Here is a 57,057-nt window from a genome sequence, read left to right as displayed (position 1 = left end):
CTCCAGAACCAGGCTCAATGGCTGCAACGCAACCCCGCCGTCCGCGTCACGCTCGAAGGCCATGCCGACGAACGCGGCACCCGCGATTACAATATCGCGCTCGGCGAACGCCGCGCCAACGCCGCGAAAAACTATCTTGCCTCGCTGGGCATCGACCCGTCGCGCATCAGCGTCATCAGCTATGGCAAGGAACGCCCCGCCGAACTCGGTTCGACCGAAGAAGCCTATGCCAAGAACCGCCGCGCGGTGACCGTCGTCATCGGAAGGTAATTTCTTCGACGAACGTCGAAGAGCGGCACCGGCCGCCGCAGTTTCAACCCGGCTGAAACTGAACGATCAGCGGCCATATCGGCACCGCCACGAAGGCGGCGGTGCAGGCAAAAACACCGAAGGGGACCGGTCGCTCGCCGAGCGGCCGGTCCCCTTTTTCTTGCGCGACGAACGCCCACAATATTCCGCCAAGACTCGCGAGCAGCAACATCAGCGGCAGCGCCTGCCAGCCTAGCCAAGCCCCGATCGCCGCAACAAGTTTCGGATCGCCACCGCCCATGCCCTCGATCCCGCGCGACCGCCGATAGGCCCAGGCGACCAGCGCGAGCAGGCCGCCCCCCGCCAGCGCGCCGATCCAGCGGTCAGGCAGGGAGGTTCCGAGCATCGGGCCTGCCAACAGGAGTCCGGCGACAGCAAGCGCCGCGCTCAGCCGGTCGGGCAACCAGAAATGACGCGCGTCGAGAAGCGTCAGCGGCAACAACATCCAGCCGAACAGCGCCCACAGCCAACCTGCCGTTCCGGGGAGGATCGACAGAGCAAATAAGCCGATCAGCGCCGAACCCAATTCGACCCGCCAGTGAAAGGGGTCGATGGCCGCGCCGCACGTTCGACATCGTCCGCGCAGGATCGCCGCGGACAAGAGCGGAACCAGTTCGATCCCACCGAGTCCCCGCCCGCATCCGTCGCAATGCGACCGCCCGAGCACCGAGCGCCCCGCCGGCCAGCGCAGGACCAATGTCGCGATGAAACTGCCCAGCACGAGCCCGACGAGCGCGGCAAAGGCGACGCCCTTGCCAAAGGGCAAGGCGTCGAGGAGGGGCACGTCAGAAGCGGCCCGAGGTCGTCAGCACGAACCCGCCCGAACCCGCCCTGAATCCCAGCGCCGCGAGCGCCGCCGCCATCGCGGGGTCGCGGTCGACATTGATCGCGAACTGCGCGCGATATGCCCCGCTGCCATCGAACGACAGCGTCAGCCGTTCCATACCCGACTGGCTGGCAAGCGCCGCCTGCGCGCGTCCGTTGGCGCAGCGCAGCGGACCCGACAGCCCGCGCGACAAGTCCAGGCCGGCGATGGGCGCCGTCACCGCAAGCTGGATGCGCCCTGCCGCACGCGCGCATTTGCCCGCAGCGTCGAACTGGATCGTTGCCCCTTCGAAGCGGAGCGTGTCCACGGGAATCATGCCGAGACCGCCCGACATCGATGTCGCGCCGTTCACTTCGGAAACGCCGCGCGGGTCGCTGCCATGGAGGCGGCCCGCGAGCGCGCCGAGACGGTCGTCGGTACGCGAGAAAGCCAGTTCGACATCGCCGCCGAGCAGCGCGAGCGGCGACAGGGCGGCGCGCACCGTGCCAAGCGGCAAGGCGCCCAGCCGCGCGTCGACGAGTTCGCCCGACCATACCGAGCCGCGCACGTCGCGCGCGGTGATGCCCGCGTCGGTTGCGCCCGACCATGCGAGCGCAAGCCGCATCGGGAAGGTCGCGACAAGGAGCAGCAGCGCGAACAGCGCCGCCGCAACGATCCAGCGCCGACGCGCGCTCATTGGCCGGCCTTTCGCAGCTCGGCGGTCAAACCAACGGTGCCGTCGGCAGCCGGCGTGATCGTCAGCTGGTCGACGATGAACCCCTGCCCCTCGAGCGACGCGAGCCAGTCGGTCAGAACCGGCGCCTTTGCGGTGGCGATGGCGATCGCCGCCTGTCCGCTGCCCCGCGCCTCGTTACGGTCGAGCGTCAGACCGATCTCGCCCGCCGATTGCGCGAGATACTGGTCGATCGCGACCGCGTCGACCGCCCCAGCGACCGATCGGGCGGGGCGCTGTGCAAGCAACTGCACCTTTGCGCCCACCCGGCCTTCGCGTTCGATCGCGGCGCGATGCTGGCTTTCGAGATCGCCGAACGCCGCGACCGCGGGGCGCCCCAGCCCCCAGAGTAGAACGCCCGCGGCAAGCACGCCGGCGATACCGACGAGCCAGCGTTCGCGCTGCGACAGCCCGGCCCACCAATTTTTCAGTCGCTCGGTCATGGTACCGCCCGGATCGTGATATTGGCCATCTGCTGCCCATCGCTGCCCGCCATCGGCTGGGCGGTGATGCGGTATCCGCGCGCCTGCAGCGCCAGAAGAACCTTGTTGATATCCTCGACCCGCGGCGCCGCAAGCGTCGTCGTCAGCGTGCCGTCGGTCCGGTGCGACAACGTCTTGAGCGTCACGCCCGGCGCGTCGCCCATCGCGTCATAGAGCGCCGATGCGGGAACCGAAAAGGCGAGCGGCCCGCCACCGGCGGCGGCGAGACGACGGTCGAGTTCGGCTTCTGCAGCCGCGGCGTCGGGCGCCGTCACTCCGGCCTTCTTTGCCATCGCGACCACCGCGTCGTCGGCGCGCGCCGTATCGGAGGCAAGCCGCAACGCATAGATGATGGGGACGAGCAAGCTGACGACGAGCAGCGCGATCCCCAGCCACTTTACGCGCCGCAGCATCGCCGAATCGACCGACCAGCTGCGCTTGGGTTTCCACCCCCCGCTGAGCAAATCGAGCGGCGGCGCCGCGAGCGTTAGGAGCAGCGCCTCGCGCATCCGGTCGGCATCGAGCGGCGCGATGCCACGATGGCCCGCGATCAGCGGATCGAGCTCGGGATCGGACACCCACGCCCGGTCGGTAGAGCGTATGACCTGCTCATAGCCGACCTCGGCCGTCCACAGCGCCTCGGGGTCGGGCGGGGGCACGGCGGCGGCGGCCGGGATGATCGCAGCGGGCGTCAGTTCGCGCGCCTTCAACCACTCCGTCCACGCCGTCATCGCGGCATGCGTCGTCACGGCGACCGGAACCGCCTGCCCTATGCCAGCGGGCTCGCCCGCGACGACGTGCAGCGCCGATGCATCGCCCAGGCTGGCTTTCAGCGCGTCGATACGCGCGGCGGCCGCAGCCTGCGCGGGCGCGGCATCGGGATAGTGGAGCCAGCGCAAAGGTACGTCGGCAGCCGGTGCAAGCGCGACGAGGCGCTCGTCGGCGCTGTCGTCGCGGGGTTTCTCCCATGCTTCCACCCAGCCGTTATCCTGCCCGCTATCGACGATGACGCCGTCGTCGACGCGCAACCAGGCGGAATCCTCGGCCGTCCCTTCGTCGAGCGCCGCCAGCGGCGGCAGCCAGATCACCAGCGTGCGCGTCATCTCAGTCGGCCTCGCCCCAGTCGCGGCGCACAATCGTCGGAGCCGCGGCGCCGGCAGAAGGCGCGCCACCATTGGCATCGATCAGCGAAACTGCGGTCAAGAAACCGTCCCCCATCGTCACATTCGTCGTCAGCGCCAGCCAGCGGCTGGTCACCCCGGCCTGTTCGGCCACATCGGGCGACGGTTTTCGTCCAGCCAAGGGACCCGCCTCCCAGAATCGTACGCTGCTGCCATAGCCGCCCGCGGGTCGCGCCGCCAGCGCCGCCCGCGCCTCGGCGACGGTGATTTCGCCGGGCACCAACATCGCGACCAGCGGCGCCTGTTCGGGCGCGAGCGTGTTGACGTTAAGCCGCACCGGATCGGTCGCCGGCAACACGCAGATCCAGGGTTTCAGCCGCGCATAGATTTTCGGGGTGACGCCGCGCACCGCGCGCAACTCACTGACATCGGCCATCTTGCGATTGGCAGGCAGATAGGAACCCTCCATCGCACGATAGGCATTGTCCTCCGCGCCCAGCGGTCCTTCGTTGCTGTCGCTGTCGATCCAGTCCGCCGCGGCGCCGGCAATCGACTGCGCCTGTCCGGGATCGATGCCGAGCAATGTCATCAGTTCGCCGAACTGGCGCATCGACCCCGACCGTTGGCTCAAGCGTCCGGGTATGGTTTCGGCGACAAGGCTGTTGAGATTGAAGCAATTGTTTGCATCGGCGAGCTTTGCCCGACCCTCGCCTCCCGGAAGCGGCAGCGTGAAATCGCGCCCGAGCCAATTGCCAGCGAGCGTCAGCTTCGCAGGATCGCGCCCGACAAGGTCCGCGACGCGGCGCAGCGCGATCTGTTCGGCAGCGAAGGCATAGGCGCGACCCTGATCGACCGTCGCGGCGCTGCCGGCGATGCGCGTCGCGAGCGTCAGCCGATCGAGCGCCGTTGCGGCGATCACCGCCATCACGGCGACGAGCAGCAGCACGGTCAGCAACGCGGCGCCGCGCTCGTCCGCCTTCCCCCACCTCATGATGCCGGGGTCCCTGCAACGGGCGGCGGCGGCAGCGTTGGCGCGGTCAAGAACAACATGGTGAGCGCCTCGCGGCCGGTGCGCGTCAGCCGCACCTCGACCGCGCGCGGCAACCGATCGCCGGGATCGGACGTCCAGCTATCGCTCCAATTGCCGTTTTCGTTGCGATAGCGAACCGCAATGCCCCTGACATCTCCGACCAGCCGATCGCCGTCGCCCAGCGACGTACCGTCGAGCATCGGCTGCGTCGCGCGCCGCCACTCGCCGCCGACCAACGCATAACCGACCCGTTCGACATTCGCGCGCGGGCCGCCGTCGAGCGATGCCGCGCCGCCATGGACAAAGGCAAAACCGGTCGAGGAGCCGGCGAACGCCGGGATGGCCTCGCCCGCCGGACCGCGCGTCGGGCGCTGTACCGCTTGGGCGAGATCGTTCGCCATCACGGCGCGCAGCCGGTTGATCCCGGCCATCGCCTTCAATCGTTCCTGCACCGCGTCCTGCGTATCGACGCTGCTGCGCAGCAGCGTGACGCCCATCGCCGCGATCGCAGCGAAGATCGAGAGCGCGACGAGCATCTCGACGAGGGTAAAGCCGCGCTGATCCCTCATCGGCTCGGCCGGATGATCGTCAGCGCCGCCTGCCCGTTGCCGCTTTCGGGGCGGACGAGCAGGTCGATGCGCAGCAGGGCATCATCGGCGGTCCTTGCAACGCGCTGTTCGACGCGCCAGTTGCGGCCGGCGTTGGCGACGAGGCTTGCGCTGTTGCCGATCGTCGGCGGCGCGGGGTCCGTCCAGAGTTCGACCGCGCGGTTCTGGGCGACGATCCCCGCCATCGTCGTTTCGTCAAGATCGCCGGCCGAGCGCACGGCATAGGCATCGAGCCGCACGAGCGTCAGCGCCGCGATGCTGATGATGCTGAGCGCAACGAGCATCTCGAGCAAAGTGAAGCCGCGATCGCCCGGCGGCAAATCGGTATCGGCGCCATCAGTCACGGCTGACCTCCCCCGTCGCCGAGACGCGCACGACCTCGCGCGCGTCGCCGCCGGCGAGAATGATGACCTGCGGCGTCGGACTGACCCCGACGCGGTCGAACAGGATGCGCGCCGCGCCCTGGCCGTTACCCGCAGAAAAATGCACGTCGCCGGGCCAGTTGCGCCGTTCAAAGGCACGCCCCGGCAGCGGCTGCCATGCGCCCGAAATCCGTCGTTCGAAGCCATAGCCCGACGGCGCGAAATTGACCGTAACGCTGCGCCCCTCGATCACCGCGACGTCGCGCGCGGCGGCAAGACGCGCGGCAAGACGATCGGCCTCGCTGCGCACGGTGCGTTCCTCGCCCGGAATGGTGAGCACGACCGCGGTCGCGGCGAGCGCCATGATCGCGAGTACGACCATCAGTTCGACAAGCGTGAAGCCGTTCGGTCGGGGACGCGCCTGCGCCTTAGCTGTCGCTGCGAATATCCGCATTATCGTCGGTCCCGCCAGGGGCGCCGTCGGCGCCGAGCGACCAGACATCGAACGCCTTCCCGTTCGGCCCCGGCGCCTGATAATTATAGGGGCGCCCCCAAGGGTCGGCGGGCAGTTTCTTGATATAGCCCCCGCGACGATAGCGCTCGGGCTGCGCAAGCGCAGGCGGAGCGGTGATGAGCGCATTGAGCCCGTCGGTCGAGGGCGGATAGGCCAGATTGTCGAGGCGATATTGTTCGAGCGCATTTTCGAGCGTCGCAATATCGGCTTTTGCCTTCGTCACCATCGCGCGGTCCTGGCTGGGCAGGACGTTGATCATGACGACCGTGGCAAGCAGGCCGATAATGAAGATGACGACCATCAACTCGGTCAGCGTGAAGCCGCGCTCGTCCGACTTGCCGCGCCGGACCGGTGCCAGGGGCCGATCAGAATAGGAGGTATCGAGCATCAGGCGGAAGATTAGCTTCATCAGCGACATTTTCATAGTCCGGCTAGGTTCTGCAGCTGGAGGATCGGCAGCAGGATGGCGAGGATGATGAGGGCGACACACGACCCCATAACGACAATTATGACAGGTTCGAGAAGCGCCATCGACGCGGCCGTAAACCGGTCGAATTCGCGTTCGAGATAATCGGCCGCGCGTTCGAGCATGACTTCGAGCCGGCCCGCGCTTTCGCCGCTGGCGGTCATATAGACGAGCAGGGGCGGAAAAACGCCGGCATCGCGAAGCGCCGCGGACAGGCCGCCGCCCGCGCGCACCTGATCGACGATATTCGCCGTCGCGCCGGCCAGCGCGGCGTTGCGGATCGTCGGCACGGTCAGTTTAAGCCCTTCGACGAGCGGCAGGCGGCTCGACACCATCGTCGACAGCGTCCGCGCAAAGCGCGCGGCGTAAAGATCGCGAAGCAGGCGGCCGAACAGCGGCAGACGCAGGAGGCGCGCATCGACCGCCGCCTTGAACGCCGGGCGGCGCATCGCCGATACCCAGCCGAAAATCGCGGCGGCGATCAGGAGCGCGATCAGCCACCACCAGTTCGCGGCGAAGCCCGAAATCGCGATCACCGCGCGGGTCAGGAAGGGCAGTTGCTGGCCGACATCGGTGAATTGTTCGACGACGCGCGGGACGACGAAGATCATCAGCGCGGCGACGACGCCGATCGCGACGACCGCGAGGACGACAGGATAGGCGAGCGCGGCGATGAGCTTGCCGCGCACCTCCGCCTGCCGTTCGAGCAGGTCGGCGAGCCGCGCGAGGATCGTCGTAAGGCTGCCCGTCGTTTCGCCCGCCGCGACCATCGCGCGATAGAGCGAGGGAAAGCTGGCCGGCTGGCGCGCCATCGCGTCGGCGAGGCGGCGGCCTTCGAGCAGGCCCGCATGAACTTCGCCGATGACGGCGCGCGCACTTTCGGCTTCGCTTTGCCGGGTCAGCGTGCGCAGCGCCTCTTCGAGGGGCGCGACTTCGGCGAGCGTCGCAAGCTGGCGCGTAAACAGCGCGAGTTCCTTGCTGCTGAGGCTGTTCTTCCGAAAGGCGAGCAACGACCGTCGCGTGGGCTTCGCGCCCGCAGCCTCGACGGCAACGATATGGAATCTGCGGCGGATCAGGTCGGCGCGCGCCGCATCGTCGGTCGCGGCGGTCAATCGCCCCTTGCGTTCGCGGCCCTGGGGATCGATCGCCACATAGCGATAATCAGGCATCGACATCCTCGCGCCGCGCGATGCGGATCGCTTCCTCGGCGGTCGTCAGTCCTTTTGCGACCATCGAACGCGCCGCCGAGGCGAGCGTCGGCGATTTCAGAAAAGCGTGTTTCGCGATCATCGCCTCGTCGCCGCCCGCATAAATATAGCGGCGGACAGTTTCGTCGACCTTGATCGCCTCGAACACCCCGATCCGACCCTTGAAGCCCGTGCCGCCGCACTGGTCGCAGCCCTTGGGGCGCCAGATGACCGTACCGATATCGAGCCCGAGGATGGCCGCGACGCTATTGTCGGCCTGCACCGGCTCACGGCAATGATCGCAGAGTTTGCGCACCAGCCGCTGGGCAAGCACCGCGCGCAGCGTCGAGGCGAGCAGGAAGGGTTCGACCTTGAGGTCTTTGAGGCGCGTGATCGCGCCGACCGCATCATTGGTATGGACGGTCGAGAGGACAAGGTGTCCGGTCAGCGAGGCCTGCACCGCGATATCGGCGGTTTCGCGGTCGCGGATTTCGCCGACCATCACGACATCGGGATCCTGGCGCAGGATCGCGCGGAGACCCGCGGCGAAATCGAGCCCGACCTTGCTGTTAACCTGCGTCTGGCCGACGCCGTCGACGGCATATTCAACGGGGTCCTCGACGGTCAGGATATTGCGCTGGCCATCGTTGAGCTGTTTGAGCGCCGCATAGAGCGTGGTCGTCTTGCCCGAACCGGTCGGCCCGGTGACAAGGATGATGCCGTTGGGTTCGGCCAGCGCCTCGCGCAATATCTGGTCGGCGGCGCCCGAAAGGCCAAGGACGTCGAAGTCGATCCCCGCCGCATCCTTGTCGAGGATACGCATGACGACGCGTTCGCCCGCGCGGCTGGGCAGCGTCGAAACGCGGACGTCGACCGCCTTGCCCGCAAGCGTCAGCCCGATGCGCCCGTCCTGTGGCACGCGCCGTTCGGCGATGTCGAGGCGCGCCATCACCTTGATGCGACTGACGACGACAGGCGCGACATGCGGCGGCATGCGCAAATGCTCGCGCAGCACGCCGTCGGCGCGCATCCGCACGACGAGCCCGCTTTCATAGGGCTCGATATGGATATCGCTGACCCCCTGCCGCACCGCTTCGGCGATGATCGCGTTGATCAGGCGGATCGCGGGGGCGTCGTCGGCGCTGTCGAGCAGGTCCTCGGCGCTGGGGATGCCGAGATCGAGATCGCCGCCGTCGAGCGACCCCGCCATCGCGGCGGCAGAACTGTCGACCGCGTAATGATCCGACAGCAGCCGGTCGAAATCGGCGCCGCTTGCCGCCGCCACGCGCAGCGGCTGCGCCAGATAGCGTTTCACCTCGATCAGCACCGCCGGGTCGCTGCCTTCGCGCAGCGTCGCAAGCCAGACGCCATCGTCGCCCGGGGCGATGACGACGCCGTGCGTCCGGGCAAAGCCATAGGGGATATCGACCGGCGCCGGGGGCGGCGCCGCGCTTTCGCTGTCGGTCACGGATATTCTCCGGTCGGCGGCACAGGCTGTTGCGGGACCGATGGCGGGACGTCGATGGGGGTAATCGCGCGCCCGTCGCCCCGCATGGCCGGGGCCGCAGCAGGGCCCACCGTTACGTCGGACGCCATCGGATCGCTCGGGACCGGCGGCACAGTGCCCAGATAGTCGCGAACGAGCGTATCGATCGGGGGCTCTTCTCCCGGATTGCGTTGCAGCTGGAAGTCGCGGACATAGCCATAGCGACGCGCGGTGAGCGCGGCATTGTCCTCACGGCTCTTCAGGATCGTCGGCCGGATAAAGACCATTAAATTGGTCTTCGACCGGGTCCGGCTGCGCGATTTGAACAACTCGCCGAGCAGCGGGATATCGCTGAGCAGCGGGATTCGTTCGATCGTCCGGCGCTCGTCGTCGTTGAGCAGCCCCCCGATCGCGAGGATTTCGCCGTCGTCGACGGTCAGCACGGTTTCGAACGACCTTTTGTTGAGGATGAGGTCGCTGTTGCGCGACGAAACGGGGCCCGCAACGCTCGACACCTCCTGCCGCAGGAACAGCTTCACCTCACCCGCGCCATTGACCTGCGGCGTGACGTCGAGCTTGATGCCGACCTCCTCGCGCTGGACGGTCCGGAAGGCATTGTCGAAATTGTCGCTGAGCGCCTCGCCCGTCGTGATCGGCACTTCCTGCCCGACGAGGAATTTCGCGGCCTGATTGTCGAGCGTGACGATATGCGGGGTCGCAAGCAGGTTCGACGTGGTGTCCGACTTCACCGCGTTGATGATTGCGCCGAACACCGTATTTTTGCCAATATCGCCCGCGAAGCCCGCGAAACCGCCAGTCGCGGTCAGCAGCGACGCGGCCGCCGCTTCCTGCAGGCTGTTGCCAAGCGAGCTGTTCGTCTGCGTGACCGTCGTGTTGCCGTTCACCGTCGTCGTCTGCTGTGACAACTCGTTCGCTGCATAGGCGCCGCCCAGCGTCAGGATATTCGGCTGCGCATTGCTGTAGCTGGTCGCGACGAACGGGATATTCTTGCCGCCAAGCAGGAACTGGACGCCGAGCCGCTTGGCCGCATCGTCGCCGATTTCGACGACGATCGCCTCGACCAGCACTTGTTGCCGCCGGCTGTCGAGCTGGCGGATCAGCTCGCCGAGCATGCGCTGCACCTCGCTGTTCGCCGCGACGATGATCGCGTTAGCGCCTTCGTAGCGCGTGACGATGGCGGGACCGCGGGTCGAGATGCTGCCGCTGCCTCCGGCCCCGATCGAGGTCGAGGTGGGCGCGGCGGCAGCCGCCGGGGCCGGCGTGCCGCTACTACCCGACGATGAGGTCGAGGATGACGCCGGCGGCAGGCCTGCTTTCTGCGCCGGATCGCTGCCGCCGCCGATCAACTGCTGAAGCGTCGGGAGCAAGGTTTCGGCATTGGCATGTTCGAGCCAGTAAACGCGCAGTTCGGTCCCGCCCGCCGCCTTGGCATCGAGATCGTTCGCCATCGACACGAAGCGTGCGACAAGCGCCTGGTCGCCCCTGAGCGCAATCGCGTTGCTGCTGTCGATCGGCACGATCGCGAGCGGTGCGCGCGCGCCCTCGCCCGCCGCCGGCACCAGCGCGGCGAGCGCGGCGGCGATTTCGCGCGCGCCTGCATTTTTCAGCGTGACGATCTGGCTGGTCGAGCTGTCGCGGTCGATGCTGCTCGCGAGCGCGCGGATACGGCGGATATTGTCGGCAAAGTCGGCGACGACGAGGCTGTTGGCGTTGCGGTTCGCGGTGAGCGAGCCTTGCGCACTGACGAGCGGGCGCAGCGTTTCGACCGCGGCGACGGCGTCGATATGCTTGAGGCGGATGATTTCGGTGACGAACTGGTTCTGCGCCGCGCCGCCGCTGCCGATCCGGCCGGGCTGAGCCGCGGCGCCGTCGATGGGCTGGACCCGGTAGCTGCCGTTCGGACCCGGCACCGCCACGAGGCCGTTCGAGCGCAGTGTGGCGAGGAAAATCTCGAAATATTCGCTGCGCGACAGCGGCCGGTCGGTCACGACCGATACCTTGCCGTTGACGCGCCCGTCGATGACGAAAGTGCGCCCGGTGATCCGCGCTGCGTCCTGGATGAAGGCGCGGATATCGGCATCGCGCACGTTGAGCGTATATTGCGCCTGCGCCGGACCCGGAATGGCCGAAACGAGCGCGGCGGCGAGCATGAGGGAAAGTTTGAGGCGCATAATACCTATTTCGAAAGAAAGATGGCGACAGGAACGACGCTGGCGCCGCGCTCGACCTCGAGCGCGATGCGGGCTCCCGGGACGAGTTGATTGCCAAGCGCCGCGACGTCGCTGACCGACGTGATGGGGCGCCCGTTCACCGAGCGGACGACATCGCCGGGCCGCAGGCCCGCGGCGCGGAAGCTGGCACCGTCGCCCTGCGGCTGGACGACCAGACCGGTCACGCGGCCTTCCTCGGTGCGCGGTGCGAAGGCGACGCCGGCCTTGATCGCCGCGGGGGTCATTTCTCCGCTGCCGGCAGCGGGCGTCGCGCCGATCTCCGGCGTCGGTGCCGGAAGCGCGCCTGGGGCGCCGGCCACGGGCGCCGCGCCGCTCTGGTCGAGGAACAGGCTTTCGCGCGCGCCGCCGCGGTCGAGCAGCACATGGTCGAAGGCGACACCGGCGAGCGTGACGCCGGGTGCGATCTCGTCGCCGACCGCATAGCTCGTCTGCACCCCGTCCTCGCCGGCGATGATCGCCGAACCGCTGCCGGTGGCTTCATTGATGTTGACGCCGAACAGGGTGAGGCCGAGCGCGGTGACCGTCGCCGAAGCCGGTCCCTGCGCATTGGTGCGAAAAAAGGGGTCGAGGCTGGTGAACAGCGCACGCCGTTCGGCCGGCGATACGATGACCGCCGCCTGCGGCTGCCACGCCCCGAGCGGCGACAATGGCGTGAAGAGCACCCAGAGCAAGCGAACGCATTGCCAGATCAAAAGCGCGCCGAGCAGGCCGGCGAGCAGCGCCGGCCAGATCTGACGCCGGCTCCGCTTCGCCAGGCGCAACCAGGAAGGCAGCGCGCGCGGCAACCGAACGGCCGATCCGGACATCAGCGTTGCCATGAAATATTCCCTGTCCCCCAACTGAAAGGCCGTGTTCGCGAATCGCCTAGGGGCGATTGATGACAATCAGTTGACGGCAAGATTACAGTTTTTTGTCAGCCGGGCGAGTCCGGTGCGGTGGAAATGGCCTCTCCCCGTGCGGAGAGAGGCCTTCCCCCTTATCAGAACTTCAGCGACGCGCTGAGCGAGAAGGTGCGGCCCAGCTTGTAACGGTTGAAATAGACCTTGTTGTCGCCCGAGGTCTGGACTTCCTGATAATTGCGTCCGGTCAGATTGCGCGCCTCGAACTTCAGCTCGATCTCCTTGTTGAGCAGGTTGACCCCCTGCCGCGCCACGAAATCGAGCTGGATGCCGGGCTTTTCCTTGAGGTCGGGCTGGCCCGACGGACCGCGGCTGGTCACGCGCGGGCTGGCATAGGTGAAGAGCAGGGTCTGCTGTGACAGCTTGTCCTGATCCTCCAGCCCGATCTGGAAGTTGACCAGATGGTCCGACTGGCCGGTGAGCGGCGCCCCGTCGAAGAAGAAGTTGGCGGCATTCTGGACCACGCCGTTGATGACGGTCGTGTCGCTGTCGCCGACCTTGATCTCCGATTTGGTGTAGGTGTAGTTGCCGATCAGCACGAGGCGGCGGCTTTGCCAGAAAGGCGAATCCGACAGCGTGTCGAGCGGAAGATATTTCTGCACTTCAAGCTCGGCGCCATAAAGCGTCGCCTTCGGCGCGTTGGCATAGCTGCTGTTCACCGACGAGTCCGAGATCGAAGTGTAGGTTTCGATCGGATTGTCGATCGACTTGTAGAAGCCGGCGACCGTCAGGCGCTGATCCTTGTCGAAATACCATTCGTAACGCGCTTCGGCATTCCACAGCTCGCTGTCGGTCAGCGACGGGTTGCCACGGAACAGACGGTTCGATTCGGGATCCTGATAGACCTGTGCCACCAGCTCGCGGAACTGCGGGCGGGCGATCGTTTTCGACCCGTTGACGCGCAGCTGCATGTCGGGCGCGACTTCCCAGGTCAGCGTGACGGCCGGGAGCCAGTAATCATTGTCGAGGTTCGTCTCGACGATCGCCGACGACCCGGTGCCGAACAGGTCGATCGGTACGACGGTCTGCTTCGCCTCTTCGTAGCGCACGCCGGCGTTGACGTTTACGCCCGCTACCAACTCGGCCTGCACCTGGGCATAGCCTGCATGGGTGGTCAGGTTGGCATCGAATGCCGCCGTGCCGTCCTGCGCCGAGGTTTCGAGCAGCGAGATGTCGTACAGCTGGATCGTCGCGTCGGAGAGCAGATAGTCCGGGCGCAGTTGCTGCACCGCGATCGGCAGGTTCGACGCGCGGAACTGGAAGGTCCGGCGTTCCGAAATGCGGTGCGTGTCGGTATAGGCATAACCGACCGTCGCGGTGATCCGCGGCGCCAGTTCGTACGACAGGTCGACGCCGCCCGACCACAGATCCTCGTTGAGGTCCGAAAAGGCGATCGTCGCGTCGCCGCGGTTGCCGCCGAGATCGTTGACGAATTTGTCACCCACCGGATCGCCCGGCTGGTTGGTGCGGACATAAGTGAAGCCGCGCTCATAGGGCGCCTCACGCTGCGAATTGGCGTAGGCGCCGCGCAGATCGAGCTTCAGCCGGTCGAATTTGAATTCGCCGACAAGCTGCGTATTGATCAGCTGGCGCTCGTACCAGGCCGTGTCCTGCTTCATGATGTCGCGGTCCGACTGGTTGGCGTCGGTGCCGAGGGCGAGGCGCGCCTGCTTCAGCGTGTCGCGAATATAGAGGTTGGTCCAGCGAATCTTGTGATCGCCGAGTTCGAGCCCGAAGCCGAGCAGCCCGTTCACCACCACGCGATTGTCGGTGATGACGCGGTTGTAGCTCGTCTGCGGGTCACCCGACAGGTCGGCGTTGACCGAGGTTTGCTGCAAGGTATCGCGCGTCCGCCACTTGTTGCTGATCCCCGCGGTCGCGATGATCCCGAGTTCACCATCGGGAAGCTGGATCGTCGTGCCGCCTGTGATCCCCGCCGACCAGTTCACCGGGATATGGTTATTCTGTTGCAGCAACGTGGTTTCGGCGTTCACCAGCTCCATTTCGATCGCTTCGAGGTCGTTCTGGCTGAAGTCGGCGCCTTCGAGGATCGGCTTGCCGCTTTTCAGCGCGGCGCGCAGCAGCGGCGGAACGTCGCGCGTCCCGTCGTCGAATCCCGTCCAGTCGCTGTCGCTGCCATAATAGGTATAACCGAGTTCGTTGGTCGTCTCGCTGTCCCAGCCGATGCCGCCCGAGAACGTGAGGAAGGTCTCACGCGGGGTAGCCTTGGTCGTGAGGTTGATCACGCCGCCGCCGAATTCGCCGGGGAAGTTCACCGAAAAGCTCTTCTGCACCAGCGTCGAGTCGATGACGTTGGTCGGAAAGATGTCGAGCGGGACGACGCGCTTCAAGGGTTCGGGGCTCGGCAACGGCGAGCCGTTCAAAAGGGCGAGCGAATAGCGGTCGCCGAGACCGCGGACATAGACGAAGCCGCCGCCGACCACCGACAGGCCGGTCACGCGCTGGAGCGAGCCCGAAATATCGCCTTCGCCCGTGCGCGCAATGTCGGCCGACGAAAGCGACGACACGACTTCGGGCGTGGCACGGACGATATTGGGGGTGTAGCGGCCGGTAACGACGATTTCGGTATCGGCGCCGCCGGGAATCGAAATGTCCGCCTCTTCTTCGGGCGCTGCCGCATCGTCGTCAGTCGCTTCATCGGCGGCGGGCGGCGTATCGGCAGCGGGTTCGGCGCTGGCGTCCTGCGCGAGCGCGGCCGGCGCGACGAGCGCGGAACTAAGGAGAAGCAGGCTGGCGAAGATCGGCCGCTTGGTCATGGTGAAAATCCCCAAGGTATATGCAGGAAGGGAGCGGGCCAGCCCGTCAGGCGTGCCCGCTCCCCGTTTGGATCGCGAGCGATCAGGTCGTCGGGATGGCGCTGCAGCTGCCGCTCGACGTGCCGAAGTCCGCCGTCGCCGAGTTGCAGGTCCAACCCTGATACCAGGTGTCGTTGGCGTCGCGGACGGCGCCGACATAGGCCGTGGTGTCAAAGAAGGCGTTGATCGTCTTGGCGTCGATCGCGGTGAAACCCGTCTCGGTCGCGCCGTTGATGAACAGGCTGGTCAGGCCGGGCGCATAGTCGAAGCGGTTGTTCGTCCCCGCGTTGAAAATCGCCTGAACTTCGGCGTCGGTCACTGCCGTCCCTTGGCTGCCGCCACCGCGGAACGGTCGCGCGGCGCTGCATTTCAGCGACACCGAGAAGAAGCGCGGCGGCCCCTGTTCGTCGGCGCCCGCCGTCTGCGTCGTCGACGTGTTGTCGATGCGGATGCAGGAGGTGTCGCTCGTCATCAGACCGTTCGCGAACGTATAGTCGGCACCGCCACGGATGCGGATGGCGGCCGCATTGCTGTTGGTGGCGTTGCGGTGGATGAAGGTGAAGTTCGAGATAGTGACATTCTGACGCGGAACGGCCTGTTCATTGCCGTCCGAGTCGATTTCCATCATCGAGTCGCCAACCGTCCCGCCGGCGCGGCCGATTGCGATCGCATATTGGATATTGCCCTTGTACCCGACGTCGGTGTCGAAGGCATCATCTTCGGCCCCGGTGACGATCATATGCTTGAAGTTCGGGCGGCCGCCGAAAACTTCCATGCCGTCGTCCGAGCTGTTGTGGATCTGGATATGGTCGATCTGCGTGCCCGAACCGACGCCCGACGGGGTCAGACCCTGCAGTTCCTTGTCGGCACTGAGGATGAAGCCCGAATAGCGGATCTGGACATAGGACATGCGGCCCGAATTGTCGGCGGGCTGCGCACCACCATAGAGCGCGTTCGACGTGCCCTCGGTGTCGCGTTCGCAAGCGACTGTGCCTTCGGCGGCGCCCGGCGCGAGACAGTCGGTGACCGGCGCGCGGCCGAGCAGGACGATACCGCCCCACAGCTGCGACGTGTCGTCACCCGCGGAACCGACGACGTTACCGCGACCGGTAAAGACGATCGGCTGCGTCGGGGTGCCGACGGCGTCGATGCGGTTGCCGCGGTTGACGACAAGGTAGGACACGCCCGTGGAACCGAAGATGGTGACGCCCGGATCGATCGTCAGCGTCGCGACGGTATTGGTGCTCGCCGCGCCTTGGTCAGTGCCGACATCGACACGGCCGGGCAGCGAATAGATGACGCCGTCCACCTTCGGGATGGCGGTGGTCGAGTTAAAGCGCGCGGGGAAGCCGCAGTTGCGCCAGGTTCCTTCGTTACCGGTGATCGTGCCGAGGTCGGTCAACTGGTCCGCGCCGGCGATCGTCGGGCAGTTCGCGGCCGGAGTCACGCCGGTCGGCGTGGGGGTGGGGGTCGGCGTCGGGGTGGGCGTCGGGGTCGGCGCGGGAATCACAATCACGCCCTCGCCCGGCGACGCGACGCCATCGGCGCCGCACGCCGCAAGAATGGAACAGGCCACGCCGCTGAGCATGACCAAACGAATGCGTGCGAAAGCCGCCATGAAAATCTCCGTTCCCGGTGTGCGCCGTCGCGCCCCTGATGAAAAACACGCCGCAGACGAGCAAAGAATTGCTGACTCGCCCCCGGTGACGCCGCCACTAGGGTGATTCGATGACGGTCTGACGCCAGACCCGTGACACTTGCATGACTCTTTGGAGTCGGTTCGGTGACAACGACGGCAGCGTGGGGCTGCGGTCGTTCGCACCCGCAAAAATAAAAGCTGCGAAGCTCGCTTGCATCACCCCAAAAGCTTTGCTAGGCGCCCGCTCCTACCTGGTGCCGGACCCGATCCGGACCATCATGATGTGCGGTCGTGGCGGAACTGGTAGACGCGCAACGTTGAGGTCGTTGTGGCCGAAAGGCCGTGGAAGTTCGAGTCTTCTCGACCGCACCATCATCGCTCGCGCCGGCCGGAACAGGCGCGGACGGGCTTTTCCAGAACATTCAAAGCTCCGAAGGATCGAGTTCGTCCCTTCGTCCGCGGGCGCGATCCGGCTCGGTTCATGGCGGATCGTCTCGTCGAGGATGGCGTCGAGGCCGGCGAGCGACTTGCCGGGCAATCCGTACATCAGGTCGAAATGGATCGCGTCGATATCGCGGAGGCGAAGCGCCCCGACGACGCGTTCGATATGCGTCAGGGGCTGGATACGGCCGAGCGCCTGCAGGCCGCGCACCGATGTTTCACAAGCCGCGACGCGGGTCAGTTGGTCCAGTAGATATAATCCTGCCCGTCCTTCCACGGCGCATCGAGCGGCACGTCGATTCGCACCGGCCCTTCGACGAGCCCCGGCCAGATCGGCTTTGCCATGCCCATATTCTGCGCCTCGATCATCGCGCGAAGCGCGACGACGCGCTGCGGATCGGTCGCGGCAAGGTCACGGCGCTCGGTCGGGTCGACAGCCAGATTGTAGAGACGCGCCTTTTCGGGGCGCTTCGTCACCTGCAATTTCCAGTCACCCGACCTTACCGCACGATAGTCGCCCGAGCGCCAGAACATCGCCGGCCGGTTGGCGGGACCGGCGAGGATATCCTCACTGTCGATGGTCCGGTCGCCTGGCAGCGCCGCGCCGGCGGCGGCGGCGATCGTCGCGAAGATGTCGAGATGCCCCGTCACGTCGGCACGCTGCGTTCCGGGTGCGATTCCACCTGGCCAGCGCATGAAGAGCGGGGTGCGTATGCCGCCTTCGAAAAAGGTGGCCTTCCAGCCGCGGAACGGCGCGTTCAGGTCGGGCATGCCATTATACCAGGCGCCGCCATTGTCGCTGGTGAAGACGACGAGCGTATTGTCGTCGATTCCCGCGTCTTTCAGCTTTGCCATCACGTCGCCGATACGTCGATCGAGCTGCGCGATCATCGCGCCGTAAACGCGCGTCTTGTGATCCTTGATCTCAGGCAGCTTGTCGTAGTCCGCCTTTGTCGCCTGCAACGGAGTGTGAGGCGCGTTGAAGGCCAGATACATAAAGAAGGGCCGGTTCTTGTTCGCCTCGATCGCCTTGATCGCCTCGTCGGCGAAATAGTCGGTCATATGTCCCTTGGGATGGAAACGCTTGCTGCCATTGAAGGTCACGGCATGGCGCAGGTTTGCCCAGATGAAGCGGTCGATCGGATCCCACGGCAGCTTGGCGTTGACCGTATCGGGGTCGTCCTCGGGCAGGAACATGGCCGCGCCCGCGAGAATGGCGAGGCTTTCGTCGAAACCCTGATGCTGCGGCTGGAGCATAGGCGCCTCGCCCAGATGCCATTTGCCGATATGAAGCGTGTGATAGCCCGCCGATTTCACCGCCTCGGCAATCGTCACTTCGCTTGCGGGCACGCCCATGTCGGGATAGGCGGGAATATCGGGAGTGATCAGCTCGTCGTGGAAGATCGCCCTGTGCGGCCCCACGCCCTCGCCATGCGCCAGATTTTCCGCAAACTCGACCGGCACCGCGGTATATTCGAAACCGAAGCGCGTCGGATAACGCCCGGTCATCATCGCCGCGCGCGAGGGCGAACAGGTCGCATTGGCGGCATAGGCGGTGGTGAAATTGACCCCTTCGCGTGCGAGAGCGTCGATGTTTGGCGTCTTGACGACCCCGCCCGCGACGCCGCCGCCGTTCAGGCTGATATCGTTGTAGCCGAGATCGTCGGCCACGATCAGGATGATGTTGGGCGGGCGTTTGCCCTCGGGCGCCTCGGCGGGGCCCTGCTGCCATGCCACGCGACGGTGGGGCTGTACCGGGTCGTTCCAGTCCTGGATGACACCCGGAAGCCGGTATTTATTCGCCTCGAACGCCCAATATCCGCCCGCCCCCATCAAAGCGAGAACGCCCAGCGCGACCCAACGCTTCCTCATCCTTCATCCCCTGCCCAGCGATGCCTGCTTGCCGCAAAACTATTGGCACTATATGTGTCATTATATTGATCGACATGCAAGATTGTTTGACCCCGCCGCAAAGCTGGGCCAGCGGAGGAACGATGACGACGGGGGTGCGCAAATCGAGAAAGGCAAAGACCGAACCCGAACGGGTCGATGGCCGCCGCGCGCGCAGCCGGACCAGCCACAAGCGCATCGTCGAGGCGATGATGGAATTGATCGTCGGCGGCGACCTCGCGCCGAGCGCGGCGCGCGTCGCCGAAGAGGCGGGCATCGGGCTGCGCACCGTGTTCCGGCACTTCGACGATATGGACTCGCTCTACGCCGAAATCACCGCGACAATCACCGACCGCGTAATGCCGCTCGTGACGGCGCCCTATCCCGACCAGCCGTGGCAGGCGAATATTCGCGAACTCGTTCGGCGGCGCATCCGCGTGTTCGAAACGACGCTGCCCTTTCGCCTCGCGGCGAACATCAAGCGATACCAGTCCCCCTTTCTGATGGGTCAATACGCCAAGGTAGTGATGCTCGAACGCGAGTTGATCCTGCGCCTGTTGCCCGGCACGGTGCTGACCGACCGGATACATGTCGAGGCGCTGTGTGCGGCGCTGTCGTTCCAGACCTGGCGGACATTGCGCCACGACCAGGGCTTGTCGGCCGAGGAAGCGGGAACGGTTACGATGCACATGGTCGACTCTCTGATAACGACGATCGGCGAACGACCTTGATGCCGATACGGACTGCGTTCCTGTCAACGACGCTTCTCGGCGCGCTGGCGGCCTGTGGCGAGGCGAAGGCGCCCGAGACGGCCGAGGCGACGGCGCCCGAGTGCCCGGCGATGCCGGCCGAGGATTATGTCTGGGTTCCCGGCGCGACCTTCGCCATGGGGGCGGACGCCCACCTGCCAGAGGAAGGCCCCGCGCGCGAGGTCCGTGTCCCCGGATTCTGGATCGCGACGCACGAGGTGACCAACGCCGAGTTCGCCGAATTTGTGAACACAACCGGATACAAGACTCTCGCCGAACGCGACCCGCCAAAGCTGCCCGGCGCGCCGCCGGACATGCTGATTCCCGGTTCGGCGGTGTTCACGGCGCCGACCGACGGCAACCCGAATTGGTGGCGCTGGGTCGTCGGCGCCCAGTGGAGGCACCCCGCCGGGCCAGCCACGGACATCGACGGGCGCGGCCGCGAACCGGTGGTCCAGATCGGTTACGACGATGCGCTCGCCTATGCCCGGTGGAAGGGCAAGGCGCTGCCGAGCGAGGAGCAGTGGGAACTCGCCGCGGCAACCGGCGGCGCCGACCGCAACGTCCCGGTGGACAAGGCGGGCAAGCCGCTCGCCAATTATTATCAGGGCGCCTTTCCCGTACGCGACCTCGGCTCCGACGGCTTCACCGGCCGAGCACCGGTCGCCTGCTTCCCCGCCGACCGGCACGGCGTCCACGACCTGATCGGCAATGTGTGGGAATGGACGACGAGCAAGGCGGGCGGTGAGAACAATGTCATCAAGGGCGGCAGCTTCCTGTGCGCCGCCAATTATTGCGCGCGTTACCGTCCCGCCGCGCGCCAGTTCCAGGAGCGCAGCCTAGGCACCGATCACATCGGCTTTCGCCTGATCGATACGGCGCGCGCGGCGCCGGCGACGCCAGCCCCAGACCAGAACTGACAGCGCCAGTACGATCCCGCCGGTCCAGAGGCCAAGGCGGATGAGCCGTCTTCGCCCCTGCTGTTCGAAGGCATAACGATTGATCTGTTCGTCGGCGGTGTAGCCCGGCGGCATGTCGAGCACCCCATTTGCCTTTGCATAGGCACGATAATCGGCGCGCATGGCGGCAAAGCGGTCGGGCTCGGCGGCGGCGAGGTCGCGCGTTTCGCCGGGGTCGAGCTTCAGGTTGTACAGCCGCCAACGGCCATCGCCGGCCGGCGCGAGGTTGCGCACCAGCTTGTAGTCGCCCCGGAACAGGGCGGCATTGCCCGAAAGCTCATAACCCAGCGGGGCGTCGCCATGGACGCTGCCCGTCGCGCCTTCCAGCATCGGCACCAAGCTGCGCCCCGTGACGGGTTCGACCGCCTTGCCGTGCCACGCGCCCCTGTGACCCGGCACGCCGCTCAGTTCGATCAGAGTCGGCAGGATGTCGGTAACGTGCGCGAGACCGTCGTTTATCGCGCCGGCGCGAATCTTCGCATTGCCCGGCCACGCGACGATCAGCGGAACGCGCAGCCCCCCTTCGGACGCCGTGAACTTATATCCGGAAAGCGGCGACGCCGCCGCGCTCGCCCACCCCGGACCGATCGCCGAGAAACTGCCGCGACGGCCGATGTTCGCCGTCGCCAGATCATATTCCATGCCGAGGAAAAGCCGATTGCGCAGGCTGCCGAACGGATTGGTGGGCTCGGCGCCATTGTCCGACAGAAAGACGAAGATCGTATTTTCGTAATCGCCGGTCGCTTTCAGATGCGCGACGAGCCGGCCGACCTCTCGGTCCATCGCGGTCGCCATGCCGCCGTAGGCCTGCATCACGCGCACCGCCGCCGCGCGTTCGTCGGTGTCGAGTTTCCTCCAATCGGGTGTCGTCGCCATCGTCACCGTCGGCACCCCCGCGGGCATGATGCCGAGCGCCGCAGCGCGTTTCGCCCGCGCTTCACGCAGCGCGGTCCAGCCATCACGGTACATCGCCGCATAGCGGGCAATATCGCTGTCGGGTGCTTGTACCGGGATATGGTTGGCGAGGAAGTTGATCGAGGCGAGGAAGGGCTTGCCGCTGTTACGGTCCGCCTCGATATAATCGATCATCCGCTGCACGACGAAGTGCGACGAATAATATTCCTTCGGCAGCGTGGCCGGCTTGCCATTTTCGGTCCAGTTCGCCTTGTCATACAGGCCCTCGATCGGGCGCTGTTCGAAATTGTCGGCGCCGGCATCGGCGAGGCTAAATGCCCGGTCGTACCCGCGCGCGTGCGGCAGGCGCCTCGCATCGCTGCCGAGATGCCATTTGCCGTTCAGGTAAGTGCGATAACCCGCCGCTTTCAGAAGCTGTGCGATCGTGACGACGCGAAAGTTCATCACCGTGTCGTAACCAGGCTTGCCGCGATGTTCGTCGGGGATCGTCTCGGGCATATTGCCGAGCCCGTTGCGATGATTCATCACGCCCGTCTGGAGCATCGCCCGCGTGGGTGAACAGGAACCCGCGACGTGGAAGTTCGAAAAGCGCGTGCCCGCTTGCGCCAACGCATCGATGTTGGGCGTCGCCATTTCGGACCCGAAGGAACCGACGTCCGAAAATCCCCAATCGTCGGCGAGCAGGATGACGATATTCGGATGCTTCGGTGCTGGCTCCGCCGGTCGCGCCTGGACTGGCGTCAGGGCGACCAGCGCGCCGGTTGCTATGATGGCAGCACGCCGGGACCCGCCTAAGCGACCCGGCATTTAGTGATCCTCCCGCGTACTGCCATCACTCCCACCCCCTCGGGATATGACACTTACTATGCCAATATATTGGCGAGTCAATGGGGTGAAGGCGGGCGCTTAACCTTATCGCTCGCGATATTGCGGCGAGCGCTTTTCGAGGAAGGCGGCAAGCGCCTCGCGGTGGTCCTCGGTCGCTGAAAGGATCACTTGCTGGCGGTCCTCGATCGCCATCGCCGCATCGAGGCTCGGCGCGTCGATGTTGAGATTCAGCGCTTGTTTCGACAGGCGAAGGCCATGCGGCGACGTCGCGAGCATTTCGTCGGCGAGCGCGAGACCGCGTTCCAACAACGCCTCCTCCTCGACGATTTCGCTGACCAGTCCGCTGCGCAGCGCACGGTCGGCGTCGATGAAGCGGCCGGTCAGGATCATCTCCGACGCAAGGCTCGCCCCGACAAGACGCGGCAGGAAATAGCTCGACGCCATGTCACACCCGCCGAGGCCGATGCGGATATAGGCCGCATTGCAGCGGAACGAGGGCGCCGCATAACGCACGTCGGATGCGAGCAACAGCGACAGCCCGCCGCCGCACGCTGCGCCGTGCCCGAGTGCAACCACCGGCTGCGGGCAGGCGCGCATCTTGCGATAGATATTGCCGATGCTGGTCTGGGTACGCAGCGTGCGAAGCACCGGCGTCTCGTCGCTCGACCGGTCTTCCTGGATGTCGAGACCGGCGCAGAAACCGCGCCCCGCGCCGCGCAGGATCACGACGCGAACATCGGAGCGTTCGGCGAGCTTGCCGAAATAGGCATTGAGCTCGTCGACCAGCGCCTCGTTCAGCGCATTGAGGCGCTCGGGCCGGTTGAGCGTCGCGATCTCGACCGCACCGCGCGCCTCGACAAGCAGTTCGCTCACAGCGTCTGCCCGTCGTCGACGGTGATCACGCTGCCCGTGATGCCGAGCGCGGCGTCGGAACAGAGCAGGAGCAGCGGCGCGTGAAGGTCGCTCGGCGGGCGCATCCGCTGGCGCGGGAAGCTTTTCACCATTGCCGCGCCGACATCGCTTTCGAACAGTTCGGCGGTCATTTCGGATGCGAAATAGCCGGGTTGGATCACATTGACGCTGATCCCGCGCCGCGCCCATTCGCGCGCCAGCGCCTTGCCGAGGTGGCGCACCGCCGCCTTCGTCGCGCCGTAAACCGAGGTCGCGGGGAAAATCTTTTCCGCGGTGATCGAGCCGATCAGGACGATGCGGCCGTTCTGCTTCTCGCGGCTGCCCGCCTTGTCGAGCCGCTTGGCCCCTTCAGTCGCGGTCAGGAACACGCCGCGGACATTGGCCGCGAGCAGGAAATCGACCTCTTCGACCGAAAGACCCATCGCCATCTTCTCGGTCGCGACGCCGGCGTTGGCGACGATCGTATCGACGGTGCCGAAGGCCGCCTCGGCCGCGTCATAGGCGGCCTTGGTCGATACCTCGTCGGTGACGTCCATGCCGACCGCGATCGCTTTCCCCCCCGCCGCCTCGATCGCCGCGACCTGCTCCGCGAGCTTGTCGGCACGGCGCGCGGCGAGCACAACGCTGGCCCCTGCGGCGGCAAGCGCCTTGGCGAAGCCCGCGCCGAGGCCCGAGGACGCCCCCGTCACCAGCGCCACGCGCCCCGTCAGATCGAATTTGGGTTGCTCCGCCATCCCACTCCCTTTCCTTCGCTTGCTATGCATTGATCGCGATTGACGTTCACGTCAACCGGGCGGTCGAGGTGGAAGAACATGAATTAACCTGTTGACGAGCAGGATTTGTTCCCTTAATGTTCTTGTTGTGCACAACGAACCTCATCCCCCGCTGCGGCTACCGAGTGTGGCGGGCGGGGGATAAAGGTCATCGCCTATCGGTGGGTTTCGCTAGATATCGATCGTGATTCGACCGGTGCGTCGCCCTGGCGAGCCCCGCCGCGAAATGGCCGGGCACCGAGCCGAGCCCCCAGCCGCTTGAACAAGAGCACGGCGATCTTGGCGCCGCCAAGCAGTGGCCCGCCTTCAGCGTGCCCGCAAAGACGTTCGGGAATCAAAAGGCCGGCGGTTCCTAATCATATCCGGCCGCGCGACGCACGGCCGGCGCAGCCGGCGGGCGGGCAAGTTCGACGATATGAACTTCGGGGCCCGAACTGATGCCCGGCTCCGGCCGCACCACCAGCCGCAACCGCCCGCCCGCGAGCAGCCGGTCGTAACGCCGCAACGCCTCGCGAAAATGAACGCGATCGGCGCGGTAGCGAATATGGTTGGTCACAACCGCAAAATCGGCCCGGCAACTGTCCAGCCGCGCCATATCGACATGGCCGACATCGACGATCGCCCCGCCCTGTCGCCGATCCTCGACCTCCGATTGGCCGATCCGGCCGGCGAGCATGTCGTGCACATCGACACAGCCCGCCGATCCCATCGGGTAGAGCAATTGCCATGGCTCGTCCAAAAGATCGAACGCCGGATTTTCGATCAAAATCCGGCTTCCCCGCGGTGCATGATCGCGAAGCCAGGCGGAGGCGGCCTGGCGCGTGTCCTGACGTCTGCCCGCGGCCTCCAGGCGTTCGGTAACCACCATCGGAATCAAGAGCAATCCAAGCGCGACGGGCAGCGCGACCCGGGCGCGCGGCGCAGGCAGCCAGTCGGCCATGGCACATAAGGCCCGCGCCGCCGCAAGCGCGGCAAAGGGCAGCAGCGGGACGATCCACCTTTCCCAACGCAACGACTGAATCGCGATGAGGCACAGGAAGGTCAGGCAGAAGGGCAGGATAACCCACGCCCAGCGATGGCGATCACCCGCACCCCAGACGAGCCCCCCGCCGACGAGCAGCAGGCCGCCGATTCCCAGCGACGAGAAAAGCGGCCCGGCAATATACCAGCCCAGATTGTCGAACAGCCCGCCCCCGGTCGCCCCCGGATGCAGCGGGCGCGCCTCGCCCGACAGATTCTGCAGAACGGTGGCATGGTCGATAAGCAGAAAGGGCGAAACGACGAACAGGGTCGCGGCCGCGGCAAGGCCCGAAAACACGAAGTCGCGCCATTCAGCCACGCCGGATCGCCAGCGACAAAGGCAGGCGCCGATGAGCGTCACGCCAACCACCGCACCGGGCCATTTCGTCGCGCAGGCGAGGCCGGCGAAAAATCCGGCGAACAGATAGTCGCGGCGGCGGCCGTCCTGCGCGATCGCCAGCGCCGACTGCGCGCAGAGCAGCATGAACAGGCTGGCTTGCACGTCGGTACGGATAATTTGCGAATATTCGATATGGACCGCATTGACCGCGAGGATCGCGGCCGCGACGAGCCCGATCCGATTGCCGCCAAGCTGCTTGCCGAGCCGCCAGGTCATCCACACGCAGGCGACGCCGAAAGCCACCATCATCAGTCGCGCGGGCAGGAAGACGATGCCGGGATCGGTGTAGACCGATGCAGCGAAGGTGTCGAAATCGGCGAAGCGCCCGGTCAGGATGCCGAGGCCGCCGACGAGCAGGACGACCAGCATCAACGAGTAGAAGGTGACAGTGCCCGGATGGCCGAACCATCCGGGGTTGAGCGTCGGTTTCGAGAGCATTTCGACCGCGGTCGCCATGAACAGCGGTTCGTCGGCATCGTTGAGCGCCGGAAGGCCGAAGCCGACGCCGTCGATGCGCAGCAAGGCCGCGACGAACAGGATCAGGCACAAGCCCGCCGGTCCGGTCAGGACCTTCCAGGGCGAATTGCGGGCTGTAGGCATCGGGTCCGTCATGCTGTCGAGAACTAGACGTGGAGCGACGATGCAAACCGTAATTTTGGCCGGCGGCCTTGGCAGCCGCCTCGGTGAAGAGACCGCCGTCAAGCCCAAGCCGATGGTGGAAATCGGCGGAATGCCGATCCTTTGGCATATTATGAAGATCTATTCCGCAAGCGGATTCAACGACTTCATCGTTTGCCTCGGCTATAAGGGCTATTTGATCAAGGAATTTTTCGCCAATTATTTCCTCCACACGTCGGACGTCACGATCGACCTGCGCAACGGCAACGGCATGGAGGTGCACCACGCGCGCAGCGAGCCCTGGCGGATCACGCTGGTCGAAACGGGACCGACGAGCATGACCGGCGGGCGGCTCGCCGCGATCCGCCCCTATCTCGATCCCGACGAACCCTTTTGTTTCACCTATGGCGATGGCGTCGCCGATATCGACATCGCCGAACTGGTCGATTTCCATCGCGCCCACGGACTGCGCGCAACCGTGACGTCGGTCACCCCGCCGGGACGCTTCGGCGCGCTCGCCTTCGACGGCGACCGGGTCACCGATTTCCACGAAAAGCCATTGGGCGATGGCGGCCGGATAAATGGAGGCTTCTTCGTGGCGGATCCGTCGATCCTGGACCTGGTCGATGGGCCCGACACGGTGTGGGAAAGCGGTCCGCTCGAACAGCTTGCGCGCGGCGGCGAACTAATGGGCTACCGCCACGAAGGCTTCTGGCAGCCGATGGATACGCTGCGCGACAAATTATATCTCGAAGAGCTGTGGAACAAAGGCGATGCGCCGTGGAAACGCTGGTGAACGCCGCGTCGGCATCGCAGTGGGCCGGGCGTCGCGTCCTGGTGACCGGCCATACGGGTTTCAAGGGAAGCTGGCTCAGCTTGTGGCTGCACCATATGGGCGCCCAGGTTACCGGCTTTGCCCTGTCCCCGCCGACGCAGCCGAGCCTGTTCGAAGCGGCGCGCGTCCACGAACTGGTCGATCACGTAGAAGGCGACGTGCGCGATGCTGCGGCGCTGCGCCGGACCGTCGAAGCCTGCGCACCCGAAGTCATTTTCCACCTCGCCGCACAACCGCTCGTCCGCCTCTCCTACCGCGAACCGGTCGAGACTTATGCGACCAACGTCATGGGCACGGTCCACCTGCTCGACGCCGCACGGCACGTTGCCGGCATCAAGGCGATCGTCTGCGTCACCAGCGACAAATGCTATGAAAACCGCGAATGGGTCTGGCCCTATCGCGAAAGCGACCCGATGGGCGGCCACGACCCATATAGCAACAGCAAGGGCTGCGCCGAGTTGGTCGTGTCGGCATGGCGCAGCAGTTTCTTCGACACTCCGGGCCCGCTCCTCGCCTCGGCGCGCGCGGGCAATGTCATCGGCGGCGGCGACTGGGCCGACGACCGGCTGGTTCCCGACCTTATCCGCGCGATGCTGTCGCGCACCGCGCCATTGATCCGCTCCCCCGGCTCGGTGCGCCCGTGGCAGCATGTGCTCGAGGCGCTGCACGGCTATCTGATGCTCGCCGAACGGCTGCTCGCGGGCGAGCGGCAATTTGCGAGCGGCTGGAATTTCGGCCCGTCGGACGAGGATGCGCGACCGGTATCGTGGATCGTCGAGCGGCTGCAGGTCGCATGGGGCGACGAGCCCGAAGCCATACCCGACACGGGTCCGCGCCCGCACGAGGCGGGACTGCTGAGGCTCGATAGCTCGAAAGCGCGCGCGGCGCTCGGCTGGCATCCGATGCTGAAGCTCGAAGAGGCGCTCGGCTGGATCGCCGACTGGCACAAGGCCGTCTCCGCGGGAAGCGACGCCCGCGCATTTACGCTCCAACAGATCGCGGACTATTCGGCCGCCGTGATCTCCACGCCCGTGCGCGCGGTCGCCTGAGCCGGAGTCCCCGCGAGCGACAGCATATTGCCGAGCCTGAGACCGATTGTCGCCTTGGGAAGCGGCACCCGGTCGAGCTTGATGCCCACCGCCTCCAAGGCCTGCCGCGCGAGAAAATCGACCGGGAAATGATTGCGGCTGCGTTCGATGCGCACGCCGGTATAGCCCGCGCGGCCAAGCAGATCGGCCATCGTGTCGGGATTATAAAGCTCGGGATGCTGGAGGCAGAAGGGCGGCCAACGCAGCCCCATCAGCGTGCGTAGCAGGGACCGTTCGTTATGCGTGACAATCATCAACGTGCCGCCCGGACGCAGTTTGGCCCGGAGCCGGGTGAGCATCGCGCGCGGATCGAGCAGATGATCGAGGACGTGCACCATCACCGCGAGCCCGATGCTGGCGTCGGGCACCGCGGAAATATCCTCCATATCGGGCAGCAACGTCACCGGCCGGTCGCCCGCTGCGGCGCGCAGCATGTCGTGAACCGCGCGGTTGGGCTCGAACAGCCAGAAATGATCAAAAACATCGCGTCCTGCCGCCTCGGCCACGATATAACCGACGTCGGGACCGATTTCGAGATAGCCGCCCGCCAGCGGGCCCTGCGCCGCCGCGCGCTCGAAATAGCCGCGCTGGGTAGCGCCGATCGCATCGCGGGCCACGACGTCCATGTTCGGTGCCATGTTCGAATACAGCGCCCCCAATTGCGCCCCGTTGAAGAAGACAGGATTGTATAGGAGGCCGCAATCGGCGCAGCGATGATAGGAAAAGAAGCGCTTATCCTGCGATAACCCCGACCAATATGGACGAACGTCTTCGAACGCCATCGTTTCGGCGCGGTGTAGGCTTTGGACTTCGGCACGGGTCTCGGTGCCGCCGCAAAGGGGGCAGGGCCGCGGGAGGAATTCGCTCACGTCACGCCTCCGCCGACCGGAAGGTTACCCGGCTGTGCCAGAGCCAGCTTGTCACGATCAAAACGAACGTGAAAGCGAGCTGGCCGTAGACCGGCGAAACCCCCGCGAGCTCGACGAGCACCGGCAAAGCCACCCAATTGGCCGCGTAGTTGAAGAGGTAAAAGCCGGAAAAAACGCCGAACTCACGCAAGACATTACCGCGCGTGCGGAACACCGCGAGCTTGTAGATGGCAAAGGCGAAACATAGGCACACGGCCTGCGCGATTCCCAGCGCAATCATATAATGCGTGTGCAAATATGGCACCGACCAGAGCAGAAGCGGATAAAAGGCGAGCCCGAACACCGTGTTCACGCCTCCCGCAATCAGGAAGCGTAGCGGCCGATTAAGCGGGACAACCTTGGCCATCACGCGGGTCAATCCTCGTCCATCAGCGGAATGCGCATATTGTCCGCCAGCACGTCGCGCGGCAGGAAGGGCGACAGATCCTCGAGCGCGGGCGAGGTGATGCGCCCGTCGGGATGCTGTTTCGCACCGAGTTTCGGCGCAAAGGACACATGTTCGTCGACGACGATCTCGCAAATGGCGGGGCCTTCGACGGCCAGCGTCGACGCGATTGCATCCGCGAGGCCGGCGTGCGTGTCGGTGCGGACATAAGCAAAGCCAAAGGCGGCGGCGACCTTGCCGAAATCGGGGAAGGTGACGTGGCTCTTGGGGCCGCCGCCGACCTCGACGCCGGCAAAGAAATTGCGCTGCGTCTGGAAGATCGAGACATAGCCGCTGTTGTTGATCAGGATGACCTTCACCGGCAGGCCGTAACCCGCGATCGTCTGCATTTCCTGCAGGTTCATCATGATGCTGCCGTCGCCGGCGATCGCGATCACGCGCCGTTCACCCCCGGTCGCGGCGCAGACGCCGATCGCGGCAGGCAGGTCGTAACCCATCGTCGCGCAGCCCGAATTTGTCCAGAGCCGCTGTCCGGGACGAATATGCGCCGCCTGGAACCCGATCACGCACGCGCTGCCGTTGCCGGTGACGATCACATCCTTCTCGCCGAGTTGTGCAAACAGTTCGTCCATCGCGACATAGGGATGCACAAGCTGGTCGTGATCGCGATATTCGGGAAGCACCGCCGGGAAACGCCGCACCCGTTCGCGCGCCCAGCCGAGCCATTCGACGTGCGCCGCGGTCGGCCCGGCATAATCCTGCGCCAGCAAGGCGGGGATCAGGTCGGCAAGATCGGCGACCACCGGCATGTCGGGCACGACATTGGGTTTTGCGAGTTCGACCGGGTCGATGTCGACCCAGATCTTGCACGCCGCGCGCGCGAAGCTTTGCCAATTATAGCTGACCTGCCGGATGTTGAGCCGGCTGCCGAGGATGAGCAGCAGGTCGGCGCTTTGCGTCACCATATTGCCGCCGCGATCGCCGACCGTACCGGGCTTGCCGCAGTTGAGCGCATGGTCGGTCCACAGCGCATCGTGCGCGTTCCAGCCGGTGACGACGGGAATGCCGAGCCGATCGACCAATTCGATGAAGGCTCCGTGCGCGCCGCTCAGCCGGACGCCGCTGCCGGCAAACACGACCGGGCGTTCGGCGGTGGCGATCCGCGCGAGAATTTCGGCCGCGGCGGCATCGATATCGGTGGCTTTCCAGGGCTCGTCGAGTTCGGCGGGATCGAAGCCGGCGAGGAGGTCGTCGGGGTCAATCTTTGCCGCCTGCACGTCGAGGGGAATGTCGAGCCACACCGGACCCGGCCGACCGCTCGTCGCTAGATAGAGCGCCTTTTCGATATGATAGCGGATAGACCGCGGATCGGTGACCATCGCCGCATATTTGGTGATCGGGCGGACCAGTTCCTCGATATCGAGTTCCTGGTCGCCATATTGGCGCAGCGGCAGACCGGTGTGGCGCACCGTCGTCTCGGTCTTCACCTGTCCCGAGATCACGAGCATGCCGATCGAATCGACAAAGGCGCCGTAAACGCCGGTGATCGCATTGGTGCCGCCTGGGCCCGAGGTGACGTTGACGACCGCGAGCCGGTTCGTGAGGCGATAATAGGCCTCCGCTGCCATCGACAAAGCCTGTTCATGATGCGTGAAGGTGGTCGTGAGCGCAGGGTGCGTGCCGAGCGAATGGTTGAGGTGCATCGCCCCGCCGCCGGTGAGCATGAAGATGTCGGCGATGCCTTTGTCGGCGAGGGTCTGCGCGACCCAGTCCGAGAGCTTGATCTGGCTCATTCTTTCCATCCATTAAAAGTTGCGGTTCGGCGGATCGCCGTATCGAGGGAGACCGTCGGCGCGACGCCGAGCATGTTCCGGATCAGCGCGGTCGACGGGACGTAGCGCCCGGGATTCCAGCCGGCATCGGCCTGCCCCGCTATCTCGACACCCGGACCGCCAAGGGCGGCGGCGGTGCGCCGCGCCAGGTCGGCGATCGACACCGCATCCTCCGACCCCATGTTGAACGTCGCGCTGCGCGGCGCACGCAGCAGCGCGAGCCACAGCCAGGCGGCGAGATCGGCGGCGTAGAGATAGGATCGCACCGCGGTGCCGGCGCTTTCGATGCGGATCGGCCGTCCGGCCATCGCGTCGCGGATAAAGTTGCCCGCCGCAAAATGGATATCGAGCGACAACAGCGGGCCCAGCAAGGCAAAAATGCGCGCGGTCACGATGTCGAGGCCGAACTGCTTGCCATAGATGGCGCAGAGCATTTCGGCGGCGCGCTTGCCTTCGCCATAAGCCGATTTCGGATCGCGCGGGTCGGGACCACCCATCCAATCTTCGGCGACATGGGCGACGTCCCACGGCTGGACACCATAGACGGCGCCCGAACTGAGAAACAGCACCCGGCTCACCTGCCGTTCGACCGCCAGATCGAGAATGCGCCGGGTGCCGGAAACGATCGTGTCGAACATGCGGCGCGGATCGTTTGCATTGAGCGCGGCGCTCGCATCGGTCGCCGCGTGGATGACATGCGAAAAACGCCCCGGCGGCGGCACGAAATCGGTAACATCGCCAGCGAGACACGCGAACCGCTGTGCCAGATGCGGCGCCCGCGCAGCAAAGCCCGAAGGGTCGCGGCTGAGGATCAGGACGTCCGCATCCACCCCCGACCGCGCCAGCGCTTCGAGCATCCAGCGACCGATGAAACCGGAGCCGCCGGTCATGAGGATGCGCGCACCGTCGAGTTCGCGCCAATAGGGTGCGAGTTGACGATCGATCGCGGAAAGGTCTTCGTCGAATATCATGCTGGCACCAGCCCGAGCGACGGAGGGTGGGCGCGATGCGCGCGCGCCACCCGGACGATGCTGTCGAGCGCGAGCGCCCACACGATGAGCACGACCAGCCCCGGCCGGATGAAATGCCCGGCGGTCAGCCCGAAACTCGCTGTCACCGAGCGATCGCCCAGCCAGCTGTTGCTCGTGACATCGAGTACCGTCGCGAGCGGCCAGTCGCCGACAAGGCAGAGGAGATAGGCCGCCACGATGGCGATGGCCGCCCCCGCGCCGTTCCACCGCTCCATCAACACGAGGAACAGCAGGAACAATTGGGTGTAACCGCCGGGCGACTGAGTGACGAGATAGGCGCCGAGCAGGATCGCCGCAAGGCGGTGGGCGGGCAGCACCCGCGGCTGGAGCCACGCCGCGGCGAGCGCGGCCAGCGCGACGAGCTGGGTCGAACGAATGACGATCGGCACCAGAAACTCGATCGTTTCGACAAGGCGCGAGGGCACGAATTGCAGCAATGGCATTTCGAGCGTGCGAAACATCATGAAGGGCGCGTAGCTGGTCGCGTAATTGACCTCGTTCCACACCTGCGCGCCCTGGAACACGACCCAGTTGGCGGTGTTCGACGCGAGTTCCATCGGCGTCCCGGACCCGACGAACGCGAGCGTGGCGAGATAGAGTGCAAGGGTCGCGATCCCGGCGGCTTCGAGGGGCCGCCAGTCACGCTTCACCGCATACGCAAGCACGGGCAGCACCAGATAGGGCTTGAAATTGATCGTCACGGCGGCAGCGAACCAGCGCCACGGCCTCGACGCGGTCACCGGCCCGTGCGCGACCATGAAAAAGGCGAAGGCGACGAGGATCAGATTGCCGCGCTCGACAGTGAACAGCATCGGCAGGCCGAACCCGATCGCGATCGTGCGCATCGGCGCGGTCGCGCGGTCGAGCCGCCGGAAACAAAACCACGCGAGCCCGACATCGACGGCGTAGAAGGCATATATCGTCGTCCGCGCCAGCCAGTCGCAGTCACGAGCGTGAAAGGGCGACTGTAGATAGCAGCCCGGCAGGCTGGTCGCATCGAGGAAAACGAAGGACATCGGCGGATAGATGCTCCGCCACACGTCGTAAATTCCCCGATTATTCGCCCAATAGGCGGTGTTGAACCAGTCCATGAACGTGTCGTTGGTATCGAACACGAACGGCTGTGGCAGGTATCCGAATTCGAAGAAAAAGTGCAGCGTCCAGCCCAGGCTGGAAACCACGCCGAGCGCGAGCAGCACTTCCGCGGCGAGCGGCAGCAGGCGGGCGCGCGGCGCGGTCACGGCCGGCGGATGAGCGTGCGCGCGGCGGGGCCCGCGCGATCGACCGGGAAATTGATCCGCTCCTGCTCGATAACCAGCGGCACGTTACGGCTGCGCTCGGCGAGCATCCGCACCTGCTCGCCGATCAGGCCGAGGAAGAGCAAAAGCGCGGCGAAAAGCCCCAGCCCCAGCGCGAGCGCAAGCAAGACCCAGACCGGGCCATCGACCGCGAACGCAACCGGCGCCGCGAACAGAAGCGCAAATGCGAACAGGCCGACGTAAAGCGACAGGAACAATGGCAGGCGCAATAGCGACTTGGCCGAACCCGCGAGCCCCGACAGCGCGAAAGAAGCGAGCGCGGCGATGCCGTTCTTGCTCTCACCCGCCGCGCGTCGAGGCCGGTCGAAGGGCACCAGCGCCAGCCGGAACCCGCTTTCGACGACCATGCCGCGGAAGAAGGGCTCGGGCTCGTTCCACGCGGCGAGCGTATCGATGACCTCGCGGTCGAACAGGCCGAAACCCGTTGCGCCGGGGATGACCGGGTAGTCGCCGAAACGGGCGAGGAAGCCATAGCCGATGTGGCGGAGGGCACGCAGCAGCAGCGACGCCTTTTCCGACCGGCGCTGCCCCAGCACGACCTGCGCCCCGCCGCGCCATTTGCGCAGGAATTCGCCGATCAAAGCGGGCGGATCCTGAAAATCGGCGCACATGCCGATGACGGCGCGGCCCTCTGCCTGGTAGAGGCCGTAGGTTGGCGAACGCATCTGGCCGTAATTGCGGTTGTTGAAGATCGCCCGAATGCGCGGGTCGGCGGCGCACAGGTTGCGCATGATCGTGCGCGTGCCGTCGGTCGAGCCATTGTCGATCAGGATGATCTCGTGACTTTGCGCATGACTGTCCGCCTCCGCCGTCACCGCCGCGCAGATCGCCGCGACATTCTGCGCCTCGTTGAAGCAGGGAATGACGACGGACAGTTCGGGTTCGCCGGGTGCCAACGTCACGCCGCTGCGTCCTTGCTGCCTCCCGCGAACAGGCGGAGGCCGGTCGCGGGCGCATAGATTTCGGTGAACAGTGCCGCGAGGACAGCGAGCGCGAGCAGCGCGGCGGCGGCGATATTATATTTGCGGTCGGCATCGAGGCGCGGCGCCTCCAATATCTGCACATTCGCCGCTGTCTCGCCGGCGAGCGTTTCGACCGCCACCTCCTCCGACGAGCGCGCATACACGTCGTAAAGCGCCTGAGCGAAGCGATAGTCGCGATAGCGGTCGAGATATTCGCCCGACACTTCGCCAAGCCCGGCGACATTGGGGCCGGCGGGGCCCGTGCCCGCCTCAGCGCTGCGCGCAACCTGCGAACGAAGCGCCGCGACTTCGGACTGAACCGCCATCAATTGCGGATTTTCCGGGCCCTGAAACTTCTGCAGCGTCTGCAGTTCGACCTGCTTCGCCTGCAATCGCGCCTCGAGCCCCGCACGCACCGACAGCGCCGCGCCGAGTTCGGCCTGCGGTTCGGCGAGGCGGTTGCGGCGGCGGAAATCGTTGAGCGCCTTTTCGGTGGCGACGACGCGGTCGGCGGCTTCCTTGAACCGCTGCGACACGATCGCGCGCTTGCGCTCGACGCGGTCCTTGCCCAGCGCAACGATACGATCGCTGATCGCGTCGACATAGGCGCGCGTCAGCGCCTCGGCCTCCTCCTTGTCGCGGGTGCGCACCTCGACTTCGATGATGCCGCCGGTCAGCGAATGGACATCGACCTTTTTCGCGAGCGCGACACGGGCGCCGGTCGTCGACGAATAGCCGCCCGGGCCGACGAGCTTGAGCTTGCGGATCACTGCGCCGCTCACTTCGCCGCTGCGCCCAACCGCCAGATACATGTCGGTCTGCTGCTTGGCGCCGCCGAACAGCGATGCGAACCCTTGCAACTGCCCGCCGAGCGCGTTCATCATCGATCCGAGGCCGATGCTGTTATTGTCCTGCGGCAACAGCTTGGCGCGGGCGACATAAGGCTGTGGAAAGACGGTCAGCAGCGCGAGGACCAGCACCGCGAGCGCGTAGGCGCGGCGGCGCATGCCCGGATCGGCGACGAAAGCGGCGGCGCGTCGGCGGACCGCGTCGGCGGGGCTCATTTCGAAATCGCCGCGATCGATGCTGCCCCGACCAGCCCGCTGAACAGCGTACCGGTGATATCGCGCAGCCGCGCCCAGAACTCGCCACGATCGGCGTCGATCGGCACATAGACGAGGTCGCCGGGCAGCGCTGGCGCGCGAAGCGCACGCTTGCCGCCCGCCAGCAGGGTGCCGTTGGCCCGCACGACGAATATTTCGCTCTTGTCGCCGATCTTCTGGACGCCGCCCGCCCTCTTTACGAAATCGCCGACCTGCGCGCCGTCGCGCCAAGCGAAGGAGGCCGGGCTCGGCACGGCACCGAACACACCCACCGTTACCGGCCGCGCGGGAATATGCACGACGTCATTGTTTTCGAGGATCAGGTCGTCCGGAAGCGACACCGCTTCAACCGGCAGATCGAAGACCAACCGGCCGTCGGGTTCGCGGCGGCGGAGTTGGTCGATAATGCTGTTGATCAGCGCGATATTCCCCGGCTGCGCGAGTTGCGCCCGGTTGACCGATGTGACCGGCTGTGCGGCAAGCAGGAGTTCGACATCGTCGATTGCGCGATCGTAACTCAGCCGCTGCTGATGCTTGACGCTCTCGCGCGTGATCACGCTGGCATAGGGAAAGGCTTCGGCGGTCAACCCGCCCGCCTCTGCGACGAGATCGGCCATTCGCGTTCCCGGCTGGACATAATATCGGCCAGGGCGCGCGATTTCGCCGCTCAGCGTAACCAACACCGGCTGCTGGCGCAGCGGCCGCGCAATGCCGACGTGCGAGAGCACGCGCACGACATCGCCGCGCCGGGCCTGCGTCGTCCCCGCATCGCTCGCCGACACTTCGCGCCAGCCGGCATCGCCGCCGCTCACGCCGTTGAGTACCATCAGCCGGCTGTTGTCGGCGACGCTGTTGACGCCCCCGGCATAAAGGATCGCGTCGGTCAGCGTTTCGCCGGGCGCGAGCTCGAAAATCGCTTGCCGGTTGACGCTTCCGATCACCGCAACCTCTTCGCCGACGGGCGCGATATAGATGACGTCGCCGTTCTGAAGCACCGCGTCGCCGCGCTTGTCGCCTTTCAGGAGCAGATCATAAAGATCGAAGTCCGAAACCAGCTTTCCCCCACGCCGGAGCTGGATCGAACGGAAGCTGCCACCGGCCGCCGGACCACCCGCCGCGAGGACGGCGTTGACGAGAGTCGACAGGCTGCTTGCCGTATAGGAACCAGGGCGCGCGGCGAAACCCGTGACATAGACGGTGATGCCGTGCTGGCGCCCGATCATAACCTCGAGACTGAAACCCCGGTATTGGCGCGACACTTGCCGCTCTATCACGCCATGCAGGTCGCCATAACGCACCCCGCCGACGACGATCGCACCGACACGTGGGACGAAAATGCGCCCCTCGCCATCGACGACAAGCCGAAGCCCCGATGCCTGCACCGATCCGGTCATGCCGAGAAGCAGTTCGTCACCCGGGTTGATCCGGTAATCGGGCGGGATGGCGGTCGTCGGCGGCGCAGTGAAATCGCGCGCCGAAGGCACGAGCAGTTCCGAACCGAAACGGCGCAGCGGTTCGCCCGTGAGCGTCGACACATAGGTTTCGAATTCGCTGGGCGGCGGCGGCGCATCGGCCGGATCCTGCTCGGGGCCCGCTTTCCTGCGCGGTTCGGGTTGCTGCGGCGCTTCGCCGTCGAGAACGGCAGGCGCGATCGCGGGGACGTCGATGGGCGAAACCGCAAGCTGCTCGGCGGCGCGGCGCTGGGCGACGTCGCCCTGCGCGGCCGGCTCGACCGGCACCGCAAGTTGTGCCGCCGACGGCACCGCAAGCGACAAGGACGCAGCAAATAATCCCGCCGCGCGCGTCCAACCTTTACGCATGAAGATTGTCCTCCCGGCCGACCAGCCCGGCGACCGGATCGCGAACAAGACCCGACGCCAGGTGCCACAGCTTGGCGTCGGCGGCCGCGAGCACGCCCTTGCCGGAACCGCCGACGCGATAGGGCGTGCAGTCCCAATGGGTGATCTTGCCGCCCGCTTCTGTCAGGAACAGCGCACCGGCGGCATGATCCCAAGGCAGGATGCGCTGAAACAGCGCAATATCGTCCTGTCCCAGCACCAGCCGGACATAGCTTTCGGCGGCACAGCGCGGCACGGGCTGGACGTCGAGCGTCCGCGCGGCGAACGCATGCAACGCCGCGCGCCGGTCGGGTTCGAGGAAATGCGAACCGAGGGCCGCGCGGGGCGGCAAGCGGCGGCTGCGGGGACCCGATACGGGCACTGGCTGGCCGTCGCAGGTCGCGCCATGCCCGCGCCGCGCATGACAAAGCCGGCCGCTGGGCGGGTCGAATATCCAGCCTTCGATCGGCTCGCCATCTTCGACAAGCGCGATCATCATGCCAAAGGGGAAGCGCCCGGCAGCGAAATTGGCGGTGCCGTCGAGCGGGTCGATCAGCCAGACCCGCCCGTCGCCGACGCCGTCGAGCAGCCCCGGATCGCGGCTGACCGCTTCCTCGCCGACGATGCGGGCACCGGCGTCCAACGCCGCGAGCCCCGCATACAACCGCGCCTCGGCCTCGCGATCGGCGACGGTGACGATTTCGCCGGGCGTCTTTTCGGCGACTTCGCCGGGGGCGAGCGAGCGGAAGCGCGGCATGACCACGTCGGCCGCGACCTCGCGCATCAATATCGAAACCTGTTCGCCGAACATCGTATCAGGCGGCGACGCTTGCAAGATGACCGCGCTTGGCGACCGCGCCGCGCTCCTCGATCATGCGGATACGTGCCTGATCCTCGTCGGCGAGGCTGCGGTAATAGTCGCGCTTGTTCTTCAGCCAGTCGAGCTCGAAGGCGACGGCATTCGCGATTCCCGCCTCGAAATTCGCGCTTTCCACTGCTGCACCGTCGAAAACGACCTTGCGCGTTTCAAAACGATCAAGCCGCACCGCTCGGATTTCACGCAGGGCGGGCGCCGCTTCGACCGCGACCGAGCCGCCGACGACGAGTTCGAGGTCGCGGTCCGCGCATGCCTGAGCGACGCGCAGCACCGCCTCGGTGATCGCGCGGTCGTTGATCGCACTGCGCGGCAGGCCGCGGGACAGGGTGAAATCGACGCGGCCGAAGACGATGCCGTCGATCCCGTCAGCCGCGAGGGGCAACATCGCATCGAGATTGGCCAGCGTCGTTTCGGTTTCGAGATTGAACAGCATCTGCGTGCCGTCGCGGCCGGCACCGTAGACCTTGGCGCTCGCGTCGATGAATTTTGAAAGTGCGTAAGGGGTCTCGACCATCGGGGCGATGATATAGTCGGCGCCATAAAGTCTGGACGCATGGAGGTCGGAAACGGCTTCGCAGCCACCGATCTTGAGCGCCAGCTTGAGGTCCGCGCGGCACGTCAATTCGAGCAGGCGGAGCAGTTCGTCGGGACGCGTGCCTTCGGCCTCGAATTCGGCTTTAACCGCAACCACGCCATAATGGTCCCGCCCCTTTTTGAGCATGTCGAGCATGCGGTGCTCCGTGGAATTCATCGTCCGTCTCCTTCGATCCAGAAAGGCTAGTGCTATGGTCAGAGACGAAGGGAGAAGCCCGTTTCCGTAAGGATTTTCGACGACAATTTTTTTTGCGCACACCACCAAGGGCGCGCCGGGCGGGCTCCGTCTTATGAGCGCATGCCCGTACGCTCCGCCCTATACCCGTTGCTTGCGCTAGGCTGTGCCTGCACGGCCGGAATCGGCCCGGCCGCGGGGCAATCGACGCTTCCTGGCGGCGACAGTGAAGCCTTTCGGGCACGGATGACCGATTGGTCGGCGCCCGAGGTCAAACCGGCGCCGACCGGTATGCGTACAACACCCAAGCCCGCGACATTGCCCAAGCTCTCGTCGCATTTCGGTTATCGCAGCGACCCCATCCGCGGCGTCGGCCGAATGCATTACGGGCTCGACATTCCGGGCCCGCTCGGCACTCCCGTTCTTGCGTCGAGCGGCGGCCTTGTCGCTTTCGCGGGGCCTGCGGGCAGCTATGGCCAGATGGTCGAACTCGACCATGGCGGTGGCCTTCGCACGCGCTATGCGCATTTGTCACGCCTGCTCGTGCGTGTCGGCGAGACCGTCGGCCAGCGCCAGGCGATCGCGCTGATGGGGTCGACCGGACGGTCCACCGGCAGCCACCTGCATTTCGAGGTGCGGCGGCACGGACGAGCGACCGATCCCACCCCGCTCCTCGTTCCGTCGTCGCCGCTGTCGTCGATGCGACTGGCGACCGTCGATACAGGGCCGCATATCTCCGACTTCGCGCGGCGCCGGGCCTCCGCAAGATCCGGCGAGATCAAAGGCGCGCGACAATGGTAGCGCAGGCGGGCAGCAGCGGGCTGCACGCGACCTTGCTCAACGAACGCAGCCGGTTGCTGCGTTTCCTTGCGGCGCGCGGCGCGGGTCATGAGGCAGAGGATGTACTCCACGACCTGTGGCAGAAAATCGCGTCGGCGCCCGAGCGTCCCGTCGCCGATCCAATATCCTATCTGTTTCGCGCGGCCGAAAATCATATGCGCGACATCCGGCGCGCGACCTCCAGCCGCGAAAAAAGGCAATTCGACTGGCAGGCGATGGGCGATGCCCCGGAAGACACGCCCGCCGGCGAGCGCGTTCTGGTCGCGCGCGAACAATTGCAGCAAGTCCAGTCGGCCCTCGCCGCGCTCGGTTCGCGCGTCGATCATATATTCCGGCGCTATCGCCTCGACGGCGTCGGACAGGCCGACATCGCGAGCGAACTCGGAATAAGCCTGAGCTCGGTCGAAAAGGACTTGCAGAAGGCGTATCGGATGCTCGCCGAGCTCCGGACAAAACTGAATACGGAATAGCCGTTGGGGTTTCGTCATGCCATAGGACCCCGCATAACAGGGGAAGGGCATGACGACGCATCAATCCGAACTTATCGAAGCCGCCCGACTATGGGCGATGCGCGTCGCCGATCCCGCTTTCGACGCGTGGGATGAACTGTCCGCATGGCTGGAACTGAGCCCGGCGCATCTTGCCGCATATGAAGCTGCGGTCGAGGATGATGAATGGGCCGCCGCGACGCTGGCAAAGGCGCAGGCGACCAGGGACGATCCGCACCAACGGCGGAGCTGATCCAGCCCGCGTTGTGTCGCGCCGCGAGCTATTTCCCCTGCGCGGCAAGCACGCGCAGGATGTTGCCGCTCCACATTTTTTCGATGTCGGCGTCGGAATAGCCCGCGGCCTTCAGCCGCTCGGTCACCTTGGGCAGCGCCGAAATATCCTCGATGCCCGGCAGGCCGCCGCCGCCGTCCCAGTCGGCGCCGAAACAGATATGGTCGACCCCGCCCACCTCGATCGCGCGCAGCACCATCTTCATATAGGCGTCGAAATCGGCCGCCCACAATTTTTCGGTCTTGTCGAGTTCGCGCCACTGGCGGTTGAGGTCCGTCTGCTCGGCGGGCGACAGCGTCCCGATGCGCTCATATTTGCCGAACAGCTCGCCGCGCGCGGGCGACATGTTCATCGGCGACATGAAGATCGTCGAGATGCACATCGCGCCGCCCTTCGCGGCAAGGGCCTTCAGCCGCGCTTCGTCGAGGTTGCGTGGATGATCGAATGAAGAACGCAGGCTCGAGTGCGAAAGCAGGATCGGATATTTCGATAATTCGAGCATCTGGTCGAACGCCGCGTCGGACGAATGGCTCGCATCGATGACGATGCCGAGGCGGTTCATCTCCGCGACCCACTGCTTACCGAGCGGGCTCAGTCCCTTCCAGCGTCCCTCGCCCGTCGCGCTGTCGGCGAACTGGTTGTCCTTCGAATGCACCGGCCCGGCGAGGCGCAGACCCTTGTCGTAGAACTCGTTGAGCAGCGACAGATCCTCGCCGAGCGGATAGCTGTTCTCCATCGATTTGAAGGCGATCAGCTTGCCCTCCTTGTTCAGCCGCAGCGCATCGGCCGCCGTCAATGCGGGGGCGATGGCGTCGGGATATTTGGCGATGGTGCGGTCGATCAGATCGGATCGTCCCCGCGCGAAAGTCAGTGCATCGGCATAGCCCTTCGCGGTCAGGGGGCCCTGATCGGTATAGATGGCGAAGAAGCCGCCATCGAGATTGCCGTCCTTCATCCGCGGGATATCGAGCTGCGCCATGTCGTCGGCGAGCGCGTGGCGATCGGCGAAGCTCCAGCCCGCGCGCTCGAAATGGAGCGGCGTGTCGAGGTGGGTATCGAGCACGAGCATCCGGCTGTGCAGCGGCGCTTCGAGCGATGCCTTCGGCTGCTCGCCGCCGTTCGAGCAGGCGGATAGCGCGGTGGCCGTCAGCAGGATTGCGATGCGCTTCACTTCTTGTCCTCCACGGGTTTCAGGTCGAGATCGTGATAATCCCAGCTGAAATCGGCGATCTTGCTCACGGCCTTCATCGTCACGCCCGTCACCTTGCCGTCGGCGTCGAGCGCGAAGGTGACGTAGGCGGGCTCGATCGCCGGATCGTCGAATTTGGTGACGAAGCTGTCATATTGCCAATGCTCGAGCCGTCCCGCCATCCGCGGCGTCGAGGTGAAGTCGATCGTCAGCCCCTTTTCGTCCGCGCCGATCACGACATCGCCATACCAGGGATCGCGGTAGCGGCCCGCGTAGCGCGCCGGCGCGAGCGAGGGACCGCTCTGCGCCGGCGACGCCTTCGACTGCTTCAGGAATTGGGCCCCGTCCGCGAGCCGTGCCTGATACCAGTCTTCCCATTTCGCGATCCAGCCATAGTCGCCCTGGTCGAGATAATGGTCGAGCAGGTCATAGGTGAGGCCGAGGAGCATGCCGCTGTCCTCGCTGTTCATCATGATCGCGAAGCCGACTTGTCTGTCGGGGATCATCACGACGCGCGTGATCGACCCGAAGACGCCGCCGCCGTGCTGGATGATACGGTGGCCGCGATAATCCTGCACCTGCCAGCCGAGCGCATAGGCCTGCTGCGTCGGCTGCGCGGGCTTGAGGCCGTCGGGAAGCGGCGTGATCGGCATGGGGGTGACCGGCGCCCACATTTCGGCCGCCTGCTCCTCGCTGAACAACCGTTTCCCGTTCGGCAGCGCGCCATGCGCGAGCTGGATCTTGAGCCACGCCGCCATGTCGTTGGCGCTGAGCGCGAGCCCGCCTGCCGGCGCGCCGTTGCGGCCGAGTTCGTCGCGCTCGTCGAGCGCCGCCTGCGGACCAAGGCCGCGCAGCGCCCCCGATAGCCGCGCGTGGGGCCATGAACGGTTGGGAATGCGGAAGCGGTCCTCGCTGTCGCTCGTCGCATTCTTCATTCCCCCCGCGCGCAAAACGCGCGCGCGGATGAAGTCCTCCCATGTCTGGCCGGTGACCTCTTCGATCAGCTGGCCAGCGACGGCATAGAGGATATTGTCATAGGCATAGGCCGAGCGAAAACTCGTCTTGGGCTTGAGATGAGCCACGCGCTCGACGGTCTGCTTGCGCGTCAAGTGCGTGCGCGGCACGAACATCAGGTCGCCCTGCCCCAGCCCGAGCCCGCTACGGTGGACGAGCAGGTCGCGGATCGTGATTTCGCGCGTGACCCACGGATCATACATGCGGAACCATGGCATATGCCGGATGACGGGATCGTCCCATCCAATCTTGCCCTCGTCGACGAGCACCGCGAGCGCGGCGGCGGTCATCGCCTTGCCCGTCGATCCGGTCTGGAAGATCGTCTGCGCATCGACCGGCGCCCGATCTCCGAGCTTGCGTACCCCCCAGCCGCGCGAAAGCGTCGTTTTGCCGTCCTCGACGATCGCGATCGAGACGCCCGGCGCGCCGACCTTCTGCCGCAACGCCTCGACGCTTTCGACAATGTCGGCGGGTGGGTCGGCCCATGCCGGCATGGCGACGGACAGCATCAGCGACAGGGCAAGCAAGCGTTTCATGACAGGGCCTCCATTGGGGGAGCGGGTGCGGGGCGCAGCAGGCGCCAGATGCCGACGGTGAGCAAGGGCAGCACGAACACGCCAAGGAACAGCCACGCGAGGAAGCGGTATCCGCTGGCGATCAGGTCGATGAGGCCGACGCGCGATGCGACGAACATGCAACCGACCAGCACGCCGCCGCCGATCGCCGCGCGGGCGCCCGTTCCGAGCGGCGGGCGGCCGCGCGCCTCGACGACGCCCGACACGCGCTCGTTGATCGCGTGGATGGCGCCGACGCCGCTTTCGAGCAGCGCGGCGAAGATCATCAGCTGGAACAGCACATGAAAGCCCGGCACCGCCATCTGGCGCAGCAGGAAATCGGAGGGCAGCGTCTCGCCGCCGATCGCGGGATAGAAAGCCATCATCGCGACGAAGAAGAGGATCGCGGGCAGCATCGTCAGCGGCCCCGCGATCAGCCCGGCAACGACGGCGTCGCGCTGGCCCGTCAGGTGACGGAGGACGGGCAGGATGACGACCGCGCCGACGATATTATAGCTCGCATAGGTGATGCCGCCAGCCACCCAATTGCCCGAGGGCGGCGGCGCATTCGCGAAACCGCTCGCGATCAATCCGCCGAAACTGGCGAGCGCAAAGACGAGGAACAGCGCATAGACCGCATAGATCAGCATCGAGGCATATTGGAACAAGGTCTCGACCAGCGCGGTGCCGAAGGCGGTGAAACCGAGGATGGCGAGTGCGAGCAGCACCGACCCTGCGAGTTCGGGCCAGCCGAAGGTTGCCGCGCCGATGGCGCCGGCAGCGGCGCCGAACACGGCGAGGATCAGCACGACGAAGACCAGATAGGCGATTTCGAACGCGATCCATCCCGGACCGAGCAGCCCTCCGAAAAAGGCGCGATAATCATAGGCGCCGAGCTTGCGCGCGAGCGCGAATGTCAGCGCCGCGACGACGCTCCATATGACGGTCGCGAGCAGCATTGCCGCAAGTCCGCCCCACGGCCCGGACGGCACGAAATATTCGGCCAGTTCGCGCCCGGTTGCATAGCCGCCACCGATGATCACGGCTTTCAGCGCGAAACCGGGCAGCAGGAAGCGTTGGAACCAGTTGGAACCCCGCACCCTGCTGCCCGTCTCGCCCACACTCATGCGAGAATATTGTCCACGAGCGCATCGAACGACGCGCCGCCGCGGATCGGATCGGTCACCGGCAGCCCGAGGCGTTGCCGCTCGGCCGCCATCAGCGCCTCGGCCGCATCGGCGTCATAGGCCGATGTGTTGAGGCTCACCCCGCCGCAGCGGATCGCGGGATTGGTGCGGCTGCCGAGGCGGATCGTCAGGTCGATCACTTCCTCGATGCTCGGCAGCGCAAAGCTCTCCATCCCGAGGATCACCGTGCGCGCCGGGTCGTGGCAGACCACGAACACATCGGGCTGGCTGCCGTGCAGCAAGCCAAGCGACACCGCGGCGTAAGCGGGGTTGAAGATCGACCCCTGCCCTTCGATCAGGTCCCAATGGCTCTCGGGTGCGTCGGGGCTGAGCATTTCCGCCGCGCCGGCCTCGAAATCCGAGACCACCGCGTCCATCGGCATGCCGCCGCCCGCGATCATGATCCCCGTCTGGCCGGTCGCACGAAAGTCGGCGTCGATACCGCGCGCCACAAACGCGCGGTGCAGCGCGAGCGCGGTATATTTCTTGCCGAGCGCGCAATCGGTGCCGACGGTCAGCAATCTTTTGCCGCTCCGCTTGCGCCCGTTGGCGATCGGGATCGACGGCGGCGGCGTGCGAACGTCGATCAGCCGCTGGCCGGTGCGCCGCGCCGCCTCGACCAGCGCCGGGATGCTCGTCAATCTGGTATGGAGTCCGCTGACGATGTCGAGCCCCGCCTCCATCGCCTGGACGAGCACCGCGACCCAAGTGTCGCCGATGACACCGCCCTGGTTCGCGACGCCGATCACCAGCGACCGGGCCCCCGCGGCCCGCGCCTCGGCGGGCGACAGCGGCGGCAGGCCGGCGCTGACCGAGCAGGCGCCGATCCCATATTCGCCGACGCAGCGGTCGGCGGCCCAGTCGGCGAGGCCGAAGGCGGTCTTGGCATAGCCCGCCTCGGTCGTATCGCCGAGGAACAGCAGATAGGGTTGCGGCAGGGTCAGGCTTTCGGCCAGTCTGCCGGTGGGCGCGTTCATAAGACTCACTCCCAATTCCTAGAAGGTTGCACCGAGGGTGAAACCGACGGTTCGCGGCCGAATGGGAGCGACCAGCACCGCCGTCCCCGGGCGCGCACCGAACGATCCGGCGCTCGTCAAAGCCAGACTGTTGGTCAGATTCTTGGCATAGACCGACAGGTTGAAGCGGTCGAACTGAATTCCCGCCCGCAAATCGACCACCGCTTGGCCGTCGATCGTCAATCGCCGTCCGAACGTCGTCTGATAGGCGTCGTCGAAATCCGTGAGTTGCTCGCTCGAGAGTCTGACACTGCCGCCTACATAGGCCGCCAGATCGCCGCCCAGCGACCATTCATAGTCCGCCGATACATTGGCCGCCCATTCGGGCGCATAGGGCAACCGGTCGCCGGCGAAGCCGCCATTGCCGGCCGGTAAATCCTGGTCGAGCTTGGCGTCGTTATAGGCAAGGTTCAGGACGACATCGAGTCCCCGCACCGGACGCAAGGTGGCGGTGATTTCCGCACCCTTGCTGCTGGCGCTGTCTCCGTTACCGTCGGCGCTAACCGGGCCGATCGCCGTGTCATAGGTCACCAGCACCTGAATATCGCGCCAGTCGAGATAATAGACCGATGCGTCAATCGCGAAGCTGCGATCCGCCGTTTCGGCACGGAATCCCGCCTCGTAGCTGACAAGCGTGTCCGCACGATATTGCGAAGGGAAATTGGGTCCGGCGCCCGGCGGCACGACATTGGGCCCACCGGGGCGATAGCCCTTTGCCACGCGTGCATAGAGCGTTGTGTTGTCATTGAGTTCGAAACGAGGCGCGACCGACCAGGTAAACACATTTTCCGACGATTTTCCGTTCACGATATCGGGGATGACGGTCGCACCGGAGAAAAACAGCAGCGATCCGTCGAGCACCTGGTTGGTTCGCTGTTTGTTATGGCTGTAGCGCCCGCCTGCGGTGATGTCGAAGCGCGGCGACAAATGCCAGGTCACGCTGCCGAAGCCGGCATATTCCTTATATGTCGAATCGAGTTCGGCACTGAGGAAATTGGGGAAGGTGACGTCGGCACCGTTCGGTCCCGCCGGAAGCGTTAACGTCGGATCGATCGCTTCGCCAGTCGAAAGGACAAACGGAAGATATCGCTGAAACAACCTGCCCTTCTCATGTGTGTAATAGCCGCCGACGAGCCATTCGAAACTGTCGTTGTCGGCCGACTGGAGCCGCAACTCCTGCGTGAACTTCTTTTGCCCGGCGAGCGCCGGGAATGTCGTGCCGAGCGGAGGGACGCCCGGCCCCCCGTAAATTGCATCGGCGATGCCAACGAGTTGATAGCTGGCATCGTAGATCTGGCGCTGGGTCAGCTTGCCGTAACTGGTGACCGAGGTGAGCGAAACAGGTCCGAAATCCCAATCGACGACTCCATTATAGAGGCGGTAATCGACATTATTCTGCTCGGGAAAAAACTCCGAGCGGGTAAGGCGCCCTGCGGTCGACGCGCCGCTGTTGGGATCGGTCGCCAAGGGCTCCAGGGTTACGGGGTCGGCGTCGAACGTTCCCTGCGAGTTGGCCCGGATATTTTGCGCGATCGCCGTCAGCCGGACCGACAGCGCTTCGCCGGGCTTGAACAAGAGCGACGCGCGCCCACCGTAACTTTCATAATCATTGGCATCGTCGCGGGCGATGCCGACCGTGTCGATAAATCCCCCGGCCTTGCGATAATAGCCGCTTGCCCGCAGCGCTATCGTGTCACCCAGCGGCACGTTGAGCACGCCGTTCGCGTTCCATCCGGTGTCGCCGCCCTTGGTAATTTCGGCGCCACCCTGCGCGCGGCCTTCGAACGTTCCAAGCTTCGGCGCGACCGTCACGAATTTGAGCAGACCGCCCAGCGAATTGGCGCCATACAGGGTGCCCTGCGGCCCACGAAGGATTTCGACCCGCTCGATATCGAATGTATCGATATCGCCTGCGAGTACCGCGCCATTGCTTTGGCCGGTGCTCGGGCCGAATGGCGTATCGTCGACATAGACGGCGGCGGTCGGGCTGGCGCCGCCCGTGTTGATCCCGCGAAGCACGATGCGGGTTTGGCCGGGATTGGCCTGCTGCAAGCTAAGCCCGGGGACGAGCGCCGCATAGTCGACGAAGCTGGTCGCCGCCTGCTGTTCGAGCCGCTCACCGCCGACAACCGAGATCGACTGCGGGATTTCCGCCAGCGTCTGCACGCGCTTTTGGGCGGTCACGACGATTTCGTTCGGCGCCTCACCGTCGCCCGCTTCCTGCGCCTGTACCGGCATCGCGGCGATCACCGCGACCATGCTTGCTGCTACCAAAAGTCCCTTGTTCATCGTCTTACCCCCAGACTTGGGCGAGCAGGCGGCGGAAATTGCCGCCGAGCACGGCCCGGATATTGTCGTTCGAATAGTTGCGGCGAATGAGTTCCTCGACGAGGTCGAAGGTCTTCAAAGGATGGTCGAAGCCATCGATGTCGATCTTGTCGCGAAAGGCGTAGCTGCCCTTGTAGCCGGCCTTGAGCGCGGCATATTCTTCCGGCTTCATGTCGTCATAACCGTGAAGGTCGGCGTCCGAGCCAATCCCCACATGGTCGATGCCGACAAGCTTGGCGACATGGTCGATATGGTCGGCCATGTGCCCGACATTGGTGGGGTCGCTCGTTCGCACGAACATGCGCACGCCGGTGATACCCATCACCCCGCCCTTTGCGGCGAGCGCCTCGATTGCCTCGTCGGTCTTGACGCGCGGATGATCGACCAGCGCGCGGGCATTGCTGTGGGTGATCGCGACCGGGCCCTTCGCGATGGCGATCGCGTCCAACGTCGTCCTGTCGCCGCAATGCGAGACGTCGACGAGCATCTTCTGCTTTTCCATTTCGGCGATGATCGCCGCGCCGTAATCGCTGACCCCGCCGTCGACGCGCTCGGTGCTGCCCGATCCGATCCGGTTCTGGCTGTTGTAGGTGAGCTGGGCGCAGCGGAGGCCGAGGCGGCGGAACAGCGCGACGTCCTCGACCTTATCGAAATGCTCGGCATTCTGGATGCCCATGATGACCGCGCATTTCTTTTCCGCCTTGGCGCGGTCGAGATCGGCGACGCCGTCGACGAGCGTGAAGACATGGCTGTTGCGCCCGGCGAAACCCTGCCACCCGGCAAGAAATTCGAGCGCCTGCTGCTTCGCATCGGGGCCGCCGAGGCCATAGGCGTTGTGAAAGCCGGTGATGCCCGACGCCCGGAACTCGGCGGCCTCGGCATCGGTCAGCCGGTGCGCGACATAGTCCGGCGACATGGTGATTTTGAGCGGCGCCAGCATGTCGATGACCAGCGACGAGGCAACGAGGTCGACGGCGCGGCGCGAATAGGCCTTCGTCGGCGCCGCCGCGAAGGCATAGGCCCCGCGGCCCACCATCGGCGCAGACAAAGCGACCCCGGCCGCGCCCGCGAGTGCCGCACGGCGCGTCATCGGGAATGACGACGTCATTCCAGCCTCCCTCAATGAAATCTCGATTTAAAGACTATTGTCCTAATCAGAAAATTGTCAACCCGTTTAGGACATCAAATTGTCATGAACCCCAAATTTCTGCCGGGCAATGGATCATCCCGCCGCGATATCCGACGCCGGGCACACGATCGCGCGCAAGGAACGTCGGTCCATCGAGGTCGACGATGTCGCAGAGCTGTCCCACCAGATAGGACGGCGCCATCGACAGGCTTGTCCCCATCATGTTGCCGACCATCACATCGAGACCGAGCTTTTTCGCCTGCCGCGCGATTGCGAGGCCTTCGGTCAGGCCGCCGCATTTATCGAGCTTGATGTTGACGATGTCGAAGCGCCCGACGAGCGAGGCGGTATCGGCGAGCGAGAGCGCGCTTTCGTCCGCGACGAACGGCAGCGGCCGTTCCAACCCGTCGAGATCGGGCTCGCGGCCGCGCTTCAGCGGCTGTTCGAGCTGCGCGACGCGTGCCGAGACGAGCACCGGGAGCAGGTCGGCGAGCGTGGCGACGTCGTAACCCTGATTGGCATCGACGCCTATCCACGCGTCGGGCCGTGCAGCGCGGATCGCTTCGACGCGCGCGAGGTCATCGGCGAGGTCGCCCGTCAGCTTGACCTTGACCGGCGCTTCCGGGTCGATCGCCAATGCGGCCTTCGCCATATTCTCGGCGCGGTCGGCGCCGAGCGTCAGGGTCGAGCGCAGGGCCTTGGGCTGTTCCAGCCCGGCCAATTCCCAAACGGGGCGCCCCGTTTGCTTCGCCTCCAGGTCCCAAAATGCGCAGTCGATCGCATTGCGCGCACCGCCGGGAGGAAGCAGGCGCTGCAATTCCTCGCGCGTTGCACCATTCTCGATCGCGCCGCGCACCCGCACCGCTTCGGCCAGCATATGATCGATGTCGTCGCCAAGATAATAAACCCCCGCCCCCTCGCCGCGCCCAACGCGCGCGCCGTCGGATATTTCGGCGACGAGCAGCGCGGTTTCGGTGAAGACATGACCCGAGATGCGGAAGGGCTGGTGATAGGGAAAACGCTCGACCCGAAGGTCGAGCGTCAATTTCGAGGCCTGCTGTGTCGCCATCAATAGACCATCCCGAAGCCGTAAAGGTGGAAGACGAGCGTCACCCAGACGAGCACGAGCGCGGCGAGGATCAGCAGCACCGCGCCGAGCTTCATCGTCCAGCGGCGCTTGTCCTTGATGCTGAGCCACAGGTGCCAGGCCGCCGTCGCCAACAGACCGAAGGCGGCGAGCGGGGTCAGGATGCGCAGCAGGTGAATGAGCCAGTCGAGCGGTCCGCCGATGCTGCCGATATCGGCCGAAAAGGCCGCGATCAGCCCGATCCAGCCGGCGAGCGCGCCGATCGCGAGCCAAGCGAAGACACGGCTCAGACGATAGACGCGGAGCGACTGTCCCTGAAGCGCGAACTCGGCCTTGAAGCTGCGGCGCACCAGCGCGCGCACCGGCCATGCCAGCGCCGCGAGCAGGATGATCCCGAAGGCGAAGACGAGCGCCGGGTTGAGCCATGCCGCATTGACGCTTGCGGGCGCGGGTTCGAACACCATGAAGGGCGAGCCGGCATCGAGGCTCCAGCGCACGACGCGGCCCTCCTTGACCTCGGCGGCGAGGCGTTCGCCTGTGCCCGTGTCGCGCCACACAAAGGGTTCGACCTCAACCCAGTCACGCGCACCGGCGCTGAGCCCATCGAGCGCGGGGAGCGTGATCTTGCCGTCCTCGGTCAACCCGATGGTTGCCTGACCGAGCAGACCGAACAGGCTCATGAAATTGGTGAAGCTCCCGCGGCTGGCAATATAGTTACCGACCATCGTCTGCGCGTGCTCACGCGCCGTCTTGGTATCGATCTGGGTCGGCTTTTCGGCCGGGCCCGGCAGGTAGCGATCGGCAAATTTGTGGAACAGCGCGCTGCGCACCGCCCCCGCCGCGCCGTCCTTGCCCGCGCTGTTCATCGAGATGAAGACGCCGGTATCCGCATCGGGGAACAACCACAGATAGGAGTGGAACCATACGGTGTCGCCGCCATGTGCGATCGCGCGGTGGCCGTTGACCCATTGTTCGTAGAAGCCGAGCGCCATGCTGTTGAGCGGTCCGACGCCGGGTGCCTTGAAATCATGCATCATCTGCGCAGTTTCGGGTTTCATCAGCCCCGCGCCGTCATCGAGGTGCGCGATCATGAATTTGGCCATGTCGGCGCCGCTCGACGACAGGCTGCCCGCGGGTGCGGGGATCACCATTTCGAATGGCTCGGGCTTTTGGGTAATGTCGGGATAGCCCTTTGACATATGCGGCACGAGCCGCGCGGGAAGCGGCTGGCGGAACGACGAATGCGTCATGCCGAGCGGCTGGAAGATATGATTTTCGATATAGCTGTCGAAATCTTCGCCGCTGACGCGCTCGACAATATAGCCCGCGAGCGCCGTGGCGTAGTTGGAATAGGCCGGGGTCGTGCCGGGCGCGAAAACACGCTCGGGCAGCGCAAGCGGCATCTGCTTCTTCAGCGTCATCGCTGCCTTGGGATCGCTGCTGATCAGGTGGCGGACCGATTCCTCGAAGCCCGCGGTGTGCGTCATGATGTTGCGCATCGTCACCGGCTTGCCCTCATAGGGCGGAATCTTGAAATCGAGATAGGCGTTGACGTCCTTGTCGAGGTCGATCTTGCCGGCCTCGACCTGTTGCATCACCGCAGTCCAGGTCAGCAGCTTCGACACCGAGCCCGGGCGGAAAAGCGTCGTCTCGGGCAGGACCGGCGCGCGCTTGGCGACATCCGAATAGCCATAGCCCTTCTGGAGCACGACCTCGCCGCCGCGCACGACGACGACAACCGCGCCGGGAATGCGTCCGCGTTCGAGCGCATAGGGCAGATAGCCGTCCATCCACGCTTCGAGATCCTTCGGATCGAACGCGACCGGCGCCGCCGCCGTCTTGGCAACCGGCGCGGTCGCCTCGGCCTTCTTTACCGCTGGCGCGGGCACCGGTCCCTGCGCCGCGAGCGGCAATGCGGCAAAGGCCGCCAGCCCGATCATCGCCTTGCGAATGAAACGCATCGCTTTCCCCTTTTGTCTGGCGCGCCTGTCACACCTTGCGGCAAGCCGCGCGACCCCTTACCAAGGGACCAACAACTGTTGGCCCGATAGGGACATAATGATCCTGATTGGAAAATTGTCAAATATGGAATGGAAAAACTGATGGCGGACCGCGCAATCCCGCCGACGCTCGGCACGGTGATGAAGGGCATTCGCGCGCGAAACGGCTGGACGCTCAAGGAAATGAGCGCGAAGTCGGGCATTCCGGTTTCGACGCTGTCGAAGGTCGAGCATGATCGGCTGACGCTCAGCTACGACAAGCTCCAGCAGCTGAGCCAGCGTCTCAAGATTCGCATGTCGGACCTGTTCGCGGAGGGTGAAGAAGATGCTGCGCCGCGCGTCACCGGGCGCCGCAGCATCGCCGCGATCGATCGCGCGGCACGCGTCACCACCGACAATTACGACTATCATTACCTCTGCACCGACCTGCGCCAGAAACGGATGATCCCGATCCTGACGCGCATCCGTGCGCACAGCGCGAGCGAGTTCGGCGAGCTCGTCCACCATCAGGGCGAGGAATTCATCTATGTCCTCGAAGGACGGATCGAGGTGCACAGCGAATTCTACGACCCCGTCACGCTCGACGTCGGCCAGGGCATCTACATCGATTCGTCGATGGGTCACGCCTATGTCGTCGCCGACGGGTTCGACGAGGCGCTGGTCCTTGGCGTCTGTTCGAGCGCCGACGAAGGGCTGATGGACAGCTTGATGAGCCTGCACGGATAACCCACCGAAAATGGAGATATAAATGGCAATGCCCCGGCGCTTCGCCCCCTCGCTTTTGCTGCTGTGCAGCGCGATGCTGGTTTCGGCGTCGGTTGCCGCGCAGGCGCCGGCCTATGACCTCATCATCCGTGGCGGCACCCTCTACGACGGGTCGGGCAAACCACCCGTCGTCGGCGATGTCGCAATCAAAAACGACCGCATCGTCGCGGTCGGCAAGGTCGATGGCACCGCGAAGAGCGAGGTCGCGGCAAAGGGCATGGCGGTCGCGCCGGGCTTTATCAACATGCTGAGCTGGGCGACCGAATCGCTGATCGCCGACCCGAAAAGCCAGAGCGACATCCGGCAGGGCGTGACGCTCGAGGTGATGGGCGAAGGCTGGTCGATGGGGCCGATGAATCAAGCGATGAAGGCTCTCGAAACCGAGCGCCAGGGCGATATCAAATATCCGATCGAGTGGACCAGCCTCGGCGATTATTTCGACTGGCTGGAAAAGCGCGGCATATCGACCAATGTCGCAAGTTTCGTCGGCGCGGCGACGGTGCGGGTGCATGAACTGGGCGAGGGCGACGTCGATCCCAACCCAGAGCAATTAGGCCGGATGCGCGCGCTGGTGCGGCAGGCGATGAACGAAGGCGCGATGGGGGTCGGCAGCTCGATTATCTATGCGCCGGGCTCCTATGCGGAAACCGACGAACTCGTCGCGCTGACCAGCGAAGCCGCGAAGTGCGGCGGGATGTATATCAGCCATATGCGGTCCGAAGGCGACCGCATCGAGGAAGCGGTCGACGAACTGATCGAGATTTCGCGCCGCTCGGGCGCCCCCGCCGAAATCTATCACCTCAAGATGGCGGGTCGCAGCAACTGGGGCAAGCTCGACACGATCGTGAAGAAGATCGAGGATGCGCGCGCCGCAGGGCTGCGGATCACGACCGACATGTACACCTATACCGCGGGTGCGACGGGGCTCGACGCCGCGATGCCGACCTGGGTGCAGGCGGGCGGGCTCGAACAATGGATCGAGCGGCTGAAGGACCCCGCGATCCGCGCGCGCGTCGCCGAGGAGATGAAGAAGCCCGGAAGCGACTGGGAAAATCTCTATTTCGGCGCAGGCGCCGACAAGATGATCCTGTCGGGCTTCAAGAATGACGCGCTCAAGCCGCTCACGGGCAAGACGCTCGCCGAGGTCGCGGCAATGCGTGGCAAATCGCCCGAAGCAACCGCGATGGACCTCGTCGTCGAGGACGGATCGCGCGTCGGCACCGTCTATTTCCTGATGTCCGAGGACAATGTCAGGAAACAAATCCAGCTGCCGTGGATGAGCTTCGGTTCGGACGCGGCGTCGCAGGCGGCCGAGGGCGTCTTCCTGAAATCGGGCGCGCATCCGCGCACCTACGGAAATTTCGCACGGCTGCTCGGCCGTTATGTCCGCGACGAGAAGCTCATCCCGCTCGAACAGGCGGTGTATCGTCTGACCACCCTGCCCGCGACCAATCTCGGCATCAAGGACCGCGGCGCGCTGAAGCCCGGCTATTATGCCGATGTCGTCGTGTTCGATCCCGCGACGGTCGCCGACCGCTCGACCTTCGAGGAGCCGCACCAATATTCGGTCGGCGTACGCGACGTGTTCGTCAACGGCGTCGCGGTGCTGCGGAACGGCGAGCATAGCGGCGCGACGCCCGGCCGCGCGGTGCGCGGTGCTGGCTTCAACCGCTGCAGCTAGGCCGCGATCGGCAGGCGTTCGATCAGACGGCGTTGCTCGGCGGCTGACCGGAACAGGAAATCATGCGGCAGGCCGAGCCGAACGCTCGCCTGACAATGCGGCGCCGCACGGTCGACATGGCGGTCGGCGAGCCAGCCGGCGATGCGCAGCGCGGTGCGATCGAGCCGCGTGAGGTCATAGCGCGAACCGAGGTCGAGCTTGCGGCGGATATGATTGGGCAGCAGCGACACCGATGCGCGCGCGATGGCGCGATGCAGGAAGCGCGGCACGCCCGGCGCGGCGCGGCCCGATTGGATAATATCGAGGAATTCGAAGATGATCGGATGCGGCTCGAAGCGCGGTTCGAGTTCCTTCATCATCGCCATGAAGGCCGCCACCGTCGGCGGCGTGCGCCGTGCGCCGAACTCGCGCCCGATCACGTCGCCGTCGCGCATGAAGCGGTCCTTGTCGGCATCGCTCACCCGATGGACGAAGCGGTCGTACGCCATCAGGAAGCCATAGGAGGCGGTCGCTGCGACCCAGTCGAGCAGCACGGGGTCCATCGCGCGATATCTGTCCCCCGCCGGGGTTTCGCCCTTCACCTTGCCATGCATGCGGTTGACCTTGCCGATCACCTCTTTCGCCACGCTCGCGGGACCGTAACAGGCGAGCATCGCGACGAGCCCGGTCCGGCGCGACCGTCCGATCGGGTCGGCCTTATAGGTCGAATGATCCCACACTCCCGACCGGATGCGCGGCTCGGCGAATTCGAGGAGCACCGCGGCGATGCCGCCGATGCCGAGCGCGATCGGATTCTTGTAGACGCGCCACTGGACGCTGTCGGGGGCAAGCAGCGCGGACTCGCCGGCGGGCGCGGCGAAGTCGATCGCTGTCCCCAGATAATCATCCTGCGTCGGCGCACGCACCACGGTCGTGGCTCCTTCTAGAAGTCATAGCCCAGAGTGATACCCCAGGTTCGCGGCTGGTTGGCGAAGCGCACGACGACATTGGCGTTGCTCGCCACCGCAGACCAATAATATTTGTCGAAGAGATTCTTCGCCCAGATCGAAACCGACCAGCCGCTTTCGCTCTTCAGGCCGAGGCTCGCATTGACCGTGCCATAGGCATCGACCTTGTAGAGATCGAGGTCTTCGAAAATCGTGTTCGACTTGCTCTGGTACCGCGCGCTCACCGCGCCGGTGAGGTTGAGCGTGTCGCTGACCGGGGTGTCATAGGCGATCGTTACGCTACCCTGGAATTCGGGGCTGTAGATGAATTCGGCGCCGTCGAAATTCTCCGGCTGTCCCGCGGCGTTTGTGCCGTCATAATCGTTGATCCGCGTCTTCAGCCACAACGCGTTGGCGGCGATGGTCAGCCCGGCCGCGGGGCGGATCGTCAGTTCGCCCTCGACGCCATAAGCCTCGCTGTCGGGGACATTGTCGAGCCGCGAGAGCGCGGTGTAGATCGGATCGGCGAAATAGGTGCTGATCTGCTTGTCGCGATAGTCGTAGTAGAAGGCCGAGAGATTGGCCTGCACCAGCCGGTCGGCGAGCGTCGCCTTCACGCCCACTTCATAGGCGGTGAGCTTTTCCTGCGTCACCGGCGCATTCTGACGCGCGAGGTTCGCCGCGTTGATCGGCGTCGTTCCCGATTTATAACCGCGCGAAACCGAGGCGTAGAGCAAGGTGTCATCGTTTGGCGACCAGTCGAGCGCGGCGCGCCAGGCGACGTTGTTTTCGTCGAGCAGCGACTGCACCTCGCCGAAGGTGCCCGTCACGGGGTCGAAGGTGTTGCACTGTCCCTGCAAAATCGGATCGGCGAGCACGCCATAGGTCTGGAGGTAGAGTGCGCGGTTCACAACATTGACGTTCGGCAGCATATTGCCGTTGAAGTCGCGCGAGCAGCCATTGTAGCGCTGCTTGTCCTCGGTATAGCGCACGCCCAATGTGACCTTGAGCTGCTCGGTGAGTTCGGCATCGGCGTTGCCGAAGATGCTCCACGTCTTGGTGCGGATGCGCCCGAAATCCTCATAGGTGCGGAAGGCCTGACTGAGTTCGAGCGGCGTGTAGCCGCCCGAATTGAAGATCGGGCTTGCGAGCAGCGGCGCGCCCGCCGCGCGGATCAGCCCGACATTCGCATTCTGCCCGAGCATCGTGCGGTTGGAGTCGATGATCCGGTCGTTGGCATAATAGGCGCCGACGAGCCAGTTCACCGCGCCGCTTTCGCCTTCCAGATGCAACTCCTGCGCAAAGCTCTTGATTCGCCCGACCGTATTCTGGAGCAGGATTTCGAACGGCGCACCGCTCCAGTCGGAGAGCGCGTTGCG

At 65.5% G+C, this 57,057-nt stretch carries 51 protein-coding genes and 1 tRNA gene (2 of these 52 cut by a window edge); 12 read left to right on the top strand and 40 right to left on the bottom strand.

What is annotated here, in order from left to right:
* A protein-coding gene (pal, locus tag HDC35_RS15090; RefSeq protein WP_184648204.1) for a peptidoglycan-associated lipoprotein Pal crosses the window boundary here: on the top strand, positions 1–270 show its 3' portion. 249 nt of this gene lie to the left of the window's left edge; 270 of the gene's 519 nt are visible here — the last part of the coding sequence; its start codon lies off the left edge, out of view; it ends in the stop codon at positions 268–270.
* Between the two features lie 43 nt (positions 271–313).
* On the opposite strand, the gene HDC35_RS15085 is transcribed toward pal, so the two are convergent.
* The 15 genes from HDC35_RS15085 to HDC35_RS15015 form a co-directional block, all read right to left on the bottom strand.
* Entirely contained in the window at positions 314–1,093 is a 780-nt protein-coding gene (locus tag HDC35_RS15085; RefSeq protein ID WP_184648203.1) for an A24 family peptidase, read from the bottom strand.
* 1 nt (position 1,094) lies between these two features.
* A complete protein-coding gene (gspN, locus tag HDC35_RS15080) occupies positions 1,095–1,811 on the bottom strand; it encodes a type II secretion system protein N (protein ID WP_184648202.1) in 717 nt (238 codons plus the stop codon).
* Positions 1,808–2,290 carry a type II secretion system protein GspM gene (gene gspM / locus HDC35_RS15075; protein WP_184648201.1) on the bottom strand — a complete coding sequence of 161 codons (483 nt, stop codon included), beginning with the start codon at positions 2,288–2,290 and terminating at the stop codon, positions 1,808–1,810. The genes gspN and gspM overlap by 4 nt, the downstream gene beginning before the upstream one ends.
* Entirely contained in the window at positions 2,287–3,432 is a 1,146-nt protein-coding gene (gene gspL, locus HDC35_RS15070) for a type II secretion system protein GspL (protein ID WP_184648200.1), read from the bottom strand. Before gspL ends, gspM begins: the two co-directional genes overlap by 4 nt.
* Position 3,433: 1 nt before the next feature.
* Positions 3,434–4,441, bottom strand: coding sequence for a type II secretion system minor pseudopilin GspK (gspK, locus tag HDC35_RS15065; RefSeq protein ID WP_184648199.1), 1,008 nt, complete (start codon positions 4,439–4,441; stop codon positions 3,434–3,436).
* Positions 4,438–5,049: a type II secretion system minor pseudopilin GspJ gene (gene gspJ / locus HDC35_RS15060; protein ID WP_184648198.1), complete on the bottom strand. Its 612-nt coding sequence runs from the start codon at positions 5,047–5,049 to the stop codon at positions 4,438–4,440. The genes gspK and gspJ overlap by 4 nt, the downstream gene beginning before the upstream one ends.
* Positions 5,046–5,432: a type II secretion system minor pseudopilin GspI gene (gspI, locus tag HDC35_RS15055; protein ID WP_311770782.1), complete on the bottom strand. Its 387-nt coding sequence runs from the start codon at positions 5,430–5,432 to the stop codon at positions 5,046–5,048. The genes gspJ and gspI overlap by 4 nt, the downstream gene beginning before the upstream one ends.
* Positions 5,425–5,904 carry a GspH/FimT family pseudopilin gene (locus tag HDC35_RS15050; RefSeq protein WP_184648197.1) on the bottom strand — a complete coding sequence of 160 codons (480 nt, stop codon included), beginning with the start codon at positions 5,902–5,904 and terminating at the stop codon, positions 5,425–5,427. The genes gspI and HDC35_RS15050 overlap by 8 nt, the downstream gene beginning before the upstream one ends.
* Positions 5,879–6,373 carry a type II secretion system major pseudopilin GspG gene (gspG, locus tag HDC35_RS15045; protein WP_409437955.1) on the bottom strand — a complete coding sequence of 165 codons (495 nt, stop codon included), beginning with the start codon at positions 6,371–6,373 and terminating at the stop codon, positions 5,879–5,881. Before gspG ends, HDC35_RS15050 begins: the two co-directional genes overlap by 26 nt.
* An 11-nt stretch (positions 6,374–6,384) precedes the next feature.
* Positions 6,385–7,599 carry a type II secretion system inner membrane protein GspF gene (gspF, locus tag HDC35_RS15040; RefSeq protein ID WP_184648196.1) on the bottom strand — a complete coding sequence of 405 codons (1,215 nt, stop codon included), beginning with the start codon at positions 7,597–7,599 and terminating at the stop codon, positions 6,385–6,387.
* Positions 7,592–9,085 carry an ATPase, T2SS/T4P/T4SS family gene (locus tag HDC35_RS15035; RefSeq protein WP_184648195.1) on the bottom strand — a complete coding sequence of 498 codons (1,494 nt, stop codon included), beginning with the start codon at positions 9,083–9,085 and terminating at the stop codon, positions 7,592–7,594. The genes gspF and HDC35_RS15035 overlap by 8 nt, the downstream gene beginning before the upstream one ends.
* Complete coding sequence (gene gspD, locus HDC35_RS15030; protein WP_184648194.1) at positions 9,082–11,295, bottom strand: type II secretion system secretin GspD; 2,214 nt, start codon at positions 11,293–11,295, stop codon at positions 9,082–9,084. Before gspD ends, HDC35_RS15035 begins: the two co-directional genes overlap by 4 nt.
* 5 nt (positions 11,296–11,300) lie before the next feature.
* Positions 11,301–12,173: a type II secretion system protein N gene (locus HDC35_RS15025; RefSeq protein ID WP_184648193.1), complete on the bottom strand. Its 873-nt coding sequence runs from the start codon at positions 12,171–12,173 to the stop codon at positions 11,301–11,303.
* Positions 12,174–12,334: 161 nt separating this feature from the next.
* A complete protein-coding gene (locus tag HDC35_RS15020; protein WP_184648192.1) occupies positions 12,335–15,031 on the bottom strand; it encodes a TonB-dependent receptor domain-containing protein in 2,697 nt (898 codons plus the stop codon).
* 82 nt (positions 15,032–15,113) lie between these two features.
* Positions 15,114–16,688 carry a hypothetical protein gene (locus HDC35_RS15015; RefSeq protein ID WP_184648379.1) on the bottom strand — a complete coding sequence of 525 codons (1,575 nt, stop codon included), beginning with the start codon at positions 16,686–16,688 and terminating at the stop codon, positions 15,114–15,116.
* Between the two features lie 306 nt (positions 16,689–16,994).
* Between HDC35_RS15015 and HDC35_RS15010 the strand changes: the two genes are divergently transcribed.
* Positions 16,995–17,081, top strand: a tRNA-Leu gene (locus tag HDC35_RS15010).
* A gap of 109 nt (positions 17,082–17,190) precedes the next feature.
* Positions 17,191–17,403: a hypothetical protein gene (locus HDC35_RS15005; protein WP_184648191.1), complete on the top strand. Its 213-nt coding sequence runs from the start codon at positions 17,191–17,193 to the stop codon at positions 17,401–17,403.
* Here the strand turns inward: HDC35_RS15005 and HDC35_RS15000 are convergent.
* A complete protein-coding gene (locus tag HDC35_RS15000; protein ID WP_184648190.1) occupies positions 17,388–19,022 on the bottom strand; it encodes a sulfatase-like hydrolase/transferase in 1,635 nt (544 codons plus the stop codon). The two genes, HDC35_RS15005 and HDC35_RS15000, sit on opposite strands and share 16 nt — an antisense overlap.
* Positions 19,023–19,144: 122 nt before the next feature.
* On the opposite strand from HDC35_RS15000, the gene HDC35_RS14995 reads away from it, so the two are divergent.
* Both HDC35_RS14995 and HDC35_RS14990 read left to right on the top strand, forming a co-directional pair.
* Positions 19,145–19,771, top strand: a complete 627-nt coding sequence (locus tag HDC35_RS14995; RefSeq protein ID WP_184648189.1) for a TetR/AcrR family transcriptional regulator — start codon at positions 19,145–19,147, stop codon at positions 19,769–19,771.
* Positions 19,771–20,709: a formylglycine-generating enzyme family protein gene (locus tag HDC35_RS14990; RefSeq protein ID WP_184648188.1), complete on the top strand. Its 939-nt coding sequence runs from the start codon at positions 19,771–19,773 to the stop codon at positions 20,707–20,709. Before HDC35_RS14995 ends, HDC35_RS14990 begins: the two co-directional genes overlap by 1 nt.
* On the opposite strand, the gene HDC35_RS14985 is transcribed toward HDC35_RS14990, so the two are convergent.
* The 4 genes from HDC35_RS14985 to HDC35_RS14970 all read right to left on the bottom strand — a co-directional run bounded on the left by HDC35_RS14985 (position 20,629) and on the right by HDC35_RS14970 (position 26,196).
* A complete protein-coding gene (locus tag HDC35_RS14985; protein WP_184648187.1) occupies positions 20,629–22,470 on the bottom strand; it encodes an arylsulfatase in 1,842 nt (613 codons plus the stop codon). The genes HDC35_RS14990 and HDC35_RS14985 overlap by 81 nt on opposite strands.
* Before the next feature lie 105 nt (positions 22,471–22,575).
* Positions 22,576–23,364, bottom strand: coding sequence for an enoyl-CoA hydratase/isomerase family protein (locus HDC35_RS14980; RefSeq protein ID WP_184648186.1), 789 nt, complete (start codon positions 23,362–23,364; stop codon positions 22,576–22,578).
* Complete coding sequence (locus HDC35_RS14975) at positions 23,361–24,137, bottom strand: SDR family NAD(P)-dependent oxidoreductase (RefSeq protein WP_184648185.1); 777 nt, start codon at positions 24,135–24,137, stop codon at positions 23,361–23,363. Before HDC35_RS14975 ends, HDC35_RS14980 begins: the two co-directional genes overlap by 4 nt.
* Before the next feature lie 391 nt (positions 24,138–24,528).
* Positions 24,529–26,196 (bottom strand): glycosyltransferase family 39 protein, encoded by a 1,668-nt coding sequence (locus HDC35_RS14970; protein WP_184648184.1) that lies wholly within the window; start codon positions 26,194–26,196, stop codon positions 24,529–24,531.
* Positions 26,197–26,236: 40 nt separating this feature from the next.
* Here HDC35_RS14970 and rfbF point away from each other — a divergent pair, with 40 nt between their 5' ends.
* Both rfbF and rfbG read left to right on the top strand, forming a co-directional pair.
* A complete protein-coding gene (rfbF, locus tag HDC35_RS14965; protein ID WP_184648183.1) occupies positions 26,237–27,010 on the top strand; it encodes a glucose-1-phosphate cytidylyltransferase in 774 nt (257 codons plus the stop codon).
* On the top strand, positions 26,995–28,098 hold the full coding sequence (gene rfbG / locus HDC35_RS14960; RefSeq protein WP_311770780.1) for a CDP-glucose 4,6-dehydratase: 1,104 nt from the start codon (positions 26,995–26,997) through the stop codon (positions 28,096–28,098). The genes rfbF and rfbG overlap by 16 nt, the downstream gene beginning before the upstream one ends.
* Here rfbG and HDC35_RS14955 read toward each other — a convergent pair.
* The 10 genes from HDC35_RS14955 to HDC35_RS14910 all read right to left on the bottom strand — a co-directional run bounded on the left by HDC35_RS14955 (position 28,053) and on the right by HDC35_RS14910 (position 39,164).
* Entirely contained in the window at positions 28,053–28,763 is a 711-nt protein-coding gene (locus HDC35_RS14955) for a class I SAM-dependent methyltransferase (RefSeq protein ID WP_184648182.1), read from the bottom strand. The genes rfbG and HDC35_RS14955 overlap by 46 nt on opposite strands.
* Positions 28,764–29,007: 244 nt before the next feature.
* Positions 29,008–29,412, bottom strand: coding sequence for a GtrA family protein (locus HDC35_RS14950; protein WP_184648358.1), 405 nt, complete (start codon positions 29,410–29,412; stop codon positions 29,008–29,010).
* Between the two features lie 8 nt (positions 29,413–29,420).
* A complete protein-coding gene (locus tag HDC35_RS14945; RefSeq protein WP_260397775.1) occupies positions 29,421–31,244 on the bottom strand; it encodes a thiamine pyrophosphate-binding protein in 1,824 nt (607 codons plus the stop codon).
* Positions 31,241–32,254, bottom strand: coding sequence for an NAD(P)-dependent oxidoreductase (locus HDC35_RS14940; RefSeq protein WP_184648180.1), 1,014 nt, complete (start codon positions 32,252–32,254; stop codon positions 31,241–31,243). The genes HDC35_RS14945 and HDC35_RS14940 overlap by 4 nt, the downstream gene beginning before the upstream one ends.
* Positions 32,251–33,555 carry a hypothetical protein gene (locus tag HDC35_RS14935; protein ID WP_184648179.1) on the bottom strand — a complete coding sequence of 435 codons (1,305 nt, stop codon included), beginning with the start codon at positions 33,553–33,555 and terminating at the stop codon, positions 32,251–32,253. The genes HDC35_RS14940 and HDC35_RS14935 overlap by 4 nt, the downstream gene beginning before the upstream one ends.
* Positions 33,552–34,535 (bottom strand): glycosyltransferase family 2 protein, encoded by a 984-nt coding sequence (locus HDC35_RS14930; RefSeq protein ID WP_184648178.1) that lies wholly within the window; start codon positions 34,533–34,535, stop codon positions 33,552–33,554. Before HDC35_RS14930 ends, HDC35_RS14935 begins: the two co-directional genes overlap by 4 nt.
* Entirely contained in the window at positions 34,532–35,659 is a 1,128-nt protein-coding gene (locus HDC35_RS14925; RefSeq protein ID WP_184648177.1) for a capsule biosynthesis protein, read from the bottom strand. Before HDC35_RS14925 ends, HDC35_RS14930 begins: the two co-directional genes overlap by 4 nt.
* Positions 35,656–37,518, bottom strand: coding sequence for an SLBB domain-containing protein (locus HDC35_RS14920; protein ID WP_184648176.1), 1,863 nt, complete (start codon positions 37,516–37,518; stop codon positions 35,656–35,658). Before HDC35_RS14920 ends, HDC35_RS14925 begins: the two co-directional genes overlap by 4 nt.
* Positions 37,511–38,371, bottom strand: coding sequence for an inositol monophosphatase family protein (locus HDC35_RS14915; protein ID WP_260397774.1), 861 nt, complete (start codon positions 38,369–38,371; stop codon positions 37,511–37,513). Before HDC35_RS14915 ends, HDC35_RS14920 begins: the two co-directional genes overlap by 8 nt.
* On the bottom strand, positions 38,352–39,164 hold the full coding sequence (locus tag HDC35_RS14910) for an aldolase/citrate lyase family protein (RefSeq protein WP_184648175.1): 813 nt from the start codon (positions 39,162–39,164) through the stop codon (positions 38,352–38,354). The genes HDC35_RS14915 and HDC35_RS14910 overlap by 20 nt, the downstream gene beginning before the upstream one ends.
* Positions 39,165–39,428: 264 nt before the next feature.
* Here HDC35_RS14910 and HDC35_RS14905 point away from each other — a divergent pair, with 264 nt between their 5' ends.
* Genes HDC35_RS14905 through HDC35_RS14895 form a run of 3 tightly spaced genes read left to right on the top strand, consistent with a single transcriptional unit; the run spans position 39,429 to position 40,763 of the window.
* Positions 39,429–39,983 carry a M23 family metallopeptidase gene (locus tag HDC35_RS14905; RefSeq protein WP_184648174.1) on the top strand — a complete coding sequence of 185 codons (555 nt, stop codon included), beginning with the start codon at positions 39,429–39,431 and terminating at the stop codon, positions 39,981–39,983.
* A complete protein-coding gene (locus HDC35_RS14900) occupies positions 39,977–40,492 on the top strand; it encodes a sigma-70 family RNA polymerase sigma factor (protein WP_184648173.1) in 516 nt (171 codons plus the stop codon). The genes HDC35_RS14905 and HDC35_RS14900 overlap by 7 nt, the downstream gene beginning before the upstream one ends.
* Positions 40,493–40,541: 49 nt before the next feature.
* Positions 40,542–40,763, top strand: coding sequence for a hypothetical protein (locus tag HDC35_RS14895; RefSeq protein WP_184648172.1), 222 nt, complete (start codon positions 40,542–40,544; stop codon positions 40,761–40,763).
* A gap of 28 nt (positions 40,764–40,791) precedes the next feature.
* Here HDC35_RS14895 and HDC35_RS14890 read toward each other — a convergent pair whose 3' ends face one another.
* The 8 genes from HDC35_RS14890 to HDC35_RS14855 all read right to left on the bottom strand — a co-directional run bounded on the left by HDC35_RS14890 (position 40,792) and on the right by HDC35_RS14855 (position 52,267).
* Complete coding sequence (locus HDC35_RS14890) at positions 40,792–41,973, bottom strand: dipeptidase (protein WP_184648171.1); 1,182 nt, start codon at positions 41,971–41,973, stop codon at positions 40,792–40,794.
* Entirely contained in the window at positions 41,970–43,541 is a 1,572-nt protein-coding gene (locus HDC35_RS14885) for a serine hydrolase (RefSeq protein WP_184648170.1), read from the bottom strand. Before HDC35_RS14885 ends, HDC35_RS14890 begins: the two co-directional genes overlap by 4 nt.
* Positions 43,538–44,686: a hypothetical protein gene (locus tag HDC35_RS14880; RefSeq protein WP_184648169.1), complete on the bottom strand. Its 1,149-nt coding sequence runs from the start codon at positions 44,684–44,686 to the stop codon at positions 43,538–43,540. The genes HDC35_RS14885 and HDC35_RS14880 overlap by 4 nt, the downstream gene beginning before the upstream one ends.
* The gene (locus HDC35_RS14875; protein WP_184648168.1) at positions 44,683–45,723 is read right to left on the bottom strand and encodes a DUF1611 domain-containing protein; all 1,041 of its coding nucleotides are present in this window, start codon (positions 45,721–45,723) and stop codon (positions 44,683–44,685) included. Before HDC35_RS14875 ends, HDC35_RS14880 begins: the two co-directional genes overlap by 4 nt.
* Before the next feature lie 18 nt (positions 45,724–45,741).
* The gene (locus tag HDC35_RS14870) at positions 45,742–48,051 is read right to left on the bottom strand and encodes a TonB-dependent receptor (protein WP_184648167.1); all 2,310 of its coding nucleotides are present in this window, start codon (positions 48,049–48,051) and stop codon (positions 45,742–45,744) included.
* Between the two features lie 4 nt (positions 48,052–48,055).
* Positions 48,056–49,198 (bottom strand): dipeptidase, encoded by a 1,143-nt coding sequence (locus HDC35_RS14865; protein ID WP_184648166.1) that lies wholly within the window; start codon positions 49,196–49,198, stop codon positions 48,056–48,058.
* An 82-nt stretch (positions 49,199–49,280) separates the two neighbouring features.
* A complete protein-coding gene (locus HDC35_RS14860; protein WP_184648165.1) occupies positions 49,281–50,288 on the bottom strand; it encodes a dipeptide epimerase in 1,008 nt (335 codons plus the stop codon).
* Positions 50,288–52,267, bottom strand: a complete 1,980-nt coding sequence (locus HDC35_RS14855; RefSeq protein ID WP_184648164.1) for a serine hydrolase — start codon at positions 52,265–52,267, stop codon at positions 50,288–50,290. The genes HDC35_RS14860 and HDC35_RS14855 overlap by 1 nt, the downstream gene beginning before the upstream one ends.
* 141 nt (positions 52,268–52,408) lie before the next feature.
* On the opposite strand from HDC35_RS14855, the gene HDC35_RS14850 reads away from it, so the two are divergent.
* Positions 52,409–53,032, top strand: coding sequence for a helix-turn-helix domain-containing protein (locus HDC35_RS14850; RefSeq protein WP_184648163.1), 624 nt, complete (start codon positions 52,409–52,411; stop codon positions 53,030–53,032).
* 22 nt (positions 53,033–53,054) lie between these two features.
* Complete coding sequence (locus tag HDC35_RS14845; RefSeq protein WP_184648161.1) at positions 53,055–54,752, top strand: amidohydrolase family protein; 1,698 nt, start codon at positions 53,055–53,057, stop codon at positions 54,750–54,752.
* Here HDC35_RS14845 and HDC35_RS14840 read toward each other — a convergent pair.
* Together HDC35_RS14840 and HDC35_RS14835 are read right to left on the bottom strand one after the other, a co-directional pair.
* Positions 54,749–55,660, bottom strand: coding sequence for an oxygenase MpaB family protein (locus tag HDC35_RS14840; protein WP_311770779.1), 912 nt, complete (start codon positions 55,658–55,660; stop codon positions 54,749–54,751). The genes HDC35_RS14845 and HDC35_RS14840 overlap by 4 nt on opposite strands.
* A gap of 14 nt (positions 55,661–55,674) precedes the next feature.
* Positions 55,675–57,057, bottom strand: partial view of a TonB-dependent receptor gene (locus tag HDC35_RS14835; RefSeq protein WP_184648159.1) — the 3' portion only. Its footprint extends 1,068 nt past the window's final position; 1,383 of the gene's 2,451 nt are visible here — the last part of the coding sequence; the start codon falls outside the window, past its right edge — the gene reads right to left on this strand; it ends in the stop codon at positions 55,675–55,677.

It is taken from the genome of Sphingopyxis sp. JAI128 (assembly GCF_014207235.1).
Lineage (GTDB): Bacteria > Pseudomonadota > Alphaproteobacteria > Sphingomonadales > Sphingomonadaceae > Sphingopyxis.
This window is presented reverse-complemented; position numbering and strand designations above follow the sequence as displayed.

What these genes read in the sequence shown, in the direction of transcription:
- gspN (WP_184648202.1), bottom strand. Translation starts at nt 1,811, where the DNA reads ATGAGCGCGCGTCGGCGCTGGATCGTTGCGGCGGCGCTGTTCGCGCTG.
- gspM (WP_184648201.1), bottom strand. Translation starts at nt 2,290, where the DNA reads ATGACCGAGCGACTGAAAAATTGGTGGGCCGGGCTGTCGCAGCGCGAA.
- gspL (WP_184648200.1), bottom strand. Translation starts at nt 3,432, where the DNA reads ATGACGCGCACGCTGGTGATCTGGCTGCCGCCGCTGGCGGCGCTCGAC.
- gspK (WP_184648199.1), bottom strand. Translation starts at nt 4,441, where the DNA reads ATGAGGTGGGGGAAGGCGGACGAGCGCGGCGCCGCGTTGCTGACCGTG.
- gspJ (WP_184648198.1), bottom strand. Translation starts at nt 5,049, where the DNA reads ATGAGGGATCAGCGCGGCTTTACCCTCGTCGAGATGCTCGTCGCGCTC.
- HDC35_RS15050 (WP_184648197.1), bottom strand. Translation starts at nt 5,904, where the DNA reads ATGCGGATATTCGCAGCGACAGCTAAGGCGCAGGCGCGTCCCCGACCG.
- gspG (WP_409437955.1), bottom strand. Translation starts at nt 6,373, where the DNA reads ATGAAGCTAATCTTCCGCCTGATGCTCGATACCTCCTATTCTGATCGG.
- gspF (WP_184648196.1), bottom strand. Translation starts at nt 7,599, where the DNA reads ATGCCTGATTATCGCTATGTGGCGATCGATCCCCAGGGCCGCGAACGC.
- gspD (WP_184648194.1), bottom strand. Translation starts at nt 11,295, where the DNA reads ATGCGCCTCAAACTTTCCCTCATGCTCGCCGCCGCGCTCGTTTCGGCC.
- HDC35_RS15025 (WP_184648193.1), bottom strand. Translation starts at nt 12,173, where the DNA reads ATGGCAACGCTGATGTCCGGATCGGCCGTTCGGTTGCCGCGCGCGCTG.
- HDC35_RS15020 (WP_184648192.1), bottom strand. Translation starts at nt 15,031, where the DNA reads ATGACCAAGCGGCCGATCTTCGCCAGCCTGCTTCTCCTTAGTTCCGCG.
- HDC35_RS15015 (WP_184648379.1), bottom strand. Translation starts at nt 16,688, where the DNA reads ATGGCGGCTTTCGCACGCATTCGTTTGGTCATGCTCAGCGGCGTGGCC.
- HDC35_RS15005 (WP_184648191.1), top strand. Translation starts at nt 17,191, where the DNA reads ATGGCGGATCGTCTCGTCGAGGATGGCGTCGAGGCCGGCGAGCGACTT.
- HDC35_RS15000 (WP_184648190.1), bottom strand. Translation starts at nt 19,022, where the DNA reads ATGAGGAAGCGTTGGGTCGCGCTGGGCGTTCTCGCTTTGATGGGGGCG.
- HDC35_RS14995 (WP_184648189.1), top strand. Translation starts at nt 19,145, where the DNA reads ATGACGACGGGGGTGCGCAAATCGAGAAAGGCAAAGACCGAACCCGAA.
- HDC35_RS14990 (WP_184648188.1), top strand. Translation starts at nt 19,771, where the DNA reads ATGCCGATACGGACTGCGTTCCTGTCAACGACGCTTCTCGGCGCGCTG.
- HDC35_RS14985 (WP_184648187.1), bottom strand. Translation starts at nt 22,470, where the DNA reads ATGCCGGGTCGCTTAGGCGGGTCCCGGCGTGCTGCCATCATAGCAACC.
- HDC35_RS14975 (WP_184648185.1), bottom strand. Translation starts at nt 24,137, where the DNA reads ATGGCGGAGCAACCCAAATTCGATCTGACGGGGCGCGTGGCGCTGGTG.
- HDC35_RS14970 (WP_184648184.1), bottom strand. Translation starts at nt 26,196, where the DNA reads ATGCCTACAGCCCGCAATTCGCCCTGGAAGGTCCTGACCGGACCGGCG.
- rfbF (WP_184648183.1), top strand. Translation starts at nt 26,237, where the DNA reads ATGCAAACCGTAATTTTGGCCGGCGGCCTTGGCAGCCGCCTCGGTGAA.
- HDC35_RS14955 (WP_184648182.1), bottom strand. Translation starts at nt 28,763, where the DNA reads ATGGACGTCGTGGCCCGCGATGCGATCGGCGCTACCCAGCGCGGCTAT.
- HDC35_RS14950 (WP_184648358.1), bottom strand. Translation starts at nt 29,412, where the DNA reads ATGGCCAAGGTTGTCCCGCTTAATCGGCCGCTACGCTTCCTGATTGCG.
- HDC35_RS14945 (WP_260397775.1), bottom strand. Translation starts at nt 31,244, where the DNA reads ATGAGCCAGATCAAGCTCTCGGACTGGGTCGCGCAGACCCTCGCCGAC.
- HDC35_RS14940 (WP_184648180.1), bottom strand. Translation starts at nt 32,254, where the DNA reads ATGATATTCGACGAAGACCTTTCCGCGATCGATCGTCAACTCGCACCC.
- HDC35_RS14925 (WP_184648177.1), bottom strand. Translation starts at nt 35,659, where the DNA reads ATGAGCCCCGCCGACGCGGTCCGCCGACGCGCCGCCGCTTTCGTCGCC.
- HDC35_RS14920 (WP_184648176.1), bottom strand. Translation starts at nt 37,518, where the DNA reads ATGCGTAAAGGTTGGACGCGCGCGGCGGGATTATTTGCTGCGTCCTTG.
- HDC35_RS14910 (WP_184648175.1), bottom strand. Translation starts at nt 39,164, where the DNA reads ATGAATTCCACGGAGCACCGCATGCTCGACATGCTCAAAAAGGGGCGG.
- HDC35_RS14905 (WP_184648174.1), top strand. Translation starts at nt 39,429, where the DNA reads ATGACCGATTGGTCGGCGCCCGAGGTCAAACCGGCGCCGACCGGTATG.
- HDC35_RS14900 (WP_184648173.1), top strand. Translation starts at nt 39,977, where the DNA reads ATGGTAGCGCAGGCGGGCAGCAGCGGGCTGCACGCGACCTTGCTCAAC.
- HDC35_RS14895 (WP_184648172.1), top strand. Translation starts at nt 40,542, where the DNA reads ATGACGACGCATCAATCCGAACTTATCGAAGCCGCCCGACTATGGGCG.
- HDC35_RS14885 (WP_184648170.1), bottom strand. Translation starts at nt 43,541, where the DNA reads ATGAAACGCTTGCTTGCCCTGTCGCTGATGCTGTCCGTCGCCATGCCG.
- HDC35_RS14880 (WP_184648169.1), bottom strand. Translation starts at nt 44,686, where the DNA reads ATGAGTGTGGGCGAGACGGGCAGCAGGGTGCGGGGTTCCAACTGGTTC.
- HDC35_RS14875 (WP_184648168.1), bottom strand. Translation starts at nt 45,723, where the DNA reads ATGAACGCGCCCACCGGCAGACTGGCCGAAAGCCTGACCCTGCCGCAA.
- HDC35_RS14870 (WP_184648167.1), bottom strand. Translation starts at nt 48,051, where the DNA reads ATGAACAAGGGACTTTTGGTAGCAGCAAGCATGGTCGCGGTGATCGCC.
- HDC35_RS14865 (WP_184648166.1), bottom strand. Translation starts at nt 49,198, where the DNA reads ATGACGTCGTCATTCCCGATGACGCGCCGTGCGGCACTCGCGGGCGCG.
- HDC35_RS14860 (WP_184648165.1), bottom strand. Translation starts at nt 50,288, where the DNA reads ATGGCGACACAGCAGGCCTCGAAATTGACGCTCGACCTTCGGGTCGAG.
- HDC35_RS14855 (WP_184648164.1), bottom strand. Translation starts at nt 52,267, where the DNA reads ATGCGTTTCATTCGCAAGGCGATGATCGGGCTGGCGGCCTTTGCCGCA.
- HDC35_RS14850 (WP_184648163.1), top strand. Translation starts at nt 52,409, where the DNA reads ATGGCGGACCGCGCAATCCCGCCGACGCTCGGCACGGTGATGAAGGGC.
- HDC35_RS14845 (WP_184648161.1), top strand. Translation starts at nt 53,055, where the DNA reads ATGGCAATGCCCCGGCGCTTCGCCCCCTCGCTTTTGCTGCTGTGCAGC.